The 57671-nt window shown below is 31.2% G+C and carries 52 protein-coding genes, 1 tRNA gene and 1 pseudogene (2 of these 54 only partly in view); 30 read left to right on the forward strand and 24 right to left on the reverse strand.

Annotation, left to right across the window (positions count from 1 at the left end):
• Positions 1-619 carry the 5' end (the start) of a hypothetical protein gene (locus tag FBF22_RS05905; RefSeq protein ID WP_002884402.1) on the reverse strand. Its footprint begins 1922 nt before the window's first position, so 619 of the gene's 2541 nt are visible here — the first part of the coding sequence; it begins with the start codon at positions 617-619; the stop codon falls past the left edge of the window.
• 161 nt (positions 620-780) lie between these two features.
• Here FBF22_RS05905 and groES point away from each other — a divergent pair, with 161 nt between their 5' ends.
• Both groES and groL read left to right on the forward strand, forming a co-directional pair.
• A complete protein-coding gene (groES, locus tag FBF22_RS05910; RefSeq protein WP_165433223.1) occupies positions 781-1041 on the forward strand; it encodes a co-chaperone GroES in 261 nt (86 codons plus the stop codon).
• A gap of 20 nt (positions 1042-1061) precedes the next feature.
• Complete coding sequence (gene groL, locus FBF22_RS05915) at positions 1062-2699, forward strand: chaperonin GroEL (protein ID WP_002859291.1); 1638 nt, start codon at positions 1062-1064, stop codon at positions 2697-2699.
• 42 nt (positions 2700-2741) lie between these two features.
• Here groL and dccS read toward each other — a convergent pair whose 3' ends face one another.
• Positions 2742-3932 carry a two-component system sensor histidine kinase DccS gene (gene dccS / locus FBF22_RS05920; RefSeq protein WP_002884400.1) on the reverse strand — a complete coding sequence of 397 codons (1191 nt, stop codon included), beginning with the start codon at positions 3930-3932 and terminating at the stop codon, positions 2742-2744.
• Positions 3925-4590, reverse strand: a complete 666-nt coding sequence (gene dccR, locus FBF22_RS05925; protein WP_002884392.1) for a two-component system response regulator DccR — start codon at positions 4588-4590, stop codon at positions 3925-3927. Before dccR ends, dccS begins: the two co-directional genes overlap by 8 nt.
• A 147-nt stretch (positions 4591-4737) precedes the next feature.
• On the opposite strand from dccR, the gene FBF22_RS05930 reads away from it, so the two are divergent.
• Both FBF22_RS05930 and FBF22_RS05935 read left to right on the forward strand, forming a co-directional pair.
• Complete coding sequence (locus FBF22_RS05930; protein WP_002859294.1) at positions 4738-5337, forward strand: bacteriohemerythrin; 600 nt, start codon at positions 4738-4740, stop codon at positions 5335-5337.
• 10 nt (positions 5338-5347) lie between these two features.
• Positions 5348-5596 carry a ribbon-helix-helix domain-containing protein gene (locus tag FBF22_RS05935; RefSeq protein WP_002853192.1) on the forward strand — a complete coding sequence of 83 codons (249 nt, stop codon included), beginning with the start codon at positions 5348-5350 and terminating at the stop codon, positions 5594-5596.
• Between the two features lie 90 nt (positions 5597-5686).
• On the opposite strand, the gene FBF22_RS05940 is transcribed toward FBF22_RS05935, so the two are convergent.
• The 4 genes from FBF22_RS05940 to htrA form a co-directional block, all read right to left on the reverse strand.
• Positions 5687-5761: transfer RNA gene (locus FBF22_RS05940), tRNA-Asn, on the reverse strand.
• A gap of 92 nt (positions 5762-5853) precedes the next feature.
• Entirely contained in the window at positions 5854-7101 is a 1248-nt protein-coding gene (locus FBF22_RS05945; protein ID WP_002853241.1) for an ArsS family sensor histidine kinase, read from the reverse strand.
• A complete protein-coding gene (locus tag FBF22_RS05950) occupies positions 7098-7772 on the reverse strand; it encodes a response regulator transcription factor (RefSeq protein ID WP_002853196.1) in 675 nt (224 codons plus the stop codon). The genes FBF22_RS05945 and FBF22_RS05950 overlap by 4 nt, the downstream gene beginning before the upstream one ends.
• A gap of 75 nt (positions 7773-7847) precedes the next feature.
• Positions 7848-9266: a serine protease HtrA gene (gene htrA / locus FBF22_RS05955; RefSeq protein WP_002860448.1), complete on the reverse strand. Its 1419-nt coding sequence runs from the start codon at positions 9264-9266 to the stop codon at positions 7848-7850.
• 200 nt (positions 9267-9466) lie between these two features.
• Between htrA and FBF22_RS05960 the strand changes: the two genes are divergently transcribed.
• From FBF22_RS05960 to FBF22_RS05995, 8 genes are read left to right on the forward strand one after another with little or no spacing between them, the layout of a single operon-like run.
• Positions 9467-10360 carry a DnaJ family protein gene (locus FBF22_RS05960; protein WP_002859296.1) on the forward strand — a complete coding sequence of 298 codons (894 nt, stop codon included), beginning with the start codon at positions 9467-9469 and terminating at the stop codon, positions 10358-10360.
• 15 nt (positions 10361-10375) lie between these two features.
• On the forward strand, positions 10376-10750 hold the full coding sequence (gene hspR / locus FBF22_RS05965; RefSeq protein WP_002853230.1) for a heat shock transcriptional regulator HspR: 375 nt from the start codon (positions 10376-10378) through the stop codon (positions 10748-10750).
• Positions 10751-10756: 6 nt separating this feature from the next.
• The gene (locus FBF22_RS05970) at positions 10757-12382 is read left to right on the forward strand and encodes a cation:proton antiporter (RefSeq protein WP_002859297.1); all 1626 of its coding nucleotides are present in this window, start codon (positions 10757-10759) and stop codon (positions 12380-12382) included.
• A 9-nt stretch (positions 12383-12391) separates the two neighbouring features.
• Entirely contained in the window at positions 12392-12724 is a 333-nt protein-coding gene (locus tag FBF22_RS05975) for a hypothetical protein (RefSeq protein WP_002859298.1), read from the forward strand.
• Positions 12721-13341: an HAD family hydrolase gene (locus FBF22_RS05980; RefSeq protein WP_002884387.1), complete on the forward strand. Its 621-nt coding sequence runs from the start codon at positions 12721-12723 to the stop codon at positions 13339-13341. Before FBF22_RS05975 ends, FBF22_RS05980 begins: the two co-directional genes overlap by 4 nt.
• Positions 13342-13396: 55 nt before the next feature.
• Positions 13397-15391, forward strand: coding sequence for a glycine--tRNA ligase subunit beta (glyS, locus tag FBF22_RS05985; protein ID WP_002858294.1), 1995 nt, complete (start codon positions 13397-13399; stop codon positions 15389-15391).
• On the forward strand, positions 15388-16209 hold the full coding sequence (locus tag FBF22_RS05990) for a M23 family metallopeptidase (protein WP_002860451.1): 822 nt from the start codon (positions 15388-15390) through the stop codon (positions 16207-16209). The genes glyS and FBF22_RS05990 overlap by 4 nt, the downstream gene beginning before the upstream one ends.
• A complete protein-coding gene (locus FBF22_RS05995) occupies positions 16206-17156 on the forward strand; it encodes an SAM-dependent methyltransferase (RefSeq protein ID WP_002859301.1) in 951 nt (316 codons plus the stop codon). The genes FBF22_RS05990 and FBF22_RS05995 overlap by 4 nt, the downstream gene beginning before the upstream one ends.
• Here the strand turns inward: FBF22_RS05995 and FBF22_RS06000 are convergent.
• Positions 17153-18127 (reverse strand): exopolyphosphatase, encoded by a 975-nt coding sequence (locus tag FBF22_RS06000; RefSeq protein WP_002876796.1) that lies wholly within the window; start codon positions 18125-18127, stop codon positions 17153-17155. The genes FBF22_RS05995 and FBF22_RS06000 overlap by 4 nt on opposite strands.
• 55 nt (positions 18128-18182) lie before the next feature.
• Between FBF22_RS06000 and FBF22_RS06005 the strand changes: the two genes are divergently transcribed.
• Complete coding sequence (locus FBF22_RS06005; protein ID WP_002884384.1) at positions 18183-18956, forward strand: pyridoxine 5'-phosphate synthase; 774 nt, start codon at positions 18183-18185, stop codon at positions 18954-18956.
• A complete protein-coding gene (pdxA, locus tag FBF22_RS06010; protein ID WP_165433224.1) occupies positions 18953-20047 on the forward strand; it encodes a 4-hydroxythreonine-4-phosphate dehydrogenase in 1095 nt (364 codons plus the stop codon). Before FBF22_RS06005 ends, pdxA begins: the two co-directional genes overlap by 4 nt.
• Here the strand turns inward: pdxA and FBF22_RS06015 are convergent.
• Positions 20037-20654 (reverse strand): annotated as a pseudogene (locus tag FBF22_RS06015) (hypothetical protein). The gene pdxA and the pseudogene FBF22_RS06015 sit on opposite strands and share 11 nt — an antisense overlap.
• A 96-nt stretch (positions 20655-20750) precedes the next feature.
• Between FBF22_RS06015 and FBF22_RS06020 the strand changes: the two are divergent.
• From FBF22_RS06020 to FBF22_RS06035, 4 genes are all read left to right on the forward strand, one after another.
• The gene (locus FBF22_RS06020) at positions 20751-21950 is read left to right on the forward strand and encodes an MFS transporter (RefSeq protein WP_002884377.1); all 1200 of its coding nucleotides are present in this window, start codon (positions 20751-20753) and stop codon (positions 21948-21950) included.
• Between the two features lie 55 nt (positions 21951-22005).
• Positions 22006-22326: an invasion antigen CiaC gene (gene ciaC / locus FBF22_RS06025; RefSeq protein WP_002860457.1), complete on the forward strand. Its 321-nt coding sequence runs from the start codon at positions 22006-22008 to the stop codon at positions 22324-22326.
• Between the two features lie 183 nt (positions 22327-22509).
• Complete coding sequence (gene hemE / locus FBF22_RS06030) at positions 22510-23532, forward strand: uroporphyrinogen decarboxylase (protein ID WP_002884375.1); 1023 nt, start codon at positions 22510-22512, stop codon at positions 23530-23532.
• Positions 23529-24431 carry a radical SAM protein gene (locus tag FBF22_RS06035; protein ID WP_002884374.1) on the forward strand — a complete coding sequence of 301 codons (903 nt, stop codon included), beginning with the start codon at positions 23529-23531 and terminating at the stop codon, positions 24429-24431. Before hemE ends, FBF22_RS06035 begins: the two co-directional genes overlap by 4 nt.
• On the opposite strand, the gene FBF22_RS06040 is transcribed toward FBF22_RS06035, so the two are convergent.
• From FBF22_RS06040 to FBF22_RS06050, 3 genes are read right to left on the reverse strand one after another with little or no spacing between them, the layout of a single operon-like run.
• Entirely contained in the window at positions 24428-25624 is a 1197-nt protein-coding gene (locus FBF22_RS06040) for a hypothetical protein (protein WP_002854153.1), read from the reverse strand. The genes FBF22_RS06035 and FBF22_RS06040 overlap by 4 nt on opposite strands.
• Position 25625: 1 nt before the next feature.
• Complete coding sequence (gene uvrC, locus FBF22_RS06045) at positions 25626-27428, reverse strand: excinuclease ABC subunit UvrC (protein ID WP_165433225.1); 1803 nt, start codon at positions 27426-27428, stop codon at positions 25626-25628.
• The gene (locus FBF22_RS06050; protein WP_002859309.1) at positions 27421-27915 is read right to left on the reverse strand and encodes a hypothetical protein; all 495 of its coding nucleotides are present in this window, start codon (positions 27913-27915) and stop codon (positions 27421-27423) included. The genes uvrC and FBF22_RS06050 overlap by 8 nt, the downstream gene beginning before the upstream one ends.
• 138 nt (positions 27916-28053) lie before the next feature.
• On the opposite strand from FBF22_RS06050, the gene guaA reads away from it, so the two are divergent.
• From guaA to FBF22_RS06085, 7 genes are all read left to right on the forward strand, one after another.
• Complete coding sequence (gene guaA / locus FBF22_RS06055; RefSeq protein ID WP_002859310.1) at positions 28054-29589, forward strand: glutamine-hydrolyzing GMP synthase; 1536 nt, start codon at positions 28054-28056, stop codon at positions 29587-29589.
• A gap of 86 nt (positions 29590-29675) precedes the next feature.
• Positions 29676-31136, forward strand: a complete 1461-nt coding sequence (locus tag FBF22_RS06060; RefSeq protein ID WP_002875858.1) for a hypothetical protein — start codon at positions 29676-29678, stop codon at positions 31134-31136.
• Between the two features lie 239 nt (positions 31137-31375).
• Entirely contained in the window at positions 31376-32626 is a 1251-nt protein-coding gene (gene purD / locus FBF22_RS06065) for a phosphoribosylamine--glycine ligase (RefSeq protein ID WP_002853212.1), read from the forward strand.
• Complete coding sequence (locus tag FBF22_RS06070; RefSeq protein ID WP_002853161.1) at positions 32623-33075, forward strand: RDD family protein; 453 nt, start codon at positions 32623-32625, stop codon at positions 33073-33075. Before purD ends, FBF22_RS06070 begins: the two co-directional genes overlap by 4 nt.
• A complete protein-coding gene (locus FBF22_RS06075; protein ID WP_002869655.1) occupies positions 33065-35113 on the forward strand; it encodes an LPS-assembly protein LptD in 2049 nt (682 codons plus the stop codon). The genes FBF22_RS06070 and FBF22_RS06075 overlap by 11 nt, the downstream gene beginning before the upstream one ends.
• A 69-nt stretch (positions 35114-35182) precedes the next feature.
• Positions 35183-37342, forward strand: coding sequence for a polyribonucleotide nucleotidyltransferase (locus FBF22_RS06080; protein ID WP_002869659.1), 2160 nt, complete (start codon positions 35183-35185; stop codon positions 37340-37342).
• Positions 37339-37821: a DNA-deoxyinosine glycosylase gene (locus tag FBF22_RS06085; RefSeq protein ID WP_002859314.1), complete on the forward strand. Its 483-nt coding sequence runs from the start codon at positions 37339-37341 to the stop codon at positions 37819-37821. Before FBF22_RS06080 ends, FBF22_RS06085 begins: the two co-directional genes overlap by 4 nt.
• A 42-nt stretch (positions 37822-37863) precedes the next feature.
• Here the strand turns inward: FBF22_RS06085 and FBF22_RS06090 are convergent, their stop codons facing one another.
• Entirely contained in the window at positions 37864-38526 is a 663-nt protein-coding gene (locus tag FBF22_RS06090; RefSeq protein ID WP_002859315.1) for a DUF4230 domain-containing protein, read from the reverse strand.
• Between the two features lie 17 nt (positions 38527-38543).
• Positions 38544-39728, reverse strand: coding sequence for an MFS transporter (locus FBF22_RS06095; RefSeq protein WP_002884368.1), 1185 nt, complete (start codon positions 39726-39728; stop codon positions 38544-38546).
• Positions 39729-39781: 53 nt separating this feature from the next.
• Between FBF22_RS06095 and FBF22_RS06100 the strand changes: the two genes are divergently transcribed.
• On the forward strand, positions 39782-40237 hold the full coding sequence (locus FBF22_RS06100) for a low molecular weight protein-tyrosine-phosphatase (protein ID WP_002853170.1): 456 nt from the start codon (positions 39782-39784) through the stop codon (positions 40235-40237).
• A gap of 251 nt (positions 40238-40488) precedes the next feature.
• A complete protein-coding gene (locus tag FBF22_RS06105; RefSeq protein WP_038816862.1) occupies positions 40489-41763 on the forward strand; it encodes a major outer membrane protein in 1275 nt (424 codons plus the stop codon).
• Between the two features lie 114 nt (positions 41764-41877).
• Here FBF22_RS06105 and dnaJ read toward each other — a convergent pair whose 3' ends face one another.
• Positions 41878-42999, reverse strand: coding sequence for a molecular chaperone DnaJ (gene dnaJ / locus FBF22_RS06110; protein WP_002853203.1), 1122 nt, complete (start codon positions 42997-42999; stop codon positions 41878-41880).
• A gap of 156 nt (positions 43000-43155) precedes the next feature.
• Between dnaJ and FBF22_RS06115 the strand changes: the two genes are divergently transcribed.
• From FBF22_RS06115 to recR, 3 genes are read left to right on the forward strand one after another with little or no spacing between them, the layout of a single operon-like run.
• Positions 43156-43827 (forward strand): response regulator transcription factor, encoded by a 672-nt coding sequence (locus tag FBF22_RS06115; protein ID WP_002853168.1) that lies wholly within the window; start codon positions 43156-43158, stop codon positions 43825-43827.
• The gene (locus FBF22_RS06120; protein WP_002857920.1) at positions 43824-45059 is read left to right on the forward strand and encodes an ArsS family sensor histidine kinase; all 1236 of its coding nucleotides are present in this window, start codon (positions 43824-43826) and stop codon (positions 45057-45059) included. Before FBF22_RS06115 ends, FBF22_RS06120 begins: the two co-directional genes overlap by 4 nt.
• Complete coding sequence (gene recR, locus FBF22_RS06125; RefSeq protein ID WP_002853446.1) at positions 45059-45631, forward strand: recombination mediator RecR; 573 nt, start codon at positions 45059-45061, stop codon at positions 45629-45631. Before FBF22_RS06120 ends, recR begins: the two co-directional genes overlap by 1 nt.
• Here recR and FBF22_RS06130 read toward each other — a convergent pair.
• The 9 genes from FBF22_RS06130 to FBF22_RS06170 all read right to left on the reverse strand — a co-directional run.
• Positions 45628-46164 carry a HyaD/HybD family hydrogenase maturation endopeptidase gene (locus FBF22_RS06130; RefSeq protein ID WP_002869666.1) on the reverse strand — a complete coding sequence of 179 codons (537 nt, stop codon included), beginning with the start codon at positions 46162-46164 and terminating at the stop codon, positions 45628-45630. The two genes, recR and FBF22_RS06130, sit on opposite strands and share 4 nt — an antisense overlap.
• Positions 46161-46853, reverse strand: coding sequence for a Ni/Fe-hydrogenase, b-type cytochrome subunit (cybH, locus tag FBF22_RS06135; RefSeq protein WP_002853700.1), 693 nt, complete (start codon positions 46851-46853; stop codon positions 46161-46163). The genes FBF22_RS06130 and cybH overlap by 4 nt, the downstream gene beginning before the upstream one ends.
• Before the next feature lie 10 nt (positions 46854-46863).
• Positions 46864-48579 carry a nickel-dependent hydrogenase large subunit gene (locus FBF22_RS06140; RefSeq protein ID WP_002869667.1) on the reverse strand — a complete coding sequence of 572 codons (1716 nt, stop codon included), beginning with the start codon at positions 48577-48579 and terminating at the stop codon, positions 46864-46866.
• 2 nt (positions 48580-48581) lie between these two features.
• A complete protein-coding gene (locus tag FBF22_RS06145; protein WP_002854042.1) occupies positions 48582-49721 on the reverse strand; it encodes a hydrogenase small subunit in 1140 nt (379 codons plus the stop codon).
• A gap of 119 nt (positions 49722-49840) precedes the next feature.
• Positions 49841-51682: a bifunctional tRNA (5-methylaminomethyl-2-thiouridine)(34)-methyltransferase MnmD/FAD-dependent 5-carboxymethylaminomethyl-2-thiouridine(34) oxidoreductase MnmC gene (mnmC, locus tag FBF22_RS06150; RefSeq protein ID WP_002871659.1), complete on the reverse strand. Its 1842-nt coding sequence runs from the start codon at positions 51680-51682 to the stop codon at positions 49841-49843.
• On the reverse strand, positions 51679-53658 hold the full coding sequence (locus tag FBF22_RS06155; RefSeq protein WP_002884360.1) for an N-acetylmuramoyl-L-alanine amidase: 1980 nt from the start codon (positions 53656-53658) through the stop codon (positions 51679-51681). The genes mnmC and FBF22_RS06155 overlap by 4 nt, the downstream gene beginning before the upstream one ends.
• On the reverse strand, positions 53658-54749 hold the full coding sequence (locus tag FBF22_RS06160; RefSeq protein ID WP_165433226.1) for a nitronate monooxygenase family protein: 1092 nt from the start codon (positions 54747-54749) through the stop codon (positions 53658-53660). Before FBF22_RS06160 ends, FBF22_RS06155 begins: the two co-directional genes overlap by 1 nt.
• Positions 54746-55951: a tyrosine--tRNA ligase gene (gene tyrS / locus FBF22_RS06165; RefSeq protein WP_002853870.1), complete on the reverse strand. Its 1206-nt coding sequence runs from the start codon at positions 55949-55951 to the stop codon at positions 54746-54748. Before tyrS ends, FBF22_RS06160 begins: the two co-directional genes overlap by 4 nt.
• An 11-nt stretch (positions 55952-55962) precedes the next feature.
• Positions 55963-57671, reverse strand: partial view of a bifunctional (p)ppGpp synthetase/guanosine-3',5'-bis(diphosphate) 3'-pyrophosphohydrolase gene (locus tag FBF22_RS06170; protein ID WP_002884356.1) — the 3' portion only. Its footprint extends 487 nt past the window's final position; only the last 1709 of its 2196 coding nucleotides appear in the window; the start codon falls outside the window, past its right edge; its stop codon occupies positions 55963-55965.

The following is a 57671-nucleotide window of genomic DNA, read 5'->3' on the forward strand; positions in this document are numbered from 1 at the left end:
TTATCGCCTCGTAGTTTATATAGCTTGTATCAAGTTTTATGATAATATTTCCATCAGGTTTTAAATTCTGTGCTGAAATTTTTGCCTGAGCATTTAAAAAACCTTTAGCATAACTAGGATAAGATAAAAGATGAAGTATTTCTTCTATCTTAAGATTTTTTGCATCTAAATTTAAAGCGATAGGGCTGTAATTATACATTCTCGCATTTAAAAGTACATTTGAACCTAGTAAGTAACCCCTTCCATCTAAAATAAAATCACTTGCCTTGCCTTGAATTTTACCGCCAAAAGAAAGGTTTTGATTTAAATTTAAACCTAAATTTTTAGCATAATTTTGCTTTAAAGAAATAAGATAGTCAAGATCAAATCCAAGCTTAAAAGGACTCAAAGCTCCCTTGAGATTGAAATCTGCCATATTTGCAATATTTGCTTGCAGTTCAAGACTTGAAAAACGCAAATTAAAACGCGTGATATTTACATCTAATCCCGCATTTTCTTTGATCTTTTTTTGTGCTATATTTGCCACTATATTATTACCAAAACTTGTAAAAAGTATGGTACAAAGAGCGATTAAAAGCACAACAACAAAAGCTACAATGCCATAAAAAATCTTTTTCATTTTTATCCTTTAGTTTATTTTATAAAATAACTTTAGTCTATAAAACTAAACTTTTATAAATATTTTAATTTAAAGTATTGACAAAATTCATTTTTTATAGTATGATATTATCACTCTAAATTAAAGAGTGCTAAAATCAATATTTTTAAGGATGGACAAAAATGAATTTTCAACCTTTAGGAAAGCGTGTTCTAGTTAAACGCGTAGAAGAAACTAAAACAACAGCCTCAGGCATAATTATACCAGATAATGCTAAAGAAAAGCCTTTAATGGGTGAAGTAGTAGCAATAAGTAAAGAAATCACTGATATTGCAAATGGTGATAAAATCGTGTTTGCTAAATACGGTGGAACAGAAATTAAACTTGATAATAATGAATATTTAGTTTTAAATTTAGATGATATCTTAGGAATTTTAAAATAATTTATAAAAAAGGATAAAAAATGGCAAAAGAAATTATTTTTTCAGATGAAGCAAGAAATAAACTTTACGAGGGCGTTAAAAAACTTAATGACGCAGTAAAAGTAACTATGGGGCCAAGAGGACGCAATGTTTTAATCCAAAAAAGCTTTGGTGCTCCAAGCATTACTAAAGATGGCGTAAGTGTTGCTAAAGAAGTAGAGCTTAAAGATAGTCTTGAAAATATGGGTGCTTCACTCGTAAGAGAAGTAGCGAGTAAAACAGCTGATCAAGCAGGCGATGGAACAACTACTGCAACGGTTTTAGCTCATGCAATTTTCAAAGAAGGTTTAAGAAATATCACAGCAGGTGCAAATCCTATCGAGGTAAAACGCGGTATGGATAAAGCTTGCGAAGCTATAGTAGCAGAACTTAAAAAACTTTCTCGCGAAGTAAAAGATAAAAAAGAAATTGCACAAGTTGCTACAATCTCAGCCAATTCTGATGAAAAAATCGGAAATTTAATCGCTGATGCTATGGAAAAAGTGGGTAAAGATGGTGTTATCACTGTTGAAGAGGCAAAATCAATCAATGATGAATTAAATGTAGTTGAAGGTATGCAATTTGACAGAGGCTATTTAAGCCCTTATTTTATCACTAATGCAGAAAAAATGACAGTAGAGCTTTCAAGCCCTTATATCTTGCTTTTTGATAAAAAAATTGCAAATTTAAAAGATTTATTACCGGTTTTAGAACAAATTCAAAAAACAGGCAAACCACTTTTAATTATCGCTGAAGATATTGAAGGTGAAGCACTTGCAACTTTGGTTGTAAATAAACTTCGCGGTGTTCTTAATATTTCAGCCGTAAAAGCTCCAGGTTTTGGCGATAGAAGAAAAGCTATGCTTGAAGATATAGCGATTTTAACAGGCGGAGAAGTGATTTCTGAAGAACTTGGAAGAACTCTTGAAAGTGCGACCATACAAGATCTTGGACAAGCTTCTAGCGTAATCATCGATAAAGACAATACAACCATAGTAAATGGCGCAGGTGAAAAAGCAAATATTGATGCAAGGGTAAATCAAATCAAAGCACAAATTGCTGAAACAACTTCAGATTATGACAGAGAAAAATTACAAGAAAGACTTGCAAAATTAAGTGGCGGTGTTGCAGTTATTAAAGTAGGTGCAGCAACTGAAACTGAAATGAAAGAGAAAAAAGATCGCGTTGATGATGCTTTAAGTGCTACTAAAGCAGCAGTTGAAGAAGGTATAGTAATTGGTGGTGGTGCAGCGCTTATCAAAGCAAAAGCTAAAATCAAACTTGATCTACAGGGTGATGAAGCAATTGGCGCAGCTATCGTTGAAAGAGCTTTAAGAGCACCTTTAAGACAAATTGCCGAAAATGCAGGATTTGATGCAGGTGTGGTTGTAAATAGCGTAGAAAATGCTAAAGATGAAAACACAGGATTTGATGCTGCAAAAGGCGAATATGTTAATATGCTTGAAAGTGGAATTATCGATCCTGTTAAAGTAGAAAGAGTGGCTTTACTCAATGCAGTTTCTGTAGCTAGTATGCTTTTAACCACAGAAGCAACAATTAGTGAAATTAAAGAAGATAAACCTGCTATGCCAGATATGAGCGGTATGGGAGGAATGGGTGGCATGGGCGGAATGATGTAATATCTGCTCTAACCTCTTATCAGCAAGGATTTTCCTTGCTGATTACCAATTTAATTTAAAAACACTCCCTTGATTTTCTACAGATTCGCAAATAATCTTAATATCATTATCATCACAAACTTTTTTTACCAAAGAAAGCCCTATACCAAATCCTCCTTGATCGGTATTAAATCTTGTATATCTATCAAAAATATGATTTAAATTTGACTTTGAAATTCCACAACCTGTATCCGCAATACTTAAAAAATTGGCTTTTAAAATTATAGAAATTACTCCACCTTTTTTATTGTATTTAATAGCATTGCTTATAAGATTATCAATCAATTTAGAAATTTGACTTTTAGGAGCAAAAATATTTGCTTGATTTAAATCAAGCTTTAGTGTAATTTTTTTTTGCTCAAAAAATACTTTAAAATATTCCAATCTTTCTTCAAGTAGTATTCTTAAATCAAATTTTTGTTTTTCTGTTTCTAAGGTATTAGGGAAATTATAAAAAACAAGATCAGAATACACTTGAGACAAACTTTTTGCAGCAAGCTTAATCCTTGTAAATTTAGCATTATCTCCTAAATTTTGATGCTCAAGTTGTTCTGTACTCATCAAAATAACACTTAATGGGGTATTGAGTTCATGAGTTGAATCTTTAATAAAACGATTTAGTGTGCTGATTTTATCCTCCAAAGGCTTTAGAGCAATTTTTACTAAAATATAAGATATTAAACCCAATATGCAAAAAGCCATAATAGCAAAACCAAAAACTTTCGTTCTAATCCAAAAAAGATCTTTGCCAACATCTTCACCCTGTATTAAAATTTGCAAACCATCGTTAGTATTTACTTCTTCATTGCTAGCATGTCTTAAAAAATAATGATCTGCACTCATAGGAGCAAGGAAAAAAACCTTATTATCACAAATACCTCTACCTTTAAGCTCAATTTTTGCTTTTCTTAAATCAAAATCTATATTACTAAAAACAATCTTTTTAGCATCAAATATAGCAAATTTTAGTGCTGTGCTTTGAGCAATATTTTTTGCACTTATATCTATAGGGGTAAAACGAGAATTTAAGATGCTTATAACAATGTTTCTATGATTTTCTCTCAAAGTGGCACCCTTTAAAACAACTAATTCTTCATATAATTTTTGATACCATAATGCAAAAAAAATAGTTAAAAAAATACCTGTAGTTGTTAGGTAGATTAATAAAATTTGCCTAATGACTTTTTTAGCCATAGCAATATCCCCTGCCTCTTTGGTTTATAATTTTTTCTTTTCCTAAAATTTTACGTAAATTTTTTACATAAGCTCTTAAACTTAGCTCACTAGGCTCCTCATCATAATCCCAAAGTTCTTCAAAAATTCTCTCTGTGCTTAAAAAGTTGTTTTTATTTTTAAGCAATAAAGACAAAAGTTTAATCTCTTTACTCGGCAAAGCCAAAGCTTTATTATTATGATAAAGAATTTGTGTAGTAAATTCGAACCTAAGTCCATCCCCTAAATCTTCAAAATCTTCATTTTTATGTGAAAAAGCTCTTTTAAGCAAAGCTTTAACCCTGATAGATAACTCGGCAAGTTCAAAAGGTTTTTTTATATAATCATCACAACCTGCGTCAAAGCCTTGTTTTAAATCGTTTGTTGTGTTTAAAGAAGTCATGAAAATTGCTGGAGTTTGCTTTCCGCTTTTTCTTAATTCTTTAAGTAATGAAAATCCATCTCCTAAAGGAACTTTTACATCTAAAATCCAAAGATCAAAATATCTTTCATAAGCCATATCTAAAGCTTCTTGCGCATTATCGCATAAAAATACTTCATATCCCTCATCGTTTAAAAACTCTTCAATGATCTCACTCAAGCTCAAATCATCTTCTAAAAGTAAAATTTTAGCAGCCATAATTTAAATCTTTCTAACTTCAAATCTCTTAAATATATATCATTGTATCAAAATTCTTATCAATTATTTAATAAAATTTCATTTTTATTTAATTTATTTTTATCTATAATCCTTTTATACAAATAAATTTTTCCTTAAGGAGTTAAAATGCTTCCAAAATGGGATAACAGCTATAGTGTGCACAATGCTAAAATTGATGAGCAGCATAAAAAGCTTTTTAAACTTGCTGCAAAAGTTGAAGTTGTATCAGATAGATCTGTAAGTAAAAATGAAGTCAAAGAACTTTTGGCTGAATTTTTTAATTATATGAAAGATCACTTTAATGATGAAGAAAAATACATGCAGCTAATAGGCTATCCAAATTTAGAAGAACATCGAAAAATACATAAAGAAATCATCCAAACCATGATTAATTTAATCAAAGATATCAAATCAACCAATGATCTTAAAGAAAAACTTTATATAGTGGCTAAAAAGTGGCTTTTAGAACACATACTATATGAAGACATGAAAGTTGAAAAATGGAGAAGTTCTTCTTTGTCTACAGATGATGGTGGCGATGTTAGCTTTGAAGCAGCAGAAGATGAGGATAATGAGCATCCACAATTTTATCTTTATACCTGTAATTGTCCTGGTAAAATTCACGATGTTCCTTATAGCATTCATCAAAAAATAGAATTACAAGGTCATAAATTTACTTGTAAAACTTGTAAACAAGCTATAAAATTTTACAAAAAATATTCTTAAGGAGGATAAAATGAAACGCAATGTAAAAACTTATTCTTTTAGAATGCCTTTAGAGCTTAAGGAGCGTTTGGATAATTTAAGTAAAAATCTTTCTAAACCAAAATCAACCATAGTAAAAGAAGCCATAGAGGCTTATCTTAATGAAGTTGAAGATTTTTCTTTTGCTGTTAATGCCCTAGAAGAACTTAAAGATGGGGATTATCAAAAGGCAAGTAAAAAAATAGATAAAATTGTCAAAAATCTTAAACAAACAAAATAAAAAACTTTATCACAATTTTTTTGTGATAAAGACTTATTAATTTTTTATATTAAAATACATTTATGAATATTAAAAATGGAGTTAAAAAAGTGGCTCCGGATGTAGGATTCGAACCTACGACCAATCGGTTAACAGCCGACTACTCTACCGCTGAGCTAATCCGGAATATTTAAAAGTAAAATGTGATTATAGTGAAATTAAAAAACTTTGTCAAGGGTTTTTTCACAAAAATGCATTTTTTATGTAAAAAAATTAATTTACTCCTTAACAATAACACTTTTTAAATTTCTAAAATAAAACAAATTTACCCCATCTTCATATAAATAATCAAGCTTCATTCCATGTGTTTCTAAAATAGTATTTACAATATAAAGCCCTAATCCAAAACTTGATTTTTGTTTTGATCCTTGAGTAAAAGCTTGAGTATAGTATTCTAAAGTATTGTTAAGCTCAGGACCACGATTTTTAAAACAAATATAATCATCTATAATATCAATTTGCACAAACCCATCTTCAGAATGTTTAATACCATTATCTATCATATTTTTAATCGCCGTAGTAAAAAGTTTAAAATCCACATTTACAAAAAAACTTTCTTCCATAAAAATACGTATATTGCTATCATCTCGCATTGCAATTTCTTTGGCTTCATCTAAAACATCTAAAATATTGTATTTTTTTCTATTTATAAAAGCAGCCCCTGAAGTAATTTGCTCAATAGCAGCAAATTCATTAATTAAAATTTCAAGTCTAGTAAAAACCCCATTTAAGCGCTCTTTATATTTATTATCTTCTATCATTTCTAAAGTTAAGAGTCCTTTGGTAATAGGAGTTTTGAGTTCATGCATAATATTTCTTAAAAAAAACTGACGAGATTGGTTTAACTTTCGAATTTGAACAATAGCTTGATAAAAAGCTTCACTTACTTGTGAAATTTCATCCACCCCAGTGCTTACATCTTCTATATCACCAAGCTTTCCTTGGGCAAATTTATCAATTTGTTTTTTAAGTCTTTTAAGTGGTTTTAATTTTTTAAATATATAAATATAAAGCAATACAAGAATACAAATCACAGCTACAGCTATAGCTTTGATAATAAAATACCTATAGGTTTGATAATCTTGATCCTTATAAAGATAAACCTTTCCATCATAAATAATATTTAAATACACCTGTCTATTATAAGAAATAATCTCGATTAAGCCATTGTTAACCTCAACCCTAGCTAAAACATCACCTCTAAAAAGAATTTTACGGATCTGCTTTGCTTCTGTTATCTCATCCATTTTATTATAATTTTTTGTCTGCTCTTCAAATTCTTTTTCACTGATAACTCCTGCAAAATTTAAGAGCCTTGCATTAGCTATCAAAGAATATTTTGTGTTTAATTCTCTAGTATAATTTTGCTGATCATATTCTATAAGCCACAAAAAGCCAAGTATAACACTAACCCCAGCAAAAATAAAAATAAAAGTTATAGTATAAAAAATCGAAGATTTATTCATTGAGTAAGCTTATAACCTATTCCACGTATAGAGTGAATATATTTTGGAGTTTTTGGATCATCTCCCATCTTTTGACGAATTCTACTGATAATAACATCTATACTTTTATTACTAGAATCCTCACTAATAGAAGAACAATTATAAACAAGCTCTTCACGACTTACCACTCCACCCTCTTTTTTAATCAAATAGCTTAAAATATCAAATTCAGCATTAGTTAAAGTAAGCTCTTGTCCTTTCATGGTAATAATATGCTTATATTGATCATAAACAAGATCTTTTACACTTTTTGCTATGGCGCTTTTTGTATTTGAAATACGTCTTAAATGACTTTTAATGCGTGCTTGTAATTCTTTTGGATTATAAGGTTTTGGTAGGTAATCATCTGCTCCAAGCTCTAAAGCATTAACCTTATCTGTAATATCATGTCTTGCGCTTGAAACAATAATAGGCGTATCATACTTTTTACGAATCTCTTCACACACTTCAAGCCCATCAAGCCCTGGCAAAGAAAGGTCTAAAATGATAAGCTGATATTCTTTTAATGCAAGCTTAGAAAGACCTATATAAGGTTCATGAGCTATATCAACTTTCATATCAAATTTTTCCAAATATTCAGCTGTAATTTCTGCTAATTCTAAATCATCTTCTATCATAAGAATATTTGTCATAGTTTTCCTTTATTTTAAACTTAATTTTAATTTTAAACTAAAATTTATAACGAAAGGAAAATCCTTCCGTTATTTTTATTTAAGCACAAGCAAAGTCGCAAAACCATTGCGATATACCCAAACTTTGGTAAATTCTTTTTTATTAACTTGTTTTAAAGCTTGTTCTAAATCTTTTAAATTTTTAATTTCACTTTGTCCAACACCTATGATAATATCACCCTCTTGGAAACCAGAATTTTTTCCTTTGCTCTTTTCTTTAACACTATCAACCAAAACACCATTAACATCTTTTGGAATTTGCAAACGATCCTTAAGTCTTGGATCTAAATTTCTCAAACTCAAACCATCAATCAAATCGCTTTGTACGCCTTTAGGATTTTCTTTTTCACCTTTAAGAATAAAACTTGCTTGCTTATTTTCTCCATCTCTTTCGTAACTTAATGAAATTTTTTGACCAATCTCTAAAGTTCCTATATAATTTTTAAGATCAATAGGACTTTTTATAACCTTATCATTAACTTTAGTAACTAAATCTCCACGCTTAAGCCCTGCTTCATCAGCACTTGAACCTTTTTGAACATCAGTGATTAAAGCTCCTTCTTGATTTTTGTAAGCTTTTTTAGTATCACCTTGCAAAGCTAAAATAGTCACACCTAAAAATCCTCTATCAATCTTGCCTTTTTCAATAAGTTTTTTAGCTATATCTTTAACCATATTTGAAGGTATGGCAAAACCTATGCCGTTATTTCCACCACCACGAGAAAGAATAGCTGAATTAATACCTACTAAATATCCGCGACTATCCACCAAAGCTCCACCTGAATTTCCTGGATTGATAGAAGCATCTGTTTGTATAAAATTTTCATATTGATTTAAACCTATATTGTCTTTATTTAAAGCAGATATTATCCCACTTGTAACACTAAAACCAACTCCAAAAGGATTTCCAAGTGCAAAAACAACATCTCCTTCCATTAAATCATCAGAATTTGTAAAAGTAATAGCTGAAAGATTATTAGCCTCTATTTTTATAACAGCCAAATCTGTTTTTGGATCTTTACCTATAAGTTTTGCTTTATATTCTATGTCGCTTCCTGGTAAATTCACTGTAATCGTATCAGCATCATCTACAACGTGATTATTTGTTACTATATAACCATCTTTTGAAATAATCACCCCTGATCCCAAAGAACTCACCACTTCTTTATCATTTTTTCCTTTTCTTTGAGGAAAATCAAAATCAAAAAATTGTTTAAAATAAGGATCATTAAAAAAATCATCCAAAGGGCTTGGACGATTTGCTCTTGTAATAGTTTTTGAGGTGGAAATATTAACCACTGATTTTTTTGCATCTTTAATAGAATCATGATAAGAAAGCACTGCATTTCCAGCAGCAGGATTCACACGATTAGCCGTTGCAGTCGATTCGTTAAAATTAATACTTGCAGCAAATAAAGCACTTGCTAAACTTAATGATAAAAAAATCTTTTTCATTTCATTTCCTTTTGTTCTTAAAGATAAATTATCTCGTAAAATATTTTACTGTCTTCATAGTATAAAACCGAAAATTTACAAAATTGTAAATAAAACCTTGAGTGATAAAAATTTATAAAACTTGATTGACTTAGGCTAAAGTTTATGTTATAATTTAATCCTCTATAATAATCAAGTAAAAATTTTTAAGGAAATATAACATGAATAGTTTATACGAAACTCTTGGAGTTAGCAAAAACGCTAGTGCAGATGAAATAAAAAAAGCTTACCGTCGCCTAGCTAGAAAATATCATCCTGATATCAACAAAGAAAAAGGTGCTGAAGAAAAATTTAAAGAAATTAATGCTGCTTATGAAATTTTAAGTGACGAAAAAAAACGAGCTCAGTATGACCAATACGGCGATTCTATGTTTGGTGGACAAAGTTTTCATGATTTTTCAAGAAATACTGGTGGGGTAAATTTGGACGATATTTTAAAAGATCTCTTTGGAGGAGGCTTTGGTGGACGCTCAAGAGGGGGTTTTAACGGCTTTTCTTCAAAAGGCTTTAGCAGTGGTTTTGGAGGATTTGGAGGTTTTGAAGAAGAAAATTTAGACAGCAATCTAGAGCTTCACATTCCTTTCGAAAAAGCTGTTAAAGGCGGGGAACATAGTTTTAATTTTCAAGGCGAAACCATTAAATTTAAAATTCCACACGGTATAAAAGAAGGTGAGAAACTAAGAATTCGCTCTAAAGGAAAACAAAGCAGAAATGGAGCTAGAGGCGATTTAATCATTATTGTAAAAATAGAAGAAAGTCCTATTTACACAAGAGAAGATGATGATTTATATCAAAAGGTTGATATTTCTTTAAAAACTGCACTTTTTGGTGGAAAAATAAATATAAAAACACTCAAAGAAGGCAAGGAAGAAGCAACAATTAACATAACGCCTAATTCAAAAAATAACCAAAAAATTCGTTTAAAAGGTTATGGTGTGCAAAATAGAAAAAGTGATATTTATGGGGATATGTATTTGATTTTAAATGTTGTTTTGCCAAATTTAGATACCCTTGATGAAAAATTTATAGAACTCTTAAAAGAAAAATTACCTTAAAGAAAGGAATAAAATATGGAACAGCATTATGATGAACCTGTATATTTAATCAGTGTTGTGGCTAAAGTTTTAAGCATACATCCACAAACCTTAAGGCAATACGAAAGAGAAGGATTGATAGAGCCAAGTAGAACCGATGGCAAAATAAGACTTTATTCTCAAAGAGATATTGACCGTATTAAACTTATATTGCGTTTAACAAGAGACATGGGAATCAATCTTGCTGGAGTAGATGTTATCTTAAAATTGAAAAACCAACTTCACGAATTTGAAAATTTAATTGATGAACTACGCTTAGAATTAAGCAAACAACAAGATAAAGAAGCGGCTAGTAAAGCCGTTGTTAAGCATAAAAATAGCTTTGATTTGATTTTTTATGAGAAAAAATAAAAAATAATGGATAATTTTTTAGAAATTTTTTTAATCACCGTTGCCATAGCTATAGTTTTAAATGTCATATTTAAAAAATTTGAAATTCCAACTATCATTGGATATATAGCTGCTGGAGAAATCATTTCTGAAATTTATCATTTAAGTGGCAAAGGCGAAATCACCCATATAGCCGAATTTGGTATAGTATTTTTAATGTTTACCATAGGGCTTGAATTTTCTTTTAAGCATTTAATGGCAATGAAACAAGAAGTTTTTTTAAACGGCTCTTTGCAGATGCTTACTTGTGGCTTTGTTTTTATGTTACTTGCTATAGGAATTTTAGGACTTGGAGATAAAAGCGCTACTATAGTAGGCTTTGCACTAGCGCTTTCTTCAACCGCAGTGGTGCTTAAAATTTTAAATGATAATGGCGATATCAATGAGCAATATGGTAGAAAAGCATTGGGAATTTTGCTTTTTCAAGATATAGCCGTTATTCCTTTGCTTTTGCTTGTAGATATTTTTTCATCCAACAATCAAAACATAGAAAAACTCCTTTTTACCACTTTAATTTCAGCACTTATTTTAATCACTTTATTATTTTTCATAGGTAAATATCTAGTGGATAGAATTTTTAGACTCATTATCCACACTTCTTCTCAGGAAATTTTTATTAGTACTGTTTTATTTATGGTTATTGGAGCAAGTTTTTTAGCAAATTATTTTGGATTTTCTTATTCTTTGGGTGCTTTTATAGCAGGTGCTTTGATAGCAGAAACAAAATATAAACACAAAATAGAAGCGGACTTGATCCCATTTAGAGATTTGCTTTTAGGGCTTTTTTTCATAACTGTAGGCATGCAAATTCAACTTGATGTAGTGGCACAAAATTGGTTTTTAATCATAGTTTTAACCCTTCTTGTAATGGCTTTAAAATTTGGCATAGTTTTTGGCTTTTTATTTCTTTACACTAAAAAAAGAGTAGCGCTTAAAACAGCTTTTGCCATAGCTCAAATTGGCGAATTCGCCCTAGCAATTTTTTCTCTTTTACAAGCAAAAAATATGCTTGATATCAAAACTTCACAAATTTTAATTGTTGTTTCTATTTTAACCATGATTATCACACCTTTTATTTTAAACAATATAAGAAAAATTACCAATGTTGTAGAAGATATAGCACTTAATACCAACGCTGTGCAAAATATTGACAGCAATATCAAGCTTAAAAATCATCTTGTTGTTTTTGGCTACGGACGCTTAGGACAAGAAGTCGTGCAAAAAATCAAAAACACAGGCGTACCTTATCTTGTTTTAGAAAGTGATTTAAATTTAGTAGAACTTGGAGTTAGTCGAGGTGAAAATGTCGTTTTTGCCAATGCTGCTCAAGAAGAAACCTTAAAAATTGCCAATATAGAAGAATGTGCCGTAGCTATTATCACAGTTACAAATGAAGCTAAACTTGAAATTTTATGTCAAGTGCTAGCTAATTATCCAAAACCTATAGACACCATCATTCATGTAAATGGAACTTTAAAAAAGATGCTTTTTTCTAGCATAGATGAAAATATACGCATCATTCGCTCTGAAAAAGTAATCGCTAGAAATTTAGTTCAAGAAGCGCTAGAATGCCGCATTCACAAAAATACCTAAGGAAGAATTTTGACAAAAAATGAAGAAAAAGCCTTACGCGTAAAATACCTAAGAAATCTTGAAAAATTTTTCAATGGCGCTATATCTGCACTTAAAAAAGAAGATTTTGATAAAACTAAATTTGAAGAAAGAATGTTAAAAAATGCTAAATTTTTTGAAAAAAATCCCGCGGTAAATCTTAACTCAACCTATGCAAAAAATCTTGAATTTTTTGTCAATGCTTGTTTAGATTTTTCCAAAGAAAAAAACGAGCTTTTAAATCTTGCCAATGCTTTAGATAAGCAAAAAAAACAAGGTGGGAAAAAAGAAAAACATAAAAATTATTTAAAGGATTATGAATGATTAATGTATTTTTTGATATGGATGGAACTTTAATCGATAGTGCAAATGCCATTTCTTGTGCAGTCAATGAAATAAGACAGGATTTAAATCTAGCCCCACTTTCAAGAGAAATCATTATGCAAACCATCAATACTCCCAATATTGACTGGGCAAAAGAACTTTATAATATAGAAAATTTCCATCATTCTAATTTTAAAGAAGGCTATGAAAAATATTTTGTCAAGCGCTATGAACAAAGCGTGGTGCTTTTTGAAGGAGTAAAAGAACTTTTAGAATTTTTAAAAAGCAAAAATTGTTTTTTAGCTATTGCTACTAACGCCCCACAAAGCTCACTTTCAAACATACTTAAAAAACACGATATCATTCCTTATTTTGATAAAATTTTAGGCGTAAGTTTAGGCATAGAACCCAAACCTCATCCTATGATGCTAGAGCTTTTAAAAAGCGAGGCTCCATATAAAACAAGCGTTTTTATAGGAGATAGTCAAAAAGATAAAGAATGTGCTAAAAATGCTAATTTGCCTTATTTTCATGCCAAATGGTATCAAAAAAATTTAAAAGAAAATGAATTTAGCAACTCTAGTGAACTTAAAGGCTTTTTGCAAAAGTATTTATAAGTTTTTTAATGAAATTTTAGTTAAAATTAGAAATAAATTTTAAAAAGAGTAAATTATGAGTGAATTATTAATAGAAATTGGTACAGAAGAATTACCTGCTATTCCTTTGCTAAAAGAATTAGCTAATATAGAAAAAAAATGGAACAATGTTTTAGAAGAATACCGCTTGGTAAGTGATTTTAAATTTTATTATACTCCGCGTCGTTTAGTTTTTTTTCATGAAAATTTTGCAGACAAACAAGAAGATAGCTTTGCTGAATTTATAGGAGCACCTAAAAATGTTGCTTATAAAGATGGAGTTTTAACTCCTGCGGGACAAAGCTTCCTGCAAAAAGCAAGGATCAGTGAAAATGAACTCTCTTTTAAAGAAATCAAAGGCAAGGAAGTTTTGTACCATCAAAAAGCTATTAAAGGTTTGCAAAGTCAAGAAATTTTAGGAGAAATGGTAGAAAAATTTCTAAAAAGTCTTAGTTTTGGCAAAAGTATGCGCTGGGGTGCAAATTCTTTTGAATTCATCCGTGCGATCCGTTCTATAGCTTGCATTTTAAATGATGAACTTGTTAATTTTCAAAGCTATGGAGTAAAAAGTACTAAAAAAACTTTCATTCACAGAAGCGTAAGTTATGATTTGCAAGATTTTAACAATGCAAAAGAATATTTTGAACTACTAGAAAAAAACTATATCATCCTTGATCCAATCAAAAGAAAGGAAAAAATACTTGAGCAATTTAAACTCATAGAAAGTCAAAAAAATATACAAATTGGAGAAGATGAAGAGCTTTTAGCTGAAGTAGTTGCTATCACAGAATATCCTAATGCACTTTTAGGAAGTTTTGAAGAAGAATTTTTAGAAATTCCTAGCGAAGTAATCATCACTTCAATGAGAGAAAATCAACGTTATTTTGCAGTTTTTAACGATAAAGGCTTAAGTAATCATTTTATAGTAGTAAGTAATGCAGTATGTAAGGATTATTCAAAAATCATACATGGAAATGAAAGAGTTTTGCGTGCAAGACTTAGCGATGCAATGTTTTTTTATCAAAATGATTTACAAAATGGCTTAAAACCTGAAAAACTTGCCAAAATGACCTATCTTGAAGGTTTAGGCACAATGCAAGATAAAAGTTTAAGAGAGATTAAAATTGCTGAAATTTTATGTCAAATGCTCCATAATGATAAAATCGAAAATATCAGCACAGCACTAAAATACGCCAAAGCAGACTTAGCCACACAAATGGTTTATGAATTTACTGATTTGCAAGGCATTATGGGAAGTTATTATGCGCAAAAAATGGGCTTAGATTATCAAATTTGCTTAGCCATCAAAGAACAATATCTTCCTAATTCCGAACAAGCTCCACTTCCAAGTACAGAATTTTCAAGCATAGTAGCCCTTGCAAACAAGCTTGATACCCTTATAGGACTTTTTAGCATAGGAAAAATTCCAAGCGGAACAAAGGATCCTTATGCCTTAAGAAGAGCTGCCAATGGGATCATTAAAATTGCTTTAAATTTAAATAAAGAATTTGATATCCAAATTTTATTAGAAAAACTTTCAAATCATTATAAAAGCTTTGATATGCAAATTTTAAAAGATTTTATTTTTGAAAGACTTTATACTTTTTATACAGTCAATGCTTCTTTTGTAAAAGCGGTTTTAAGCTCACAAAATACAGATCTTATCCATATCAATCAAAGCGTAAATGCTCTTATAAAACTTAGCAAAAAAGATAATTTTAATGAAAATTTTGCAACCTTTAAAAGACTAGCCAATATCGCCACTAAAAATCCTCATAAAGTTGATGAAAGTCTTTTTGTTCAAGAAGCAGAAAGTAAACTTTACAAAGCTTTTCAAGAAAAAACTAAAGCCAACTCTTTACAAGAAAAACTTGAAAATCTTTTTGCACTTAAGCCTTTTATTGATGAGTTTTTTAATCAAGTGATGATTAATGCTGAAGATGAAAAACTTAAAAATAATCGCCAAGCTTTGGTTTATGAAATTTATGCGGAGTTTTTAAAAATCGCCGATCTTAAAGAGTTAAGCCTATGAAAGCCTTATGGCTTTTTTTAAGCCTTACTCTTTGGCTTTTTGGAGCTCAAAATTTAGAACTCATCAAAGGTCAAGCTTTATTTTTGGAGCTAGATAAGAAAGATTTTTTATCTTTAAAAAATAATGGTAAAAATATTCCCACTTTTACACATCCTAAAAATCAAGAAAAAGTTCTAGCTATTTTTTCCTTACCTTACAAAAATCCCCCGCAAAATACAAAACTTATCGCATTTTATAAAGATAAAAAAGAAGAAATTTTCATAAAAACTTTAGAAGGTAATTATAAAAGTGAAAAATTGCAAGTTGAAAACAAAAAGATTTTTCCACCAAAAACCATACAAGAACGCATCACTAAAGAATTAAAAGAAGCCAATGCGATTTATAGTTCTTATACTCCAAAAGCTTTATTTAACGGTGCTTTTAATATACCTTTAAATTCTTTTATCACAAGTGATTTTGGCAAAGCAAGAACTTTTAATGAAAAAGTAGCAAGTTATCATAGCGGAACGGACTTTAGAGCTGCCACAGGAACACCTATTTATGCAGCCAACTCAGGCATAGTAAAAATTGCAAAAGATCGTTATTTCGCAGGAAATTCAGTAGTCATTGATCATGGTTTTGGAATTTATTCACAATATTATCATCTTTCTAAAATTGATGTTAAAATAGGACAAAAGATAAAAAAAGGTGAACTTATAGGACTTAGCGGGGCTACAGGTAGGGTAAGTGGGCCGCATTTGCATTTTGGAATTTTAGCTGGAGGCAAACAAGTTGATCCTTTGGATTTTGTATCCAAATTTAATGCTATTTTTCAATGAAATTTAGTGACTTTTTCCATGCTTGGCTCCATGAAAGCTATTATAAAAATGCTGTAAGTATAGGAAAAAACGGAGATTTTTTTACTGCTGTAAGCGTAGGAAATCTTTTTGGCACACTTTTAGCCAAGCATTTTTTAAATTTAATAGATAAAAAAATTTTACAACTCCCTTTAGAACTTGTAGAAATAGGCGCTAATGAAGGATATTTAAGTCGTGATTTTTTAGCCGCTTTGCTTGAATTAAGACCTGAAATTTTTTCTCAAATTTCTTTTTTCGTCATAGAACCGCATGAAAAATTAAGAACTTTACAAAAAAAGACTTTAGAAGGAGTGGAATTTACTCACAAAAATAGTCTTAAAGAATGCCATTTTAAGAACGCTTTTTTCTTTTGCAATGAACTTTTTGATAGTTTTGCTTGCGAACTTATAGATCATGATAAAATGGCATTTGTAGAAAATTTTAAACTTATTTTTAAAAATATGGATGAAAATTTAATCACAAAATGCAAAGCTTTAAATCTTAAAAAAGGTGAACTCAGTTTAGAGCTTGAAAATTTTTTTAAAGATTTAAACCAAACTTGTGAGAGATTTATATTTGCGGGATTTGACTATGGAACTTTAAATCCACAAAGTTTTAGCTTAAGAATCTATCAAAAGCACGAAGTTTTTAGCCCTTTTAAAGTATCTTTAAAAGATTTTTTCGGCAAAAGCGATCTAACTTATAATGTCAATTTTACTCATCTTCAAAAACTCATCAAAGAATATGATTTTAAACCTTTAGCTTTTAAAAAACAAAGTCTTGCTTTAATGGATTTTGGTTTTGAAGATTTATTAGAATACACAAAAAATAAAAACATTAAAACTTACGAAAGTTTTTTATCTCAAGCTAAAATTTTATTTTTTAATTTTGATGAAAAATTTCATTTTTTCGAATTTCAAAAAAACTAAAATTTTATATTTTTCATACTCGCTAAACAAACCCCCTCCCTTAAACCCTCATCAATGACTAGAAGTTTATGTTTATCAAACAAAGCATAAAACAGCAAACAACCTGCACTCAAATAATTTTTTCTCATCGCGCCTACTTCTTTTATAGCCTTTTTTTCTTCCATATGAAAAAGTTTAATAGCATAATTTAAAAAATCCTTATGGTAAAGTTTTTTGCCATTTACTCTACTTGCTTCATACTTTTCATAGCTTATATTTTGTTTTAATGCGCTAAGTGTAGTAGGAACTCCGGAATTTAAAACCACCGTTTTAACTCCTAAAGAACGAAGTTCCTTTTTAATCATAGCCACCTCATCAAAAGCCCTAAAAGCTAAATGCTTTAAATAGGGATTTGCAATTAAAAAATGAATTTTAAGTTTTTTATCTTTAATATTTATGATAAATTTAGGATATTTTTTTATTAATTTTTTATAAGAAATACAAGATTTATAATAAGAATGGTAATTTTTTTCATAAAAACTAATAATACCAAAATCAAAACTTTTAAAACTTTTTCCAAAAGAAAGCTCACAAGAAGCCCCTCCTAAATCACAATATGCAAACTCTCCCCAAATTTTAAGCCTTCTTAAACCTGATTGCATACCTAAAACACTGATCTTAGCTTCACTTTTGGCATCTATAAGCTTAAAATCAATCCCAAATTCTTTTTTTAAATGGGCAAAAATTTCATTTGTATTGCTTGCCTTTCTAAAAGCTGCAGTCGCTACAGCTCTCGCTTTGCTTAAATCTTGCTCTTTAGCTAAAATACTCAAAGTATTTTTTAATCTTTGTATGGCTTCTTTAGAAATTTCTCCACTTTGATTTAGATTTTTCGCTGCCCCAATAACAAATTCATATTCTTTTAATTTATTTAATTTTTCGTCCATTTGTACTGCTCTTAAAGTATTTGAACCAAGATCTATACCTAACATGACTTTCCTTATTTGATTTTATAGTATAATAGCAAAAAAGTTCTAAAGGAAAAATATGCTTTTAGGTGTAAATATCGATCATATTGCAGTGTTAAGACAAGCTAGAATGGTAAATGATCCTGATCTTTTAGAAGCTGCTTTTATAGTAGCTAGACACGGAGATCAAATCACTTTGCATGTAAGAGAAGATCGCCGTCATGCTCAGGATTTTGACTTGGAAAATATTATAAAATTTTGCAAAAGCCCTATCAATTTAGAATGTGCTTTAAATGATGAAATTTTAAATTTAGCTCTTAAACTCAAACCTCACCGCGTTACTTTAGTGCCTGAAAAAAGAGAAGAGCTTACCACAGAAGGGGGACTTTGTTTAAATCATGCTAAATTAAAACAAAGCATAGAAAAACTTCAAAATGCAAACATTGAAGTTTCACTTTTTATCAATCCTAGTTTAGAAGATATAGAAAAATCAAAAATTTTAAAAGCCCAATTTATAGAGCTTCATACAGGACATTATGCGAATTTACACAACGCACTTTTTAGCAATATCTCTCATACTGCTTTTGCCTTAAAAGAACTTGATCAAGATAAAAAAACCTTGCAAGCTCAATTTGAAAAAGAATTACAAAATTTAGAACTCTGTGCCAAAAAAGGCCTAGAACTTGGCTTAAAAGTAGCCGCGGGACATGGTTTAAATTACAAAAATGTAAAACCCGTAGTAAAAATTAAAGAAATTTGCGAGCTAAATATAGGACAAAGCATTGTAGCAAGATCTGTATTTACAGGACTTCAAAACGCTATTTTGGAAATGAAAGAACTTATTAAAAGATGAAAAAACTAGCCATTAGTATAGGCGATATAAACGGCATAGGACTTGAAATTTTAGTGCGTTCTCATGAAGAACTAAGCAAAGTCTGCACACCTTTTTATTTTATCCACGAAAGCTTGCTTGATAAAGCTTCAAAACTTTTAAATTTAAAACTTTTTAATGCAAAAATCGTAGCTTTTAAAGATGGAAAAGACTATGAGTTTAATTTTATAAAAAAAGAAAATTCTCTTGAAATTTACTCTTTCTACCTTCCTTTAGGCTTTAAAGTGGATGAAAATTTTGAAATCAAAGCCGGAGAAATAGATACAAAAAGTGGACTTTATGGTTTTTTAAGTTTTAAGGCGGCAAGTTATTTTGCCTATGAAAAACACGCCCATGCCTTGCTTACTCTACCTATACACAAAAAAGCTTGGGAAGATGCAGGACTTAAATACAAAGGACACACCGATGCTTTAAGGGATTTTTTTAAAAAAAATGCCATTATGATGTTAGGTTGCAAAGAACTTTTTGTAGGGCTTTTTAGCGAACATATACCTTTAGCTAAGGTGAGTAAAAAAATCACTTTTAAAAATTTAAGCATCTTTTTAAAAGATTTTTACAAAGAAACGCATTTTAAAAAAATGGGGCTTTTAGGTTTTAATCCTCATGCTGGAGATTATGGAGTTATAGGCGGAGAAGAAGAAAAGATCATGGAAAAAGCTATAGCCTTTGTTAATGCCTTTTTACACTCTAAAAAAGATGAAAAATTTTTCAAAAAAGCCTTAAAAGATGAAAATTTACAAAAAGAATTGCTTTTAAATTTTAAAGGCAAGGGCGTTTATCTACCCTATCCTTTAGTGGCTGATACAGCTTTTACTAAGACTGGTTTAAAAAACTGCAATCGTTTAGTGGCTATGTATCACGATCTTGCCCTTGCTCCTTTAAAGGCCTTGTATTTTGATAAAAGCATCAATGTGAGTTTAAATTTACCCATCATACGCGTTAGCGTTGATCATGGCACGGCCTTTGATAAGGCCTATAAAAATGCTAAAATCAACACTAAAAGTTATTTTGAAGCGGCTAAATTTGCAATCAATTTACATTCTAAAGCTTAAATTTAGTCCTAGAATCAATCAAATCTTCTTTAGCTAAGCTATCTATAAAATCTTGCAAATCTTTATTGGTATTTAAACTTTAAGTGAGTAAATTTTCATATTTATCAACTTTATTTTTAAAAATTTGCTCTAAAACTTCTTTAGTCTTTGTATCTTTTTTTGCTCTTTGCATAAGTTCTAATAAAACCTTAATATAAGCTTCTTGCATGCAATCACTTGCATTGAGTAAAGATAAAATAGGATTTTCCCCTGCTTTTGTATTTTGCATATTTTTTATACAAATTTTTCTTTCTTTAAGCATCTTTTTTGAAATGGCTTTAAAATCTTTTTTCATCTTTTTATCTGCTTTTTTTGAAATATTTTGATATAAACTACTATAGATGTTATCTACTAAAGCAAGTTTTTTATTATCAAATTTATTACGCACACCAATTTTATTGCATATCATAAGCTCATCATCACTTTTGCCATCATATTTGATTTTAGAGCAATCAAAACTAGGTTTTACTTCATCTTTATAAATAAGCTCATCAAAACTCAAAGCCCCTAAACTCGCCAAACTTAAACCAAGCAATAAAATAATTTTTTCATTATTTACCTTTAAAATTTTTATTTTATTTTAACAAAAATATTTTGAATTTTTTAAGGAAATTAAGCCTTTATTTTATTATAATGCGTTTTTATTTTTTATAAGGAACTTAAAATGCAAAATTACAAAAAAGCTCTTTTTGCACTAGCTCTTAGTGCTTTTTGTATGGGCGTAACTGAATTTGTTATGGCAGGAGTTTTGGTTGATGTTGAAGTGTATTTTAGCGTAGATGCAAAAACCGCGGGCTATCTTACAACCTTATATGCTATAGGTGTTGTTATAGGTGCTCCTCTTATCACCATACCTTTAAGTCGTTTTCATAGACATACACAACTTTTAATCAATCTTGAAATTTTTGCTTTAGCAAATTTCATCATCTTTTTTAGCCAAAATTTCTATCTTACTGCTTTTGCACGCTTTATAGCAGGAACACAACATGGGGTATTTTTTGTCATTGCCACCTTAGCTGTAAGTGCTATAACTCCAGATGATAAAAAATCAAGTGCTCTAGCTATAATGGTCACAGGGCTTACTGTAGCCTTAGTTACTGGAGTGCCGCTTGGAACTTTTATAGGGCATTATTTTGGCTTTAAATTTATCTTTTTACTCATTTTTATCATTACAAGTCTAGCATTTTTTGGAGTATGGCATATGATGCCCAAAAATTTACATCCTAGCCCAACCAGTCTTAAAAATCTAATCCCTGCTTTTTCTCATCAAAATTTGTTAAAAACTTATACTATAACCATTTGTAGTTGTGGGGCTCAATTTGTTCTTTATACTTATTTGCAAAAAATACTTGTAGAAATAAGCGGTTTTAAAGTCCAAGATACAGCTTATATCTTGCTTTTATATGGAATTTGTGCAATTTGTGGGAATTTATGGGGCGGAAAAATAGTAGATAAAAAAGGTGCTATTTTTTCTTTGCGTCTTATTTTAAGCATACAAGTTCTAGTATTTTTAAGTGTATTTCTCACCATGCATTCTAAATTTTTAATCATTTTTAGCGTAGCTTTGATAGGATTTTTTGCCTTTTCAACCATACCTGCACTAAAAATGCTTAGCATTACTAAAGCTAAACGCCATACTTATAAAGTCATAGACAGTACAGTAAGTGTGAATGAAGCAGCTTTTAATGTAGGCATAGCTTTAGCAAGTTTTTTAGGTGGGATTGTTTTAGCAGGATTGGGTATAGAATTTAATGCTTTATTTTCAGCACTTTTTGTAAGCCCTGCTTTGATTTTTGCCTTGCTTTTTGCCAAAGATAAATTAAATTATAAAAAATTTCAAAGAAAAAGTTTTACAAAGGTATAAATTGGAATAGAAATTGCTTGCTTATTTAATGTAAAGTTAAATAAAGGAGGAGAAAATGGTAGTAGATAATACTCAAAAAACATCAAATGCTATCTTTAGCACCACAACTAAAGTTAAAGAAAAAAATACTTCGGCAGATGAATTTCAAGCCACATTAAATGAAGTAAAAAACAAAGAAGAAAAGGAAGATAAAAAAACAAACTCAAGCAAATTTACTAACGAAGACATTGATCTTGGTGCTGTTAGAGAAGATTTTAGATCTTATGCTTGGCAAAAAATGAGAGAAGATCAATACAAAAAAAATGAGGAGACTTTGCTAAATAAGCTTTTTGCTACAATTGACGCAGGAAATGCCACAAACAATACAAAAGCTTAATATACAAATCAATCAAAACTCAAACTACATAAACGAGAATTCCAATAATTCTCGTAAAATTTCTAATAACTCTGGATAAAATGAAAAAATTTATTATTTCCTCTATATGAAGAAAATATAGAAAAATTGACCAATTTAATTTATCAAATTCTGTTATAATTTTGCTAAAAACAAAGGAAAATAATGATTTTTATCGATGCTTGCTTTAAAAAACCTACACCCTACACCCCTATTTGGATGATGCGTCAAGCAGGAAGGTATTTGCCAGAATATATGGAAGTAAGAAAACAAGCGGGTGATTTTCTCTCTTTATGCAAAGACTATAAAAAAGCTTCTGAAGTTTCTTTACAGCCTATTGATATTTTAGATGTAGATGCAGCAATCATTTTTTCAGATATTTTAGTTGTTCCTCTTGAAATGGGTATGAATTTACGTTTTGAAAAAGGAGAAGGGCCTGTTTTTGATAATCCTATTTCAACCCTAGAAGACTTAGAAAAACTTGACGATCAAAATGCGCATAAAAAATTAAATTATGTCTATGATGCCTTAAAGCTTACTAGAGAAAAATTATCTCAAAACAAGGCTTTAATAGGATTTTGCGGAAGCCCTTGGACTATAGCTACCTATATGATAGAAGGAAGTGGAAGTAAAAATTATGCAAAGTGTAAAAAAATGCTTTATCAAAACCCAGAACTTTTACATAAAATTCTAAATAAACTAACTCAAGTTTTAAAACTTTATTTAGAAGAGCAAATTAAAGCAGGTGCCAATGCTATACAAATTTTTGATAGCTGGGCAAGTGCTTTAGAATATGATAAGTTTTTTAAATTCTCTTTTAATTATATGCTTGAAATTTCAAATTTTATTAAAAGCAAATACCCAAATATACCTGTAATTTTATTCCCTAAAGGCATTAGCGGTTATTTGGATAGAATCGATGGTAATTTTGATGTTTTTGGAGTTGATTGGAGCACTCCGCTTGATTTAGCACGTGATAAACTATCGCACAAATACACTCTTCAAGGCAACATGGAACCTTGTAGACTTTATGATAAAAATGCCATCAAAGAAGGAGCTGGAAAAATACTAAAAACCATGCAAAATAAAGCTCATATTTTCAACTTAGGACATGGGATCTTGCCTGATATTCCTGTTGAAAATGCAAAATATTTTATCAAGCTTGTACAAGAAAGTTCAGCTAAATGAAAATACTCTTTGGTCCTGTTAGCTCAAGGCGTTTTGGAAGATCTTTGGGTATAGATTTAAGCCCTAATAAAAAACAATGCAATTTTGATTGTGTTTATTGCGAGCTTGATCCAAAAAAAGCCCAAGAAAAACAGGATGAAATTATCAGCATAGATAAAATTATCTCCGAAGTTAAAGTTATGCTTGAAAAAAATGTTGAATTTGATTTTCTTACCCTTACTGCCAACGGAGAGCCTAGTCTTTATCCTTATTTAAATGAGCTTATTTTATCTTTACGCAGCATTGCTAAAGATAAAAAATTGCTTATTTTAAGCAATGGTACAGCTGTATTAGATGAAGACAAATTTAATGCTTTGCTAAAACTAGATGTGGTCAAATTTAGCCTAGATAGTGCAGTTGCTAAAACTTTTTATCGTATTGATAGAGCTTTAAAAAACATTGACTTAGAAAAAATGATAGAAAAAATGGCAGATTTTAGAGCTAGGTTTAATGGAGATTTGATTATGGAAATTCTAGTTGTTAAAGATCTTAATGACAACGAAGAAGAATTTAAAGCGCTCAATCAAGCTTTAAAAAAAATCATGCCTTTAAGGGTTGATCTAAGCACCATAGATAGACCTCCTGCTTATGCTGTTAAAAAAGTAAGCGAAGAAAAACTTTTAGAACTTTCTAAACTTATAGATTCTACTCCTGTACTCTTAGCCAAAAGACATTATGAAGGTGAAAAACTAAGCTTCAATGAAGAAGAATTATTAAAAATGCTTCATTTGCGCTCACAAAGCGAAATAGACATTGAAGTGAAATTTGATAAACAATCCAAAACTCTCTTAAATCAACTTATCAAAGAAAAAAAGGTAAAAATTCTCGATTTAGCTGGAGTTAAATTTTATAAAGTTTAAGCCTTTGGCAAATACTTTCTAAGTAAAGTTATAAGATCATTTCTACTTACATCACTTAAAACTTCGCTCACACAATCAAAATCCCTAACTTTTTCCTTTGAAAAAAAGATGATATGGCTTTGCGGATGCTGTTTTTTATAAGCACTTAGCAAATTTCTCATTTGCTCAAGATCAAATTTAATTAATTCATAATCAAGTAAAATCAAACGATAAGTCTCCTTGCTTAATTCTTGTTTTAATTGACTAAAAGAATTTATACATATATTTTTATCACATTGTTTTTCTATTATATTAAAAAACAAGGTTGCATCAAAATCATTTTGTTTAAAAAGCAATACATTATTTTGATAAGGGGTTTTAAATTTTAAAGTGCAAACCTTATCAAGCTTGTTTTGCAAAATATTTTCAAGATCTTTTTTTTCAAAAGGTAAAGTTAAAAAATACTCATAATGTGTATTTTTATGCCGACCCATCACTATAAAATCATAATTTTTCTTTACATTTTTATTGAAAATTTTATCCTTGATAAAAATCAAATGAAAGTCATTAACATCAAAACTTAAATTTTTAAAACAAGTGCTTTCTATGCCAAAATACGAAAGTAAATTTGCAAGTAAAAAATTCTCAAGCTCATCATTATTAACTATGGCCACACTTGCTTCAAATTGCAAAACCTTTCCATGAGATGTTCCTATAATGCTTTTATGATGCTCTAAAGCCTCATTTAATTCTAATCTAATTTGATCTTTTTGAGAATTTAAGGCATTTAAAATCAAAGAATTAATTTCTTTATTATACCCTTCATTTAAGCAACGCATTGCATTAGATATATTTACAAGCTGATATAAATTTTCCTCCAATAAATGCAAATATCTATCTTTTTCATGGGATATTTTAGTTAAATTTTGGCTCGTAGTTTCAAATTTTTCCTTTAACAAATCAAGTGCACTATCAACATCAATCTTTTTTTGAAAATTTAAAAAATCATTTTGCATGCAAAAAATTTTTTGATATATTTTGTTTATATTTCTATTTTGCCTAAAAGCAAAAATAAAAAGTGTTAAAGATAAAACAAAAATGCTAGAAAACATACCTATTTTCAGTTGTTCAGTAACACTATCAAGCTTTGAGATATCAATACTTAAATACGCTAAAATTAGATTAAAAATAAAAATTATCCCTGCTAATATCAAATCAATTTTCCTTTATCTTTTGCGCCGCTTTCCTGCCTACAAGCATTGTAAGATCTTTAAAATCAGCCTTATATATAGATTCAAAATTTCCATAATACGCTAAAAGTTTTTGTATAACCCCTGAACTAAGTCCTAAATTTGCAAGCTTAGAACTTTTCAAGTCCTGTTTTTTCTTAGTATTTTGATGAAAGCTAATAGCAAAACGGTGTGCTTCATCTCTTAATTTCTGTAAGAATTGTAGTTTTTTATCGTTAATACTTAGACTAAATTCTCCTTTTAAGGAATGAATTTTATCCTTAGCACCTCCTTTAGCTCTATGTGCTTTTGCATCGATTTTTTCTTTTGAAATAGCTAAAATATCGACATTTGCCCCACTACTTACAATGATTTCTTTAGCCAAATCAAGCAAAGCCTTTCCCCCATCTATAAGCCATAAATCAGGAGGAGGTATTTTATCAAAGTCCAAAGCCCTACGCGTTAAAACTTCACGCATTTGATCATAGTCATTTTTATGTTTTAAATGAAATTTTCTATATTTTGACTTATCCCAAGAATTTATTCTATAAGTTACCATAGCTCCAACATTTGCCACGCCTTGCAAATGAGAATTGTCAAAAATTTCTATATTATTTGGTAAATTTTCAAGCTCAAAATAAAACTTTAATTCTTTTTGTATAGTAAAATCATGATTTTTTTGCTCTTTTTCTATATTTAAAAGGGCATTTTGAAAAGCCAAATCACAAATTCTTCTTTTTTCTCCTATTTTAGGGATTTTAATACTGATTTTTTTATCAAACCTTTGGCTTAAAATTTCTTCTAAAAGCACTCTATCTTCAAATTCTTCATAAACATAAATAACATTTGCAAGCAAAGGAATATCCATGCTAAAATTTTCTAAAATCAGTTGCTTATAAATTTCATTTTTATCCCATTGTATATCATTTTTTATAGGAGTAATCTTAGAATTTGCACTGATAATTTTTCCATTTTGCACCACAAAACGCAAGGTTGAAAGCACGGAATTTTTAAAAGCTAAAGCAAATACTTCAAAATCTTCTAATTTTGCAATATCTATTTCAACCTTAACTTCCAAATCTTTAATCATTGCAATCTGATCTCTTACTTTAGCTGCTTCTTCGTAATTTTCATTTTGTGCTAAAACAAGCATTTGTTTTTCTAAGTTTTTAAGCAAAACACTAGGATTTAAAAGTGCGTGTATAGCCTCATCTAAAATTTCAAGGTATTTTTCTTTGCTGATGAGTTTATCACAAGGCGCAAGACAACGAGAAATTTGATAAAAAATACAAGGGGATTTACAACTTGCTTTTTGCTTTAAAGGATAGTATAAATAAAGCGCATCTAAAAGCTCTCTAGCGCCTTTAAAAAAAGGGCCAAAATATTTAATTTTGCTTTTTTTTACTAATTTTCTAGTGATCTCAAAGCGTGGAAATTCTTCTTCAAAATCCACATAAATATAAGGATAAGTTTTATCATCTCTTAGCAAAATATTATATTTTGGATGCAGTTGTTTGATAAAAGAATTTTCTAAAATCAAAGCATCAGCCTCTGAATTAGTAGCAATAAATTCCAAATGCACTGTTTCTTCAATCATTTTTTGAATTCTTAAAGAATTTCTTGGATTTGCATGTAAATTTGGAGTAAAGGCAAAATAAGATTTGACACGATTTTTAAGATTTTTAGCCTTGCCTACATATAAAAGCTTTCCTTCTTGATTGAAGTATTGATAAACGCCAGTACTATTAGGAAGAGTTTTTAACTCATTTTCTAAATTCTCTTTAGTCAAGATTAGAACCTTTTTTTATAAGCTCTCTTAAATCTTCAAATTTCTTAAATAATTTTTTATCTTTAAAGCAATTTTTAAATTCACCCTTAGAAAGCTCCAAATAAGAATTTTTAGAGAGTTTTTCATCATTTTTGTTTTTATTTGCCGCATAAGTGTATTTTTGAGAAAAGATTTTTATATCTTTTATATCAACAAATCCACTTAAAGGATATTTCTGTCCATATGCTTTTATGAGAAATTTAATATAAATTTTGCTATCATCATGATTTAATTCTTGATAAGCTGCTGGATGTAAGGTTATTATATTTAAAATATGATTTTTTACATAAATTTTAGCAATCAAACGTTGCTTAGCAAGCGGAAAAGAACTTAAAAAATCTTTGCAAAAAAATAAGGTTTTTAAAGGCTTATAATGAGGTTTATCCATCAATTCATTAATAACAGCACTAGCATTTTTAGTCATCTTAATATTATTTCTTTTTCCCATAAGATGATTTTAGCATTTCTTTTCTTAATTTTCTTCTGTGCTTGCGGATATAAAGGCAACCCTCAATACACAAGCTATGAACAAAATGGTTCAGTAAAAACCATTAAAAAATACGAACAATTACATAGGTGGTAAATAATGAAAAAAGCAGATATTTTAGTTTTAGACTTTGGCTCTCAATACACTCAGCTTATAGCAAGACGCTTAAGGGAACAAGGAGTTTATGCAGAAATTTTACCTTTTAATGTAAGCTTAGCTGATATTAAGGCGAAAGAACCAAAAGGTATTATTTTAAGCGGAGGTCCAGCAAGTGTATATGCAACTGATGCGTATTTTTGCGATAAAGGTATATTTGACTTAAATCTACCTGTTCTTGGAATTTGTTATGGTATGCAGCTTATGGCACATCATTACAAAGCTACAGTAGCACCTGCAGGACATAAAGAATACGGCAAAGCAAACATAGAAATTAAAAAAGATAACGCTTTATTTAAAAATCTTCCAAAAAAACAAACCGTTTGGATGAGTCATTCTGATAAAGTAGAAAATTTACCTCAAGGTTTTGAAGTTTTAGCCACAAGTGAAAATAGCCCTTTTTGTGTTTTTGGAAACGAAGATAAGAAATTCTTTGCTCTACAATTTCACCCAGAAGTACAACACAGCGAATTTGGCAAAAATATCTTAAAAAATTTTGCTAAATATGCTTGCAATTGTGAAAGTGTTTGGAATATGGGTTCTTTTGCAAAAACTCAAGCAGAAAAAATCCGTGAAGAAGTAGGCAATGATAAAGTGCTTTGTGCTGTAAGTGGCGGAGTAGATAGTAGCGTAGTTGCTGCACTTTTAGCTAGCGCTATAAAAGAGCAAGTTATAGTAGTTTTTGTAGATAATGGACTTTTAAGAAGTGGAGAAAAAGAACAAGTTGAATTTATGTTTAAAAACACTTTAGGCATCGATCTCATCAGCATTGATGCAAGTGAAATTTTCTTAAGTCGCTTAGCTAATGTCACAGATCCTGAACAAAAAAGAAAAATCATAGGAAATACCTTTATAGAAGTTTTTGAAGAAGAAGCAAAAAAACATAAAGATGTAAAATATCTTGCCCAAGGCACACTTTATACTGATATCATAGAAAGTTCTGTTGTAGGTGCAAGCAAAACCATTAAAAGCCATCATAATGTAGGGGGCTTACCTGAAAAAATGAATCTTAAACTCATAGAGCCTTTAAAAGAAATTTTTAAAGATGAAGTGCGTGCCTTAGGACTTGAGCTTGGACTTAGCAAAGAAGTAGTTTATCGTCATCCTTTCCCTGGGCCAGGTCTTGCTATACGCATTATGGGAGAAGTAAATCGCGCTAGCTTAGAACTATTACGCAAGGCTGATGTAATTTTACTTGAGGAACTTAAAAGTACAGGTTGGTATGATAAAACTTGGCAAGCATTTTGCGTACTTTTAAATGTTAAAAGCGTTGGAGTTATGGGGGATAACCGCACTTATGATAATGCAGTTTGTATACGCGTTGTAGATGCAAGTGATGGTATGACAGCTACCTTCTCGCATTTACCTTACGAAATTTTAGAAAACATAAGTCGCCGTATCATCAATGAAGTAGAAGGTATAAATCGCGTTGTTTATGATATCTCAAGCAAACCACCTGCAACTATAGAATGGGAATAATCCATTTTTTTCTAGCTCTTATTTTTAATATAAAATTTTTATAAAAATAAGGCTAGAATTTATTTAAGAAATTTCAAGGAAGAAATATGCATGGAAAAATAGCTATTTATATGGATTCTACAGGACGTGGAACCGTTACAAACTCAGCAAATACCTTTTTTGACTTTAATCGCCAAATTTGGAATGATAAAAAAAGTATGCCAAGTGTTGGTATGCTTGTGGAATTTAGAACTCTTTCTAGCGAAAAAAAAGCAGAAGACGGCAAACTCGTTCAAACAAGCAAAACCATAACAGGTATAAAACCTTCAAAATTTCAAGAATTCAAAGAAGGGGATTTTATCACTGAGCATGATTTTTGGAAAACTGATAATGATGATGAATTAGAAGACTTGCAAAACTCAAGAAGAAGTGCTTATATAACAGAACTCTATAGAACAACAGACTTTGACACTATAGAAAAAATTCCTCTTTCTTTTACTATACCTCAAGCTATACAAAAATATTTTGCCCATGAAATTTTATCCGTAGAAACGCTTCAAGCCAATCTACAAGATGAAAAGGAAATTCCTTGTATACTTGATTATCTTATACTTAAAAGATTTTTATTTAAAGCTTATGATACTTTAATTTTTATGGATAATAGCATAGACCAAACCCAATTTAGCGCATTAAAAAGCATCATGATGCATTTAGAGAATTCATACAAGCAAATGATGGCTGATCAAAAACCAAATATCACTAAAATTTTTAACGAAACTTTTTTATCTTTGCAGTGTCATTACCAAGCTTTAGTAGCCACCATAGATACAAGAAACAATCGTCTAGCCTCACTTGAAGCACAAATGAAAACTTTACAATCTGAAATAAATCTTAAAAGCAATGCGACCGATGCAGACCCTGAAAAACTTAAAGCACGACAAGAAAGATTGGCTAAACTACAAAAAGAAGCAGAATACTACAGAACAACACTAAAAAGACTTGATGCTATAAGGGAAGATTTTTATAAGAAAAATTACAATATTTTCGAAAATGCTTTTAAACTTTCACGAGAAAAGCTCTTTAAAAAAATTGTCACAGGTTTAAATCTATGCGCAACCATAATGGATGTCAAAATTTGGCACTTATCTTTAAAATCATCAGGGGTTAAAAATTCTTATTTTACTATGAGTAATATAGAAAATTCTTTCTGTTCTCTTTCTTTTGCAGAACATTACTTAAGTCGCTTAAATAAATCCGCTCTAAATCCTTTTGATCAAAAACTTTTAGTGTATATTCAAAAAATCACAAAAGAACAAAGAAAAAAATTTTTAGTTGTCACATCGGATTTAGATTTATTATGCAAATTAAAAATTGAAAACTTTTCACAAAATCCGTATTATTTAGTAAAATACGCACCTAAAAAAGTAAATTATCAATCTTTAATGCGTGATAACACCTTTGATATAGTCTATATTGATGAAAAACATGTTTGGGAAAATGTTGCCGATATTATTTTACAAGGAAAGCATTTTGACAAATCAGGAAAAACCAAATTTAAACTGATTTAAGACATAGAAATTTAAGCTAAATTAAGTTATAATTTCCTTGCCTAAACAGTTTGTAGTATTTAAAGTGATCCAACACATTTTTATTAACTGCGATTGTGTGATTTACCGTGTTCTGTGGCATCGTTTGAGCTTTGAAAAAAGCGAGAAGTTGCAGCCTTTAAAAATTACCTAGCGGTTTTCTTTGACTTTTTGGGGTCAATCTTTGTTAAACGGCTGTTTGGGTTTAAAAGGAGATATAAATGAAAATAATGATTTTGGGTAGTGGTGCAAGAGAATATTCTATTGCTTTAGCCTTAAGAAGAGTAGACAAAAATTTAGAGTTTTATTTTGCTCCTGGAAATGGCGCTACCGAAAGTCTTGGAACAAATTTAAACCTAAAAGATCCAGTAGTTTTAGCAACCTATGCAAAAGAAAAAGGTTTTGATCTTTGTATAGTAGGAAGTGAAAGTTTTTTAGCTGAAGGGGTTGTAGATATTTTTAAACAACAAGGACTTGCTATTTTTGGGCCAAGTAAAGCTGCTGCAATGCTTGAAACCTCAAAATCTTTTATGAAAAGCTTTCTTAAAAAATACCGTATCAAAACAGCCAAATTTTTAAACACAAATGACATTGAAAAAGCAAAAAATTTTATATATAGTTTAACCCCTCCTATAGTAGTAAAAGCCGATGGACTTTGCGCAGGAAAAGGTGTTATCATAGCTAAAACTCATGAAGAAGCCATAGAAGAAACAGCTAAAATGCTGAGCGGAGAAAGCTTTGGAGATGCTGGAAAACTCGTTGTAATTGAAGAATTTTTAGATGGTTATGAATTAAGCATTTTTGCAGTATGTGATGGCAATGATTTTGTTTTACTTCCTGCAGCACAAGATCACAAAAAATTACTCGATAATGATCAAGGGCCAAATACTGGTGGAATGGGTGCTTACGCTCCTAGCTCTTTGGCGAATGAAAGCTTGCTTAGAAAAGTTCAAAAAGATATTATTTTACCAACTTTAGCAGGTATGAAAAAAGAAGGAGCGGAATTTTGTGGTGTTTTATTTATAGGTGCTATGATCGTTGGAAATAAACCTTACGTATTAGAATTTAACGTTCGCTTTGGCGATCCTGAATGTGAAGTTTTAATGCCTTTAATCGAAGATCCTTTAGAGCTTATTTTAGCTGCTACTCAAAGACGCTTAAGACACTCAAAAATCAAAATCAAAAAAGAATTTGCAGTAGGGGTTGTATGCGCAAGTGAAAACTATCCTTACAAAAGTTCACCAAAAAGTGAAATTACTGTAAATAACATTCCTGAAAACTCTCATATTTCTTATGCTGGAGTAAGCCTAGAAGATGGCAAATTAATGGCTGATGGTGGAAGAGTTTTAGTTTGCGTTGGCACAGGAAAAAGTATAGAAGAAGCGCAAAAAAATGCTTATAAACTTTGTGATAATGTAAATTTCAAAGGAAAACAATACAGAAAAGACATCGCTCATCAGGTTCTGAAATGAAAGAAAATTTACAAGACCGCTTAGAGCGTGAAAATCTAAAAATAGCAAGTTTTGGAAAAAGAGTTCTAGCTTTTTTAATCGATGATATGGTTATTTCTTTGATTGTGTTTATCATTTTTTATGATCGTCTAATCCAAGCAAAAGATTTATTTGAAACAACTCAAATTGTAGGAAATTTTTACCTTGGCTTCATCTTGCTTCATTTTAGTTATCAAGCAATTTTTACTTATCTTTATGGAGCAAGTTTGGGAAAAATATTATGCAAAATTATCATCTTGGATGAAAATCTTCTTGACAAACCCAATCTCATTCAAAGTTGCATCAGGTCTGCCGTAAGACAAGTTAGTGCTATGGCGTTTATGCTTGGATTTGCTTGGGCTTTAAGCAATGATTTACGCAAAGCTTGGGAGGATTATCTAGCAAGGACAATAGTAGTCGATGTGGCGTAAATTTTCCCTATTGCTAGGAACTAGCATAGCTTTAAATGCAGCACAAGTTGATATTTACGCTCTTGATGCAAAAAAAGAAGGTGATATTCTTACTGCGAACAATGATGTTATTATTTTTTCTGATTTTTATTTCATCACTGCCAATAAAGCAATTTACAATGAAAAAACCGGAGATGTTGAGCTTTTTGGCGATGTTAACATCCTAAGGGGACAAAACGAAAGATCACATTCTGATTATGCTAAAATCAACCTAAATTCCAATCAAGCCGATTTTAGTAATTTTTTCTTTTCCAATAACAATCTTGAAGTATGGTTTCAAAGCAAAACAAGCCATCTAAATGATAAAGTCTTTGAAAGCAAAGTTTCAGCAGTTTCAAGCTGCAATGTTGAAGATCCTGATTGGGAAATTCGTTTTTCAAAAGGCTGGCTTAACCGGGAAACCAATTTTGTTCATCTTTACAATGCAAGATTATATGTTAAAAATACCCCAGTTTTTTATCTACCTTATTTTGGATTTAGCGCTGATACTCATAGACAAAGCGGGCTTTTAATCCCAAAAATCGTTTTAAAAAGTAGCGAAGGCTTATACTATGAACAACCTATTTATATAGCCACTCAAGAAAATTGGGATTTAGAACTTGATCCACAAATTCGAACAAACCGTGGTTTTGGACTTTATTCTACTTTAAGATTTCTTGATTCTCCATATTCAACAGGAGAATTAAATTTTGGTGCTTTTAGGGAAAATAGCTCCTATTTTCACGATGAAAATTTGAAAAATCAAACCCACTATGGAATAGAACTAAAATACTCAAGAGATGATTTAATCAAATCTTTACTCAGTGATAATTTTCAAGAAGGTCTATGGATAGATGCAACCTATCTCAACGATGTGGATTATTTAAATTTAGGAAGTAGGGATTATCGAGATCTTAACTCGCTTGTAACCTCCAAAATCAATTATTTTTTAGCTGATGAAAACAATTTTTACGGAGCTTATGCAAGATATTATATCGACACATCTAAACTTAGCAACAATACAACCTTACAAGAATATCCAAGCTTTCAATATCATAGATTTTTAAATAACCTTTTTGATGAACGCTTGCGTTATTCATTTGATGCTTCATTTCATAATTTTTACCGACCTGCTGGTTCTTATGCAAATGAGCTAAATTTAGACTTGCCTATCTCGTATCACAACGCTTTTTTTGGAGACTTTTTACACTTTACTTTTACAGAAAGATTTTATGCTTCTTTTGTAAATTATAGCAACAATCCCGAAAGAAACCATGAGCATTATTTCAGAAACACTCATGATTTTAATCTCTACACCGATCTTTCAAAAGCTTATGAAAATTTCTTTCATACTTTAAATTTAGGGGTGAATTACGTTTTGCCAGGAGCAAAATCAGGTAAAATCACGCAAGATTATCTTGAAGAATACGACAAAGAAAACGAGCATACAAGTCTTTATGCTGTGCAATATTTCTATAACAACGAAGGACAAAAAAAACTCAAACACAGAATTTCGCTTGACTATCTCAATAAACAAAATGAATTCTATGAACTTGAAAATCTTTTAACTTATTATTTTAATGAAAACATCAATCTCAACAGCGAAGTGCTTTACTCTTATGAACAAAGTCGCTTTACCAATGTCATCAGCCAAATAGAAGTCAATACAAATTCAAAATTTAATTGGATGTTTTCTCATGCTTATCAAAACGATGAGTATGGAAAATATAGCTTTATTGGTACAAGAGCAAATTATATTGCCACACCTAATTACAATTTATTTGGTGGAATTTGGTTTGATACTCAAAGAGCTCATGCAAACATGTGGGAACTTGGCTATACCTACCAAAGAAAATGTTGGAACTATTCTTTAATGTATAGAGAAAGAATCGATCCACAACTCACAAGTGGTGGTATCACAGCTAAAAATCAAAGCGGAGTTTATTTTATTTTCAACTTCTATCCTTTAGGAGGAGTAAAATACGATTTCTCTTTAGCAGAAAGTGAAAACAAAATTTAAAAAGGATGAAATTTGCTAAATATTTTAAAAAATTTTACGAATTTATTATCTGGTAAAAAAGGAAAAATAATGCAATACAGCATAGAAATTAACAAAAATACAGAAATATTTAATATAGACAAAGTCGCCAAACAAGCTGCCGGTGCTGTTTTAATGAGACAAGGCAAAAGCGTTGTTCTAGCTACAGTTGCAAGAGAAGAAAAACAAGTTGAAGAAGATTTTTTACCTCTAACCGTCCAATACATCGAAAAAGCTTATGCCGCAGGAAAAATCCCTGGTGGTTATGTCAAAAGAGAAACCAAGCCAAGCGATGCAGAAACCTTAACAGCACGCATTATTGATAGAAGCTTACGCCCTCTTTTTCCAAAAGGCTATGCTTATCCGACTCAAATCGTTGTGATGGTTCTCTCAGCTGATCCTAAAGTAGATTTGCAAGTAATGAGCTTAAATGCCGCAAGCGTGGCACTTTATCTTAGTGATATACCTATGAAAGCTCCAGTATGTGGTGTGCGTATAGGAAAGATAGATGGAAATTTCATACTCAATCCAAACAATGAAGAGCTTCAAAATAGCACCCTAGATCTCTATGTAGCAGGTGTAAAAGATGAGCTTTTGATGATAGAAATGAGAGCCTTACCTGATCAAAAAGAAAATGAAATCTTTATCGAAGCTCCTTATGCTGATGTTTTAACTCAAACCACTTCACAAAATATGAATGAACTTAGCGAAGATGAAATTTTAGAAGCTCTAAATTTAGCTCAAAAAGCTATATTAAATGGTTCAAATGCTTATGAAGAAGCCTTTAGCAAACACGAAAAAAATTCTCAAATCGAACTAAAAAATGAGATTGAATATCCTGAAATTTTAGCTTTTATAGAAAATAATTTCCAAAAACAAATCAAAGAAGCCATCAACCAAATGGCAAAAAGCGAAAGAGCAAGCGAACTAAATAAAATCGCTAAAGAAATTTCAAATCTTGAAATCGCTAAAGAGTGGAGCGAAGAAAGTGTCTTAAATACCTTAGCTAAAGTCAAACGCAAACTTATTCGTGAGCAAATTTTAAATGAAGGCAAAAGAGCTGATGGTAGAAGTTTAAACGAAGTGCGTCCTATTAATATAGAAACCAACATCTTACCAAACGCTCATGGTTCTTGTCTTTTCACTCGTGGACAAACTCAAGCCCTAGTGGTTGCAACCTTAGGCGGAGAAAACGATGCTCAAATGATAGACTTGCTTACAGAAAAAAATCCTATAAGCGAACGCTTTATGGTAAATTATAATTTTCCAGGTTTTTCAGTAGGCGAAGCAAGTCCTATCAAAGCTCCAGGAAGAAGAGAACTAGGACATGGAAATTTAGCCAAAAGAGCACTTTATCCAAGTGTGGATGAAAACTATCCTTATGTAATCCGCTTAGTCAGTGAAATTTTAGAAAGCAATGGCTCAAGTTCTATGGCAACGGTTTGCGGCGGATCTTTAGCCTTAAAAGCAGCAGGAGTGCCAAGCTTAAAACTTGTTGCAGGAGTAGCCATGGGGCTTATCTTTGAAGATAACAAGTATGCTGTTTTAACAGATATCATGGGACTTGAAGATCATGATGGGGATATGGACTTTAAAGTAGCAGGAAGCAAAGACGGCGTTACTGCTCTTCAAATGGATATAAAACTAGGTGGAATCGATCAAGAAATACTAAAACAAGCTTTATACCAAGCCAAAGAAGGAAGAATTCACATTCTAAATATCATGGAAGAAGCCGCCAAAGAAATCATAGTCAATGAAGAAGTTTTACCTAAACTTGAGCTTTTTAGCGTTGATCCTTCAAAAATCGTTGATATCATAGGACAAGCCGGAAAAACCATCAAAGAAATCGTAGAAAAATTTGGCGTTTCTATAGACTTAGATCGCGAAAAAGGTGAAGTAAAAATAGCAGGTAGTCAAAACGAACAAATCAAAGCCGCAAAAGACTACATCATAAACATCACAAGCTCTCAAAAAGGAACTAAAAAAGGCTCTAAAGACAAAGATATATCAGGCTTTGAACTTGGGCAAGAATTTCAAGGTATTGTTAAAAAAATCGCTCCTTTTGGAGCCTTTGTGGAACTTAAAAATGGTGTTGATGGTTTATTGCATAGTTCAAAAAGCAAGCATCTTAATTTAAGCGAAAACCAAAGCTTAAAAGTTAAAATCAGCGAAATTAAAAACGGAAAAATTTCTGTGGATTTGTGTGAGTGAGCGAATTTCTAACTCATCCTTTTGAGCCTTTTTTTGACAAAGATTCTAAAATCTTAATTTTAGGATCTTTTCCTTCGGTAAAATCAAGACAAGATGGCTTTTATTATCAACACCCAAGAAATCGTTTTTGGCCTATACTAGAAACACTTTTTGATGTAAGATTAGAAAATATCACAGAACAACAAGCCTTTTTAAGAAAAAAACATATCGCTCTTTGGGATGTACTTCAAAGTTGCAAGATAAAAAATTCAGATGATAAAACTATAAGTTATGCAAAAGCCAATGATTTAAGCCCGATCCTTTCTCAAACCAAAATCCAAGCCATTTTTACTACTGGACAAAGTGCTTATAAATTTTTTATTAAATTCCACCCTCGCTTAAAAGCCATAGCTCTACCCTCAACTTCTCCTGCAAATTTAAATTTTTCTTTTGAACAGCTTTTACAAAACTATGAAATAATCAAAAAATTTACAAAATAACAAACTAAGCATTACCCCCCCCCAAGTAAAACAAGAAAAAAGCTAGTTAATATCTAGCTTTTGCGTGTTATCCTTGAATTCAAATTCCACTCTCTTAGCTCCAAAACCTTTAGCAATAGCTTCTAAAGTATCCTTAGCACTTTTATGAATTTTACTTTCTAAATTTTGGATAAGATTTAAAGACAAGTCTTTAACCTCATCTTTGGCTTCTTTTATGAGTTTGTTTTTATCACTTTCGCTAAAACTAATCCCCGTACTATTGATAGAATCAGGCAGTAAAAAAGGTAAAAATTTAGCATTTTTTTCATCATAAAATTTCATATCTATGATGCTGTGTTTGTATCTACACTCTGGCATGATGATCTTATAAGCATCATCCCCTAAAGGCAAAATATCAAAGTTTTTATCCCTTAAATCATACAAGAAAGTGATCTCAAATTCAAAAATCAAAGCAATCTGTCTTTCACTCAAAGACCATCCTAAAAGATTTTTCCAAATTCCATTAAAAGCGCTATCTTTTTTAGTGACAATCTCTTTACTAAAAACTTGAAAAACACTTAATTCTCCTATGGATTTAAGCTGCATGATATCGCTAAAACTTTGCGTGCTTTTTTCTTCTATTTTAGGGCTTTTATACTGCCTAAAAAGCACTACAAACAAAAGTACAAGTAAAATCATCACTAAAACAAATAAAATCATTTCCATTTTAAACCTTTCTAAATTTATAAACCTTGATTTGAAAAGATATATTTTTTCTCAAACGCTAAGAAAATAAAAGCATTAATGATAAAAATCAAACACACAAAAGTAAAAACAAATTCCACGCTAAAATGTGAAGCCATAATCCCTCCGCCAAAAGCTCCACAAAAATTTCCCAAAAATTGACAAGTTTGATTAAAACCAAAAATCACACTTAAATTTTTAGCACTCACACTTTTTTTAAGCAAGGCATTCACACAAGGCAAAAGCCCTCCAAGTCCTACACCTATAAGTAAACGCACGAAAATAAGCGTATAAACATTACTTACTACAGCCTGCAAATAAAAGCAAATTCCACAAAATATCAAAGCTCCAAAAATAATCTTACTAGGCCCTATCTTATCGGCGATTTTTCCAAGTTTTGGTGCGAAAAAAAGATTGCTAATCCCACTTGCAGCCACTACTATACCCGCCCAAAGAGCCAAATTTCCACCTTGATGAATTTGCTCAACATAGATACTTAAAATCGGCATCACTCCAAAAGTACCAAATTGTATCACAAAAGTAGTGATAAAAAGAACGATAATAAGGGTTTTGTTTTCTTTCACTTTTTGAGTATTTTTCTTCGCCTCTTTTTGAATTTTTCTCTCATGGATGAAAAAATAAATCGTCACAAAAGAACAAGCGATCAAAAAAGCCACCATATCAAAAACCGTACTAATACTAAAAAATTCAGCCACAAAGCCACCAAACAAAGGCCCAAGCAAACTTCCACTTATAGAAGCCGTAGAAAGAGTTCCTAAAGCATAAGCCACTTTTTCTTTAGGTGCTATCACAGTGATAAACACAACAGCAGCAGAAGTAAAACCTGAAATTATCCCTGTTAAACCCCGCACAAAAACTACTTCTAAAGCACTATGAGCAAAGCTAAGCCATAAGGTTAAAACCGACATCCCAAAACTTGCACGAAGAAGCATATTTTTATAACCATACTTTGCACCCAAAAAAGCCCACAAAGGTGAAAAAACAGCCATAAAAAGTGGAGTGATCCCAAAAGCAAGCCCTGAGTAAAACGCTATTTCACTCGTATCAACATGTCCTAGTTCTTTGATATAAAAAGGCAAAATCGGAGCGATTTGACTAAGCCCCATACTTGTGGTAAAAACACCAAACCAACACACAAGCAAAGTTCTATTGAAATTTTCCATGGATTTATTGTATGATATTTTTTATAATTTTTAATTAAAACTCAAGGATAAAAATGAAAAAAATACTCTTTATATGCTTAGGCAATATATGCCGTTCGCCTATGGCAGAATTTATCATGAAAGATCTTGTCAAAAAAGCAAATTTAGAAAAAGAATTTTTTATAAGCAGTGCTGGAACTTCAGGAGAACACGATGGAGAAGGTATGCACTATGGCACCAAAAACAAACTTGCTCAACTTAACATAGAACACAAAAACTTCACAAGCAAAAAACTCACTCAAAAGCTTTGCGATGAAAGCGATTTTTTAATCACCATGGACAATTCTAACTTCAAAAATGTTTTAAAAAACTTCACCAACACCCAAAACAAAGTTTTAAAAATCACTGATTTTAGTCCTAGTCTAAACTACGATGAAGTCCCTGATCCTTGGTATAGCGGGAATTTTGATGAAACTTATAAAATTTTATCCCTAGCTTGTAAAAATTTACTTGTTTTTTTATCAAAATAATTTAAAACAACTATATATTACTTCTCGTTTACTTTTTAGGCTTATACTTCTAAACGAACCGAAAAACATTCATAAGAAAAACTCCTTAAAATTACACGCCTAGCTTAAATCCCTTTAGCTAGGCTTTTCTTTAGATGTTTTTATCCTTCGGATTTAAAATTTTTACTATTTTAAGTGCTTCTTAAGAAAAAACTCCAAATTTATGTGCTACAATTACAATGTTTTATTAATTTTTGACAAGGAGAATTCTCATGAAACTAGTTAAACTTAGTTTAGTTGCAGCTCTTGCTGCAGGTGCTTTTTCAGCAGCTAACGCTACTCCACTTGAAGAAGCGATCAAAGATGTTGATGTATCAGGTGTATTAAGATACAGATACGATACAGGTAATTTTGATAAAAATTTCGTTAACAACTCAAATTTAAACAACAACAAACAAGATCACAAATATAGAGCACAAGTTAACTTCAGTGCTGCTATAGCTGATAACTTCAAAGCTTTCATTCAGTTTGACTACAACGCTGTTGATGGTGGCACTGGTGTTGATAACGTAACAAATGCCGAAAAAGGACTTTTTGTTCGTCAATTATACTTAACTTATACAAATGAAGATGTTGCTACAAGTGTAATCGCTGGTAAACAACAATTAAACCTTATCTGGACGGATAACGCTATTGATGGTTTAGTTGGCACAGGTGTTAAAGTAGTAAATAACAGCATCGATGGTTTAACTCTAGCTGCTTTTGCTGCAGATAGCTTCATGGCTGCAGAGCAAGGTGCAGATTTATTAGGGCATAGTACTACATCTACAACACAGGCAACAGCTCCTTTTAAAGTGGATTCAGTAGGAAATCTTTATGGTGCTGCTGCTGTAGGTTCTTATGATCTTGCTGGCGGACAATTTAATCCACAATTATGGTTAGCTTACTGGGATCAAGTAGCATTCTTCTATGCTGTAGATGCAGCTTATAGTACAACTATCTTTGATGGAATCAACTGGACACTTGAAGGTGCTTACTTAGGAAATAGCCTTGATAGCGAACTTGATGATAAAACACACGCTAATGGCAATTTATTTGCTTTAAAAGGTAGCATTGAAGTAAATGGTTGGGATGCTAGCCTTGGTGGTTTATACTACGGTGATAAAGAAAAAGCTTCTACAGTTGTAATCGAAGATCAAGGTAATCTTGGTTCTTTACTTGCAGGTGAGGAAATTTTCTATACTACTGGTTCAAGACTAAATGGTGATACTGGTAGAAATATCTTCGGTTATGTAACTGGTGGATATACTTTCAACGAAACAGTTCGCGTTGGTGCTGACTTCGTATATGGTGGAACAAAAACAGAAGCTGCTAATCATTTAGGTGGTGGTAAAAAACTTGAAGCTGTTGCAAGAGTAGATTACAAATACTCTCCAAAACTTAACTTCTCAGCATTCTATTCTTATGTGAACCTAGATCAAGGTGTAAACACTAATGAAAGTGCTGATCATAGCACTGTAAGACTTCAAGCTCTTTACAAATTCTAAGAAGCTTTCAAGTCTAACTTCAAGGCGGAGTTTTGCTCCGCCTTTTTTTATGCCTGATTTTTAAAACTTAAATTTATATAAAAAATTTTCCCAAGCTAAAACGCTTTAGGAAAATTAAGACTTAAACCAATTAGTGATTTTTTCAAAAAGCCCTTTTTGCTCTTGATGCATACCATCTTTGATGCCAAAACTTTCACTTAGTTTTTCTAAAAGTTCTTTTTGTTCATCGTTTAAAGAAGTTGGGAATTTGATAGAAATTTGAACGATTTGATTTCCCATGCGAGAACTATGAACATCTTTTACCCCTTCTTTTTCAAGAACAAATCTTTGTCCATCTTTAGCACCCTTTGGTAAATTTAAGGTCGCTTCACCGCGTATGGTGGGTACTTTTATACTCTCTCCTAAGATAGCCTGGGTAAAAAACACTGGAAATTCTATATATATATCATCATCATCTCTGATAAAAGTATCATCTTCAGCGGCGATGATCTTAACATACATATCCCCTCTAGTACCATTTTTTAAGATATTACCTTTAGCATTGACACGAAGCTTCATACCTGTATCTACACCTTCTGGGATATTAAGCTCGACACTATCTTTGCTTTCATTATAACCCAAACCTTTACAATCACTACATTTTTCACTAGCTTTTTCTCCAATTCCTTGACAATCAGGGCAAGTTTGTGCAAAAGTGATAAAACCTTGAGAAACCCCAACCTGTCCTCTACCTTGACACTTTGGACAAGTTTGAAGCTTTCCATCTTTAGCCCCTGTTCCATTACAAGTTTTACAAGAGCATTTATAAGTAAAGTCTATATTTTTCTTACAACCAAAAACCGCTTCTTTAAAACTTAATTTTAAATTAACGATAAAATCTGAAGGGATTTTCTCATCATTTGAACTTTTTCTACGACGTGATGAGCCAAAGCCTTCTCCAAAAAAACTAGAAAATATATCTCCTAAATCCTCAAAACCACCAAAACCTGAGCTACTAGAACCAAATCCACCGCCTTTTAAAGCATCTTTTCCGTATCTATCATAAATAGCTCGCTTTTCATCATTGCTTAAAACTTCATAGGCTTCATTAACAAGCTTGAATTTATCTTCTGCTTCTTTATCACCTTGGTTTCTATCAGGATGATATTTTAAAGCCATTTTTCTATAGGCTTTTTTTATGGTTTCTTTATCAGCATTTTGCGTGATTTCAAGAATTTCATAATAACTTATTTCCACATTATTCCTTTAAAAAATTTAAAATTTTACTAGAATTTTAATTTTAAAAATTCAAAAATATAATTTTAGCAAAAATAAAATCAATAATTTATCAAATTTTAAATAAAATTATGTAAAGATTTTAAAGACTACATAAAAATTTACAAGGACACTAGAATGATTAATGTGTTGATGATAGAAGATGATCCTGACTTTGCACAATTATTATCTGAATATTTAGCGCAATTTAATATTAAAATCACAAATTTTGAAAATCCTAAAAGTGCTTTAAATGTGGGTATTCAAGGCTATGATTGTCTGATTTTAGATTTAACTTTACCTGGAATTGATGGTCTTGAAGTTTGTAGAGAAATCCGACAAAAAAGCAATATTCCTATTATCATCTCATCGGCTAGAGGTGACTTAAGCGATAAAGTTGTGGGGCTTCAAATCGGTGCTGATGATTATCTACCAAAGCCTTACGATCCAAAAGAAATGTATGCAAGGATTATGAGTCTTATTCGTCGCACAAAAAGAGTTGAACACACTAATAATGAAAATATTAACTCTGCTTTCAAAATTGATGAAAGAAGACATGAGATCACCTATGAAGATAAGGTTTTAACACTTACTCCTGCTGAATTTGAAATTTTAGAATACCTTATCCAACAACACGGATATAGTGTTTCAAGAGAACAGCTTGTAAGTCGCTGTAAAAATCTAAAAGATAAAGATTCTAAAAGCCTTGATGTTATCATCGGTCGCTTAAGGGTAAAAATAGGAGATAGTTCAAAATCTCCAAAACATATTTTTTCTGTTAGAGGTATAGGATATAAACTGATAGGATGACAAAAAATTATTCTATTCATACCAAACTGATTATTTTATTTGTTGTTACTTTTTTCTTGGTTTGTGTGCTTTTTATCGTTCTTTTAAAAATAGAAGGGAATACCTATAATGAAGAAGAAAGTTTAAAACAAGAAAATCTTATAAAAAATTTACTCATCTCCTATGAAAACACTTCAGGTGTTGAAATAGGAGCTTATCTTGGAAACAGCGGTTTTAACGCTATACAAAATCCCAATCTTGTAAAAGCTATAAGAAATAATGGACAATCACTTTTTAAAGCAGGCGGAGAGCTTTGTACTCTTTCTTCTTTAAAATATCATAGCAATCTTTATTTTGATGTTCAATGTAAAGATTTTGATGGCTTGTATGAAGAAAATACTAGTGATAGGGTTTATAATCTTTTATTGATAGGATTTTTCTCTTTTTCTTTGTTGGTTGTTTTTATGTATTTTTCTGTATTAAAATCCTTAGAACCTTTAAAAAAATTAAGAAGACAAGTTGCCGAAGTTGCAAATGGGGAACAACCTGATTTTCTAGACTATCAAGAAGATGAAGTAGGCAAGATCGCCTTTGAATTTCAAAAAGCTTTCAAGAAAAACCAAGAATTAATCCAATCAAGACAACTTTTCCTAAGAACAATCATGCATGAGTTAAAAACCCCTATAGGAAAAGGGAGAATCATTTCTGAAATGATCAAAGAAGACAGACAAAAAGAAAGACTTATCGCTATATTTTTACGCATGGATTCTTTGATCAATGAATTTGCCAAAATCGAAAATTTATTTTCAAAAAACTACAACTTACACTTTAAACCTAGTCGTTTTAGCACTATACTTGAAGAAGCTAAAGAACACCTTATGATAGATGATTTTAATAAAGTTGTAAAAGTCGATATAAGATATGACGCTTTAATCAATGTTGATATGGAAATTTTCTCTGTAATTTTAAAAAATCTTATCGATAATGCCTTAAAATACTCAAACAATGGCACTTGTGAGCTTTTTTGTTGTAAAGAATGTTTTACCATTAAAAATCCAGGCAAACCTTTAGCAGAACCTATAGAGCATTATCTTGAAGCTTTTACAAGAGAAAAACACAATCAAGTCAAAGGTATGGGACTAGGACTTTATATAGTTTCAGAGGTATGTAAACTGCATAATTTTGATTTGATTTATTTTTATGATGATGGAAAGCATTGCTTTAAAATTTTCTTTGGAGATAAAGAAAAATAATGGTAAAAGGCCTGGAAAAATTCAATGAACTTGTTGAAAGTTTTGCAAATTTACCTACCATAGGAAAAAAAACCGCCATAAGGCTTGCTTATCACCTTTGCATAAATAATCAAATCGATGGTATGAAACTCGCACACAATATAGAAAATGCTATCCGCTTTATAAAACCTTGTGAGCAATGCGGTGCTTTAAGCGAAAATGAGCTTTGCGAAATTTGTAGCGATGAAGAAAGAAATAAAAACATTTTATGTATAGTTGAAAGCCCAAAAGATATACTAACACTCGAAGAGAGTCAAAGTTACAATGGGCTATATTTTGTTTTAGATGAGTTAAATGAAGAAAAACTTGAAAAACTAAAGCAAATCATACTTAAGCTAAATATCTCTGAGCTCATTTTTGCATTGACACATAGCATTAATTCTGATGCAACTATCTTTTTTATAGAGGATAAATTTAAAGGCTTAAACCTAACTTTTAGTAAAATCGCTCAAGGAATTCCAAGTGGTGTAAATTTAGAAAATGTGGATTTAATCTCTTTAAATAAAGCTATGAATTTTAGAACAAAAATTTAGTAATTTTTATAAGAAATATCGGCTAATTCTTGCAAAGAAAAATCCGCAATCTTTTCATAAGTAAAACCTTCCTTGCTTAAAAAGTCAAGTAAAGTTTTTTCCATGATTTTAGCTCCTTGTATAAGCTCATCTGAGAGCTTAAAACTCATCGCTTCAATACGCTTTGGCACACAAGCTAAGATATGTGTTTTAGGCAAATCTCCTGCAAGTTCCATGTATTGTAAGGTTTGAAGCATTTCTATTTCATGGGCACTTCCACTCCAGCTAATTTTATTAGGCATAGCATCATAAGGAAAGAAAAATACATCTCCTATACTCGCACCTTGCGCTTCTATACAGTCTAAAACGATAAGTCTATCGTACCTAGCAATGATATAGCTAAGCTGCAAAGCCAAAGTTCCACCATCAACAAAATCTAAAGTAAATTCAGAATGAGTGAATTTGTAGTTTTTTTCAAGTTGTTTGCAAAGATGAACGCCTAAGCCTTCATCCGCAAACATGATATTACCTATTCCAAGGACTAAGAATTTCAATGCTTTTCTTCTTTTACAAATTTATATCCGCTAATAATAGCATCCATAGCACCATCTTTACCTTTTACTGCGTTAAAAATCGCCATGTAAATATGTACTGGCACAAAAATCATAATTACCCACATCAAAATTCTATGATAAGTTCTTACATCGGCCAAACCGCCCATTGCAGCTTCAAGCGGTCTTAAAATATGATATAAAAGCCCGCCTAAGCCCTCATGGTAAGTATGAGTATAAAGAATAAGCCCTGTAAGAATGATACCTAATATCACAAGATAAAAGAAAAAATAAGTTACAAATTGCAAAGGATTATAAACCCCTTTTAAATGCGGATGTTTTCCTAAGAAAATGTAAAATTTTACTTGTTCTATCCATAATTTGATATTAAAAATATCCCATACACTTCTGCGTTCTTTTGCGCTTACCTTATCGCAGAAAAACAAATATACTTTAAAAATAATACAAGCGATTAAAACAAAACCCACCGCTTGATGTACTAAGCGGTATTTTGCTTGCATAAAATTTACGGGTTCACCGTTACTAATAGGGCTTTGGAACACATAGGAAAGATAATACCCTGTGCCAATAAGAATCACTATAGCAATAGCTCTTACCCAGTGCGTTAAACGCAAACCTATGCTAAATTCATATTCAGCTTTTCTTTGCAATTTTTCTTCTTTGTTTTGCATGAAAGCCTCCTTATAAATTGACATTCACTTTATATTCACTTAGATTATTGCCCTTAGTATCCATTACATGCACCGCACAAGCAATACAAGGATCATAAGAGTGAATTTTTCTAATGATTTCAAGTGGTTGTTTTACATCAGCGATTTTAAGTCCTATCAAACATTGCTCATAACTTCCGCCTACGCCATTTGCGTCTTTTGGACTTGCATTCCAAGTAGAAGGCACCACAGCTTGCCAATTTTCAATAACACCATTTTTAATTCTACACCAATGGCTTAATGTTCCGCGTGGCACATGCCCCATATAGCGTCCTTTGTATTCTTTAGAATTATCGATCACATAAGGAGCACAAGTACTCTGGTCTACTTTTAAATTTTCAACTAAATTATTAAACGCTTTTAAAGCATTGTTTGCAACGATTTTTGCTTCAATACAACGAGCAGCTGTTCTTCCAAGTGTACTAAATACAGCATTTAAAGGAAGTCCTGTTTCTTTTAAGAACTCATCTACTACAGGAACAACATTTTGATTACCTTTAGCATAATTTACAACGATATTTGCTAAAGGTCCTACTTGCATAGGGTTTCCTTCATAGCGTGGAGCTTTAATCCAACTATATTTACCCTTAGTATCAAACACTTTAGAATGAACATGATTTCCATGATGATCTACGCTTTCCCCATCTACAAGTCCTGTATAATTTGGATTTGTTTTGCCGTCATAAGGATGTAAAGGTTCATTGTCTGCATACCAAGAATGAGTTGCCTCTTCAGTAATCTTATCTTCTTCTACTTCATAAACCTTGCTTAAATCTCCATTTTTGATAATACCACTTTCAAAAAGCCATTCATCTCTTCCGATTTGAAATTCTTTAAAGGTGTAAAGATTATTTACCCCTATATCATTTAAAACACTTGCTTCATGTGCATAAGCTTTTCCTGCCATCACAAGATCAGGATAATACGCACGATTAACAAAGTCTTGCACTTCTTGGAATTTAACCATATATTCACCCATTCTTGCAGGATCAAGTAAATCCATAACGCAAGTTACACCACCAACGGTTAAGCTTTGTGGATGTGGATTTTTAGCTCCAAAAATCGCCATACATTGAGCAATGATTCTTTGAATTCTTAAACATTCTAGATAGTGAGAAAGAACGATTAAATTTTGCTCAGGAGTTAAACGATAAGTTGGATGACCATAGTACGCATTAGCAAAAGGTCCTAAATTTCCTTTATCTACAAAAGTTTTAAGTCTTTGTTGCACTTCAAGAAGTTTATCTGCACCTGTTGCATAAGGATTTGAAGTGTATTTAAAAGCTTCATCGCTTGCTTTTTTAACATCAGCACTTAAAGCACTTACCACATCAGCCCAATCAAGCCCATGAAGTTGATAAAAATGCACAATATGATCGTGTAAAAATAAAGCCGCATTCATTAAAGTTCTTGTTAAAAGCGCATTTAAAGGCGGAGTAATACCTAAAGCATTTTCAACAGCAACTATACCTGCTTTATAATGTGAAAAAGTACAAACTCCGCAAATTCTTTGCGTCATAAAACCCGCATCTCTTGGATCACGCCCTTTTACTATGGTTTCAATACCACGCCACAAAGTAGAGCCCGCATAAGCTTCTTTTACCACATTGTTATCATCAACAACAACTTCAACTCTTAAATGCCCTTCAATTCTTGTAATAGGATCTACGATTATTTTTTGACTCATTTTTATTCCTTATCTTTTTGCATGGAAGATATAACTGCGTGTGCTGCTATAGCAACGCCTGTGAGTGTAAGCACACCTATACCGATTTTATCTGAAACACTATCCGCACCCAAACCAAAAACAGTATCAAATTTACGACTAGCCATAGGCTCTTCAAAAGGTCCCATAGTATCCCAAAAATTAGGCTCAGAACAACCTATACAACCATGCCCTGCTTGAATAGGCCAAGAAGTGTGCTGGTTAAATCTCTCTCTTGAGCAGTTATTAAAAGTATAAGGTCCTTTACAACCTACTTTATAAAGACAAAAACCTTGTTTTGCTCCTTCATCTCCAAAAGCATGTACAAATTCACCCGCATCAAAATGTCCGCGTCTTTCACAAAGATCATGAATTCTTAAACCATAAGCCCATTTTGGTCTATTATACACATCAAGTGCTGGTAACTCACCAAATAATAAATAATGAAGTACATTACCCACTATATTTTTTTCACTTGGAGGACAGCCTGGAACATTGATCACAGTTTTACTTGTTACTTTGCTTAAAGGCTGCGCGTTGCTAGGATTTGGTCTTGCGGCTTGAATTCCTCCAAAGCTAGAACAGGTTCCTATAGCAAAAATCGCCAAAGCATTTTCACTTGCCATTTTTGAAAGCTCATAGCCTGTTTTTCCATGTGCACCTATGGTTAAAAAATGCTCCGTATCACCCATAGGGATACCACCTTCAACCATTAAAATGTATTTATTTTTATGCTTTTGAATGGCATTTTCTAAATTTTCTTCAGCTTGCCAACCTGCTGCAGCCATCACTGTTTCGTGATATTCTAAAGAAATATAATCAAAAATCAAACTATCAATCGTTGGAGTATCACTTCTTAACAAACTCTCACTACAGCCTGTACACTCAGCCATATGAAGCCACACAACAGGAAGCCTATCAGCAAGCTCAGCAGCTTTTGCCACCATAGGAGTAAAACTCGCTGGCAAAGCCAAAAATGCCGTCATAGCACCTGCCCATTTCATAAAATCCCTTCTAGAAAAACCTGACTTTTCTAATGCTTTTGTAATACTATCATTGTCTTTCAAAGAAGGAAGTTTTTCAAGAGTCGATAAACGCGACTCTATTTGATGATAATCAATCATTATATTTCCTTTGTAACATGAAATTTATTCTCTATAATAATAAAATAAAGGAAGTTAAAATAAAGTTAAAAACTTACTATCATAAGCAAATATTAGCATCACTCTTAATTAAAGCTTAATCATAAGCCTTTTTTAAGTTTGCGAATCAAAAATCTTGCAGGATGAATAGCGTGGATGTATTTTTTTTCTAAACACAAGGGTTCATTATTTATCAATGCACACAAATACCTTGCCGCTAAAACACTTGTACTAAAACCCCTTGACCCATGAGCAAAATTAAAATACAAATTACAAGACATTTTAGCTGGTTTTTGCTCCTTATTTTTTGTCCATAATAAAGCTTTATATTTTTCTTTATAAAACGCTTCATCATAAGCATTTCCAACTATCATAAAGCGATCACTCGAATAAGATCTAAAACCTACTTTAGAACCTATGATTTCTAATTTTGTATTTTTATCCATAAAATCGGCTATATTTTCTATATTTTGTTTATCATCTTCTTCTTTTGATTCTAAACTTGCATTAAGCCTATCATAACTTGCACCAATTACTTGCAAATCATCTTTTACAGGGCAAATATAAGCCTTAGAAGATAAAGGAAATGGGGTATCTAAAAAAGGTTTTAGATGTGTAACTTGACCTCTTACTTTGCTTAATTTCATCTCATCATAAAAAACAAAGTCTTTTGCATCTGCACCCATAGCATAAATCAAAACCGCATAATCACTTTTAACAACATCATTTTTAAATTTTAAACTAAAACACCCATTTTCAAATTTATAAGCTTGAAATTCATGATTAAAATATATACAAGCTTTGCTTTTTTCAAAAAGATTTTTAACCAATTTTTTTGGAAAAATCACTCCACCCTCTTCTAAAAAAGCTTGATTTTTTGAAATTTTAAACAAAACATTTTCTCTTTGCGTGTCAAATCTTTCTTGCATTAAATCATTATGTGCAAACTCCACCACACCCTTAAATTCTAAATCTAAAATTTGTCTATAAAAACGACTTGCCTCTATAAAAGAAAGCTCTGAAAACTCCCCTAAATTTACCTTAGGCTTTAAGATTAAAGAGCTTAAAATTCCACTTTCATTTCCACTTGCACCCTTGCCTAATTCTAAATGTTTTTCAAAAATATCTATTTCAAAACCTCTTAAACTAAGCTCATAAGCTAAAACAGCACTTGATATACCTGCACCAATAATAGCTACTTTTTTATTTTTTAAAGATGAAAATGTTCTTGAAAAATACGCTTCTTTGTCTTTAAACTCAAGCTCATTTTCCAAATAAGCTTTAATCATTTCTCTTTTTCTAAAACCTTTGGTTTTTTCTACTCTAAAACCATATTTTTTTAAATTTTTTTGCAAAAAACTTGCCGAAGAAAAGGTGCAAATTTGTGTATTTTTTTTAGAAAGTCTTGCCACTTCAAAGATTAAATTTTCATCAAACATTTGCAAGTTTTTATTTGGAGAAAATCCATCTAAATACCAAACATCAGCTTTAAAATCCAATTCTTTTAAAACAGCTATATCTTCAAAAACAAGATCTAAAAAACAATCTTCAAAATAAAAACGATAAATTCCTTCTTTAGCCTTAGGATAAAATTTTAAAAATTGTTCTAAAAGCTCTTTAAACTCTTCATAAAATTCTAGTTTTTGATAAATTTCTCTTAATTGTTCTTTTTCGATATAAAAAGCTTCTACGCTAATATAAAAAAGTTTTTTAGGACGCTTAGAAGGGATAGTTTCTAAAAAGCGTTTCAAAGTAAGAAAAAAATTTAAACCTATACCAAAACCACTCTCTGCGATAATAAAATTTTCTTGATTTTTCCATTCAAAAGAATGAGTGTAAACAAATTTGCTTTCATTTAAGCCATCTTTGGAATTAAAATAAAAATCATCAAAATCCAAAGAAAAAGGAGTATTATCCTTAAAAATTAGCTTAGCTTTTTTCATCGGTTGTTATAAAAATAACTCTCAACTCCATCGGCAATACCCTTAACCAATAAATCTTGAAAAGCTTTATTGGCGATTCTTTTGCCTTCATTTGGATGTGTAATATAGCCAATTTCAATCAAAATTGCAGGCATTTGCGCACCTACTAAAACCCAAAAAGGTGCTTCTCTTACACCGCCATCTACAATTTTATACTTTTTGCGTGTTTGAGTGAGTATATTTTTTTGTACATCAATGGCTAGTTTATTTGAAGCAACGATTTTTTCACGATTTAAGAAATTTAAAATACTTTGTTTTGAGAAATAATTAATCTCTTCAAAATCCCCTTGATTTTCTTTTTCTGCTGCCTTTTTACTTCTTTCACTTCTTGCAGGACTTAAAAAGAAAGTTTCCACGCCTTCGCTACTTTTGGCTTTTGTGGCATTTGGTGCTGCGTTAGCATGTATAGAAATAAACAAATCCGCTCTTTTATCATTGGCATATTTGGTTCTATCACGAAGATTGATAAATTTATCCGAACTTCTAGTATAAAGCACTTTATAACCGCGTTTTTTAAGTTCATTTCCAAGTTTTAAAGCCGTACTTAAAACTATATCTTTTTCTTTTAAACTTCCTTTTTTATCACTTAAAGCACCGCTATCTTTTCCACCATGCCCCGCATCGATAACCACAAGCTTTCCTGATTTGTAATTTGTATTTAAAGTTTTACTAGAACTTTGAGTTGCTTTTTTGTTTGCATTTTGATTTGTAGTTTGTATATAAAAACCTAAAGTGAGATTATTATTATCCAACTCCTTTAAAAGTTTAAATTCTTTAGGAGCACTCAAAACCACACGAACGGTTTTTGGATTATATTGCGTAACGACAATTGTATTTTGTCCAAAGGTAAAGCTTTTTCTATTACCTTCTAACACACCTTTAAAACTTACAACATATCGGAATTTTTGATCTTTGGTATCAAATACTGCTATTTCTTTTTCATCTAAATCATCGCTTAAATTTAACACCACAGCATTAGAAATTTTATCCACATCTAAAACATATAAAGGTTCTTGATTTTCTTTTTCATTATTGGTTTTTTTATCTTGTTTTTTTGTTTCTAAAACTTTGGTTTTAATTTCTGTTTTTTGATCTTGCTTTTTCTCTGAAATTTTACTAACTTGCCCAGTCTTTTTTTGGCTAGTAGTTTCTTTTGAAAAAATTATTTTTTCTTCTTTAAAAGATATATCAATAGGAATTTTTTCTTTAGCATAAACCACTATGCGTATGGTTTTGGGATTAAATTGTGAAATCACTAAACGATAGTCATCAAATTTAAACTCTTTTTTACTCCCTTCTAAAACCCCATCAAAATCACTAATAAAACGATAGTTTCCTTTTTCGTCTAAAGCAAAACTTTTTAATTGATCCTTATCCAAATCTGCATTTAGTTCAAACTCTACACCTTGGTTTGTTTTACTTGACTTTAAAACATAAATTTTATCATCGCTTTTTGCTTTAGAAACGATACTGCTCTTTGGTGCTTGCGAAGTTTTAGAATTTGTTTTTTCTGTATTTTTTATTTGTTCGTTAGATGATTTTTTTTCATTTTTTTGAACTGTTTTTATAGGTTCAAAAGTTGTTTTTTCAGTGTCTTGAGAAATATTTTGAACCTTAATATCTTTAATAACAGCCTTTCTTAAAGCATTAATACTTGCTTCACTTATACCACTTTCTTTTAACTCATTAGCATATGACTTGTCATCTAAATTTAAAGTATTTGAACTGATGATCAATCTTTTTAAAATTTCAATTTTAGTTTTTTCATCTTCATGAATAACACTTTGTATATAAAGGCTTTTGAGCTGATGGTGAAATTTTACTTGCACTTCACTTTTAGAACCGATAAAATTTTTATCAAAATTTGCAAGTTCATTTTCATAAGCTCCAAAAAGAGTTGTGAAAGCAAATACTAAAAATACAAAAATTTTAGCCATTATTCACCATTAACCAATTTTTCCATAAGTTCTTTAACACTGATAAGCTTATCTAAACGATATCCATTTGCACCTGTAAAGAAAAGTCCTGTTTCTTTTTTGCCTGACCACGCATCAAAAAGCCTATCTGCTATACAATACCCTACTTTAGTCGCCTCTTTTCCACGTCCACAAGGCGCTACACAATTGCTTATACAATTAATCTTTGGACCCATTCTTTTATCTACTAAATTTAAAAGATTGGTTCTAACTCCACGAGCAGGATAGCCCACAGGAGATTTAATAAGCTCTATATCTTCTTCTTTAGAAGCTAGCAAAACGCTTTTAAACTCTTCACTCGCATCACATTCAAAAGTTCCTATGAAACGCGTTCCCATTTGAACACCACTAGCCCCTAAAGAAATAGCATTTTCTATATCTTTTTTATCCCAAATTCCACCTGCAGCAATCACGGGAAAAGACCCCCAATTTTTAGCCTCTTCTACCACAGGAGCGATTAATTTTTCTAGCTGACAATTCGGATCTAAGCACTGCTCATAAGTAAAACCTTGATGACCTCCACTTTTTGGCCCTTCTAAAACCACTGCATCAGGTAAGCGATTGTAACGGCTTTGCCATCTTTTGCAAATAATTTTTAAAGCCTTTGCAGATGAAATGATAGGCACTAAAGCCACATCAGGAAAATCTGCAGTAAATTCAGGTAAATTTGTAGGAAGTCCAGCGCCTGAAACAATCACATTAAAACCAACCTCACAAGCATCGCGTGCTATTCTTGCATAATCATTACTTGCACATAAGATATTACACCCCAAAGGTGCATCGCCACAAACTTTTCTTGCATTATTAATCAAAGCTTGCAAACCCTTGCGTGAGTAAAAATTTTCACTTCCATAAGGCTTAGCGTTTAATTCTTTACTTGCATACTTTCTTTCTTCATAATATCCTGTTCCCACAGAAGAAATAATCCCAAGTCCACCATTTAAAGAAACTGCAGAAGCTAATCTATCCCAGCTTATGCCTAGTCCCATTCCTCCTTGAAAAATGGGATATTTTATAGTATGTTTTCCTATTTGTAAGGGTTGTAAATTCATTCTTTTACCTTTAATTTTGCAAATTTTCTTTTACCTATTTGTAAGATGTATTCTCCTTGTTCTAAATACATTTGCTCGTCGCTAACTTTTTGAGAATTTACACTTACTGCATTAGCACTGATGCTTCTTCTTGCCGCAGAAGTAGAACTTTCCAAACCACATTCAACCAAAGCCTTAGCAAGCCAAATTTTTCCTTGTATTTCAAACTCAGCCATATCACTTGGCAAAGCATTTTGAGAATGAATTCTATCAAATTCAGACTTAGCATTATTAGCCTCTTCTTTGGAGTGAAAACGCTCTGTAATCTCTAAAGCTAAATTTTCTTTAGCTTTTTTAGGATGTAAATTGCCTTGTTCTATATCTTTTTTTATTTGCGCAATTTCTTCTAGACTTTTTTGACTTAAAAGTTCATAATATCTAAACATCAATTCATCACTAATACTTAAAATTTTAGCATACATATCATTAGCTTTTTCTGTAACACCAATGTAATTATTTAAACTCTTACTCATTTTGTTTACACCGTCTAAACCTTCGAGTAAGGGCATCATAATCACAGCTTGTTCTTTTCCTATGTTATAAACTCTTTGAAGCTGTCTTCCCATCAAAAGATTAAATTTTTGATCCGTTCCACCCATTTCAATATCGCTTTTTAAAGCCACACTATCATATCCTTGAAGTAAGGGATATAAAAACTCACAAATCGAAATAGGACTTTGCTCTTTAAATCTCTTGGTAAAATCGTCACGCTCAAGCATTCTAGCTACACTAAAAGTTGAAGTAAGCTCTACTATACCCGCGGCTCCAAGTTCATTAAGCCAAGTAGAATTAAACTTAATCTGTGTTTTTTCTTTATCCAAAACCTTAAAAACCTGCGTTTCATAAGTTTTAGCATTGATTAAAACTTGCTCTTTATCCAGCTTTTTACGCGTTGCACTTTTTCCACTTGGATCGCCAATTTGTCCTGTAAAATCTCCAATCAAAAACTGCACAATAGCTCCATGTTTTTGCAAAAAAGCCATTTTTGTTAAAACCACGCTATGGCCTAAATGTAAATCAGGCGCTGTAGGATCAAACCCTGCCTTTATAAAGAAATTTTCACCCTTTTCATAATAATTTTTAATTAAATTTTCTATTCTTTCTTCATCAATAAGCTCTGCACAACCACGCTTAACTTCTGCTAATATTTTTTTTATATCCATAATAAACCTTTTTAACCTTCTTTATAAGCATCATTTAAAGATGTAAAATCTAAAATTTTACAACGAGATTTTAACCTATCCTTGACACTATCTGGATTGATATTATCAGGAATTTCCATTGTAATCTCAAAATAATCTACCGCCGAATTTAAATCACTTGATAAATTAATTGTTAATAGATTTATCTGCATTTTAGCTAAAAATGCCAAAAATTCCGCTAAAACACCTTTTTTATTTTCCAAAGAAAAAATCAATTTATAAGATTTAGGGATGTTAGAATCCCATTTTATAAATACCATATCTTGATTATTATCTATCATTTTATCAGCTCTATCGCAAAGCTTATGATGGACAATAGCGTTACCACCTTTAACAAAAGCTAAAACAGCATCACCTCTTTTTGGATGGCAGCAAAAATCAAAATCCACATTAGCGATTTTATGGTTACAATATAAAGTAAAATTTCCTATTTTTTGTTCTTTAATCTCATATTTATCAAACCAATATGACTTCTTGGCGTATTTTTTAAGACCATTAACTATATCTTTCAAATAAGCACTATCTGTTGCTACTTGTCTAATACGTCTGGCTAAATTTTCTTTTTCTATCCAAGTTTCAATTCTGTTTTTATCAACTCCAAAAATAAAACTTAACATATTAATAGAGCTTGCTAAATTAATCTCTCTGATTTTTTGCTTGCAAAATTCCCTTATACTTGCTTTTGCTTTTCCTGTTTTAACACTATCTATCCAAGAACAGCGATAAAATTTATCATTGCTAGTAACCACTCGCACAATATCGCCATTTTTAAGCTCGGTTAACAAAGGCACTTTAATACGATTTACATAAGCACTTTTTGCATGAAGCCCTACTTTGGTATGCACTTCATAAGCAAAATCAAGAACCGTTGCACCACGAGGCAAAGTGAAAATTTCTCCCTTAGGAGAATAAACTGCGACATCTTCAACATAAAGACTATCTTTAGCATATTCATAAAGCTCAATAGCATTATAATATTCTGCATTTTCAAGATTGTTTATACTTTGCATTGAAATATCTGTAAGCCAATCAAGACGAGGCGCAACCACGCTGCCATCTTCTTTATATTTCCAATGAGCTGCTATACCAAATTCCGCAATTTTATGCATATCAAAAGTTCGAATTTGTGCCTCTATAATACTTTTAGCATCAAAAAGTGTGGTATGTATAGTTTGATAACCATTTTGTTTAGGCAAGGCTATATAATCCTTAAAACGCGAAACCAAGGGATTAAAATGTGTATGTAAAATTCCCAAAGCTAAGTAACAATCACTTACTTTTTCAACCAAAATTCTTACCCCAAGTAAATCAAGAACTTCTTCAATACCAATACCTTTTCTTTGCATTTTAAGATAAATAGAATAGCTATGTTTAATGCGTTTTTGAATTTCAAAACTACCTTGTCTAAAACCATTGCTCAAAAATAAAAGTTCGATTTTGGAAATAAATTCATTTAAACCTAGTTGCATTTCTTGATTATTAGAGTTGATATAATTGTCAATAAGCTTATACTCATCTGGCATAAGATATTTAAAACTAAGATCTTCCAAATAATTTTTTATGCTTGAAATACCAAGTCTATGGGCTATTGGGGCATATACAACTAAAGTTTCTTCGCTGATTCTTTTTTGCTTATCTTCTCTTAGAATATCAAGAGTAAGCATATTATGCAGCCTATCGC

This window comes from Campylobacter sp. CFSAN093260, assembly GCF_012890095.1.
Classification (GTDB): Bacteria; Campylobacterota; Campylobacteria; order Campylobacterales; family Campylobacteraceae; genus Campylobacter_D; species Campylobacter_D jejuni.

What these genes read in the sequence shown, in the direction of transcription:
- FBF22_RS05960 (WP_002859296.1), top strand. Translation starts at nt 9,467, where the DNA reads ATGAATAGTTTATACGAAACTCTTGGAGTTAGCAAAAACGCTAGTGCA.
- FBF22_RS06035 (WP_002884374.1), top strand. Translation starts at nt 23,529, where the DNA reads ATGAAAATACTCTTTGGTCCTGTTAGCTCAAGGCGTTTTGGAAGATCT.
- FBF22_RS06160 (WP_165433226.1), bottom strand. Translation starts at nt 54,749, where the DNA reads ATGAATTTACAACCCTTACAAATAGGAAAACATACTATAAAATATCCC.
- FBF22_RS06005 (WP_002884384.1), top strand. Translation starts at nt 18,183, where the DNA reads ATGCTTTTAGGTGTAAATATCGATCATATTGCAGTGTTAAGACAAGCT.
- FBF22_RS06075 (WP_002869655.1), top strand. Translation starts at nt 33,065, where the DNA reads ATGTGGCGTAAATTTTCCCTATTGCTAGGAACTAGCATAGCTTTAAAT.
- FBF22_RS05930 (WP_002859294.1), top strand. Translation starts at nt 4,738, where the DNA reads ATGCTTCCAAAATGGGATAACAGCTATAGTGTGCACAATGCTAAAATT.
- ciaC (WP_002860457.1), top strand. Translation starts at nt 22,006, where the DNA reads ATGGTAGTAGATAATACTCAAAAAACATCAAATGCTATCTTTAGCACC.
- FBF22_RS06095 (WP_002884368.1), bottom strand. Translation starts at nt 39,728, where the DNA reads ATGGAAAATTTCAATAGAACTTTGCTTGTGTGTTGGTTTGGTGTTTTT.
- FBF22_RS05970 (WP_002859297.1), top strand. Translation starts at nt 10,757, where the DNA reads ATGGATAATTTTTTAGAAATTTTTTTAATCACCGTTGCCATAGCTATA.
- FBF22_RS06060 (WP_002875858.1), top strand. Translation starts at nt 29,676, where the DNA reads ATGCATGGAAAAATAGCTATTTATATGGATTCTACAGGACGTGGAACC.
- htrA (WP_002860448.1), bottom strand. Translation starts at nt 9,266, where the DNA reads ATGAAAAAGATTTTTTTATCATTAAGTTTAGCAAGTGCTTTATTTGCT.
- FBF22_RS06100 (WP_002853170.1), top strand. Translation starts at nt 39,782, where the DNA reads ATGAAAAAAATACTCTTTATATGCTTAGGCAATATATGCCGTTCGCCT.
- mnmC (WP_002871659.1), bottom strand. Translation starts at nt 51,682, where the DNA reads ATGAAAAAAGCTAAGCTAATTTTTAAGGATAATACTCCTTTTTCTTTG.
- pdxA (WP_165433224.1), top strand. Translation starts at nt 18,953, where the DNA reads ATGAAAAAACTAGCCATTAGTATAGGCGATATAAACGGCATAGGACTT.
- guaA (WP_002859310.1), top strand. Translation starts at nt 28,054, where the DNA reads ATGAAAAAAGCAGATATTTTAGTTTTAGACTTTGGCTCTCAATACACT.
- groL (WP_002859291.1), top strand. Translation starts at nt 1,062, where the DNA reads ATGGCAAAAGAAATTATTTTTTCAGATGAAGCAAGAAATAAACTTTAC.
- recR (WP_002853446.1), top strand. Translation starts at nt 45,059, where the DNA reads ATGGTAAAAGGCCTGGAAAAATTCAATGAACTTGTTGAAAGTTTTGCA.
- FBF22_RS06140 (WP_002869667.1), bottom strand. Translation starts at nt 48,579, where the DNA reads ATGAGTCAAAAAATAATCGTAGATCCTATTACAAGAATTGAAGGGCAT.
- FBF22_RS06020 (WP_002884377.1), top strand. Translation starts at nt 20,751, where the DNA reads ATGCAAAATTACAAAAAAGCTCTTTTTGCACTAGCTCTTAGTGCTTTT.
- hspR (WP_002853230.1), top strand. Translation starts at nt 10,376, where the DNA reads ATGGAACAGCATTATGATGAACCTGTATATTTAATCAGTGTTGTGGCT.
- hemE (WP_002884375.1), top strand. Translation starts at nt 22,510, where the DNA reads ATGATTTTTATCGATGCTTGCTTTAAAAAACCTACACCCTACACCCCT.
- tyrS (WP_002853870.1), bottom strand. Translation starts at nt 55,951, where the DNA reads ATGGATATAAAAAAAATATTAGCAGAAGTTAAGCGTGGTTGTGCAGAG.
- purD (WP_002853212.1), top strand. Translation starts at nt 31,376, where the DNA reads ATGAAAATAATGATTTTGGGTAGTGGTGCAAGAGAATATTCTATTGCT.
- groES (WP_165433223.1), top strand. Translation starts at nt 781, where the DNA reads ATGAATTTTCAACCTTTAGGAAAGCGTGTTCTAGTTAAACGCGTAGAA.
- FBF22_RS05935 (WP_002853192.1), top strand. Translation starts at nt 5,348, where the DNA reads ATGAAACGCAATGTAAAAACTTATTCTTTTAGAATGCCTTTAGAGCTT.
- glyS (WP_002858294.1), top strand. Translation starts at nt 13,397, where the DNA reads ATGAGTGAATTATTAATAGAAATTGGTACAGAAGAATTACCTGCTATT.
- FBF22_RS06120 (WP_002857920.1), top strand. Translation starts at nt 43,824, where the DNA reads ATGACAAAAAATTATTCTATTCATACCAAACTGATTATTTTATTTGTT.
- FBF22_RS06090 (WP_002859315.1), bottom strand. Translation starts at nt 38,526, where the DNA reads ATGGAAATGATTTTATTTGTTTTAGTGATGATTTTACTTGTACTTTTG.
- FBF22_RS06080 (WP_002869659.1), top strand. Translation starts at nt 35,183, where the DNA reads ATGCAATACAGCATAGAAATTAACAAAAATACAGAAATATTTAATATA.
- FBF22_RS06145 (WP_002854042.1), bottom strand. Translation starts at nt 49,721, where the DNA reads ATGATTGATTATCATCAAATAGAGTCGCGTTTATCGACTCTTGAAAAA.
- FBF22_RS05990 (WP_002860451.1), top strand. Translation starts at nt 15,388, where the DNA reads ATGAAAGCCTTATGGCTTTTTTTAAGCCTTACTCTTTGGCTTTTTGGA.
- FBF22_RS06155 (WP_002884360.1), bottom strand. Translation starts at nt 53,658, where the DNA reads ATGGCTAAAATTTTTGTATTTTTAGTATTTGCTTTCACAACTCTTTTT.
- dccR (WP_002884392.1), bottom strand. Translation starts at nt 4,590, where the DNA reads ATGGCTGCTAAAATTTTACTTTTAGAAGATGATTTGAGCTTGAGTGAG.
- FBF22_RS06115 (WP_002853168.1), top strand. Translation starts at nt 43,156, where the DNA reads ATGATTAATGTGTTGATGATAGAAGATGATCCTGACTTTGCACAATTA.
- cybH (WP_002853700.1), bottom strand. Translation starts at nt 46,853, where the DNA reads ATGCAAAACAAAGAAGAAAAATTGCAAAGAAAAGCTGAATATGAATTT.
- FBF22_RS05995 (WP_002859301.1), top strand. Translation starts at nt 16,206, where the DNA reads ATGAAATTTAGTGACTTTTTCCATGCTTGGCTCCATGAAAGCTATTAT.
- FBF22_RS06070 (WP_002853161.1), top strand. Translation starts at nt 32,623, where the DNA reads ATGAAAGAAAATTTACAAGACCGCTTAGAGCGTGAAAATCTAAAAATA.
- dccS (WP_002884400.1), bottom strand. Translation starts at nt 3,932, where the DNA reads ATGGCTAAAAAAGTCATTAGGCAAATTTTATTAATCTACCTAACAACT.
- FBF22_RS05980 (WP_002884387.1), top strand. Translation starts at nt 12,721, where the DNA reads ATGATTAATGTATTTTTTGATATGGATGGAACTTTAATCGATAGTGCA.
- FBF22_RS06105 (WP_038816862.1), top strand. Translation starts at nt 40,489, where the DNA reads ATGAAACTAGTTAAACTTAGTTTAGTTGCAGCTCTTGCTGCAGGTGCT.
- FBF22_RS06050 (WP_002859309.1), bottom strand. Translation starts at nt 27,915, where the DNA reads ATGGGAAAAAGAAATAATATTAAGATGACTAAAAATGCTAGTGCTGTT.
- FBF22_RS05950 (WP_002853196.1), bottom strand. Translation starts at nt 7,772, where the DNA reads ATGACAAATATTCTTATGATAGAAGATGATTTAGAATTAGCAGAAATT.
- FBF22_RS05945 (WP_002853241.1), bottom strand. Translation starts at nt 7,101, where the DNA reads ATGAATAAATCTTCGATTTTTTATACTATAACTTTTATTTTTATTTTT.
- FBF22_RS06000 (WP_002876796.1), bottom strand. Translation starts at nt 18,127, where the DNA reads ATGTTAGGTATAGATCTTGGTTCAAATACTTTAAGAGCAGTACAAATG.